Annotated in this window: 44 protein-coding genes (2 of these 44 cut by a window edge); 24 read left to right on the top strand and 20 right to left on the bottom strand. The window is 64.1% G+C overall.

Annotated elements, in window-relative coordinates:
• Positions 1–442 carry the 3' portion of a flagellar biosynthesis protein FlhB gene (gene flhB, locus ACVILI_RS29890; RefSeq protein WP_019860936.1) on the top strand. It extends 641 nt beyond the left edge of the window, so only the last 442 of its 1,083 coding nucleotides appear in the window; the start codon falls outside the window, past its left edge; its stop codon occupies positions 440–442.
• The gene (locus tag ACVILI_RS29885) at positions 439–873 is read left to right on the top strand and encodes a hypothetical protein (RefSeq protein WP_038649297.1); all 435 of its coding nucleotides are present in this window, start codon (positions 439–441) and stop codon (positions 871–873) included. The genes flhB and ACVILI_RS29885 overlap by 4 nt, the downstream gene beginning before the upstream one ends.
• Before the next feature lie 184 nt (positions 874–1,057).
• Here ACVILI_RS29885 and ACVILI_RS29880 read toward each other — a convergent pair whose 3' ends face one another.
• On the bottom strand, positions 1,058–1,828 hold the full coding sequence (locus ACVILI_RS29880; RefSeq protein WP_019860934.1) for a helix-turn-helix transcriptional regulator: 771 nt from the start codon (positions 1,826–1,828) through the stop codon (positions 1,058–1,060).
• The gene (locus tag ACVILI_RS29875; RefSeq protein WP_027047354.1) at positions 1,825–2,535 is read right to left on the bottom strand and encodes a helix-turn-helix transcriptional regulator; all 711 of its coding nucleotides are present in this window, start codon (positions 2,533–2,535) and stop codon (positions 1,825–1,827) included. Before ACVILI_RS29875 ends, ACVILI_RS29880 begins: the two co-directional genes overlap by 4 nt.
• Before the next feature lie 505 nt (positions 2,536–3,040).
• Here ACVILI_RS29875 and ACVILI_RS29870 point away from each other — a divergent pair.
• Positions 3,041–4,234, top strand: coding sequence for a TMEM43 family protein (locus ACVILI_RS29870; protein ID WP_240564544.1), 1,194 nt, complete (start codon positions 3,041–3,043; stop codon positions 4,232–4,234).
• Positions 4,235–4,308: 74 nt separating this feature from the next.
• Here ACVILI_RS29870 and ACVILI_RS29865 read toward each other — a convergent pair whose 3' ends face one another.
• Together ACVILI_RS29865 and ACVILI_RS29860 are read right to left on the bottom strand one after the other, a co-directional pair.
• Positions 4,309–5,340 carry a histone deacetylase family protein gene (locus tag ACVILI_RS29865; RefSeq protein WP_038649291.1) on the bottom strand — a complete coding sequence of 344 codons (1,032 nt, stop codon included), beginning with the start codon at positions 5,338–5,340 and terminating at the stop codon, positions 4,309–4,311.
• A 23-nt stretch (positions 5,341–5,363) separates the two neighbouring features.
• Positions 5,364–6,017 (bottom strand): TetR/AcrR family transcriptional regulator, encoded by a 654-nt coding sequence (locus tag ACVILI_RS29860; protein ID WP_038649288.1) that lies wholly within the window; start codon positions 6,015–6,017, stop codon positions 5,364–5,366.
• Between the two features lie 260 nt (positions 6,018–6,277).
• Between ACVILI_RS29860 and ACVILI_RS29855 the strand changes: the two genes are divergently transcribed.
• From ACVILI_RS29855 to ACVILI_RS29820, 8 genes are all read left to right on the top strand, one after another.
• The gene (locus ACVILI_RS29855) at positions 6,278–7,957 is read left to right on the top strand and encodes an amidohydrolase (RefSeq protein ID WP_240564545.1); all 1,680 of its coding nucleotides are present in this window, start codon (positions 6,278–6,280) and stop codon (positions 7,955–7,957) included.
• Positions 7,958–8,096: 139 nt separating this feature from the next.
• Positions 8,097–9,191, top strand: a complete 1,095-nt coding sequence (locus ACVILI_RS29850) for an ABC transporter ATP-binding protein (protein WP_457102713.1) — start codon at positions 8,097–8,099, stop codon at positions 9,189–9,191.
• Positions 9,191–10,111 (top strand): ABC transporter permease, encoded by a 921-nt coding sequence (locus ACVILI_RS29845; RefSeq protein WP_019860925.1) that lies wholly within the window; start codon positions 9,191–9,193, stop codon positions 10,109–10,111. Before ACVILI_RS29850 ends, ACVILI_RS29845 begins: the two co-directional genes overlap by 1 nt.
• Positions 10,104–10,904, top strand: coding sequence for an ABC transporter permease (locus ACVILI_RS29840; protein WP_019860924.1), 801 nt, complete (start codon positions 10,104–10,106; stop codon positions 10,902–10,904). The genes ACVILI_RS29845 and ACVILI_RS29840 overlap by 8 nt, the downstream gene beginning before the upstream one ends.
• 23 nt (positions 10,905–10,927) lie before the next feature.
• A complete protein-coding gene (locus tag ACVILI_RS29835; RefSeq protein WP_019860923.1) occupies positions 10,928–11,962 on the top strand; it encodes an ABC transporter substrate-binding protein in 1,035 nt (344 codons plus the stop codon).
• Positions 11,963–12,026: 64 nt separating this feature from the next.
• Positions 12,027–13,223 carry a serine hydrolase domain-containing protein gene (locus tag ACVILI_RS29830; protein WP_064980710.1) on the top strand — a complete coding sequence of 399 codons (1,197 nt, stop codon included), beginning with the start codon at positions 12,027–12,029 and terminating at the stop codon, positions 13,221–13,223.
• A 34-nt stretch (positions 13,224–13,257) separates the two neighbouring features.
• Positions 13,258–14,439 carry a serine hydrolase domain-containing protein gene (locus ACVILI_RS29825; protein ID WP_240564546.1) on the top strand — a complete coding sequence of 394 codons (1,182 nt, stop codon included), beginning with the start codon at positions 13,258–13,260 and terminating at the stop codon, positions 14,437–14,439.
• 128 nt (positions 14,440–14,567) lie between these two features.
• The gene (locus tag ACVILI_RS29820; protein WP_038653306.1) at positions 14,568–16,892 is read left to right on the top strand and encodes a Tex family protein; all 2,325 of its coding nucleotides are present in this window, start codon (positions 14,568–14,570) and stop codon (positions 16,890–16,892) included.
• On the opposite strand, the gene ACVILI_RS29815 is transcribed toward ACVILI_RS29820, so the two are convergent.
• Positions 16,893–17,804, bottom strand: coding sequence for a LysR family transcriptional regulator (locus tag ACVILI_RS29815; protein ID WP_240564547.1), 912 nt, complete (start codon positions 17,802–17,804; stop codon positions 16,893–16,895).
• 102 nt (positions 17,805–17,906) lie between these two features.
• On the opposite strand from ACVILI_RS29815, the gene ACVILI_RS29810 reads away from it, so the two are divergent.
• From ACVILI_RS29810 to amaB, 9 genes are all read left to right on the top strand, one after another.
• Positions 17,907–19,103, top strand: coding sequence for an acyl-CoA dehydrogenase (locus tag ACVILI_RS29810; RefSeq protein WP_038649275.1), 1,197 nt, complete (start codon positions 17,907–17,909; stop codon positions 19,101–19,103).
• A gap of 124 nt (positions 19,104–19,227) precedes the next feature.
• Complete coding sequence (locus ACVILI_RS29805) at positions 19,228–22,587, top strand: transglutaminase family protein (RefSeq protein ID WP_038649272.1); 3,360 nt, start codon at positions 19,228–19,230, stop codon at positions 22,585–22,587.
• A 6-nt stretch (positions 22,588–22,593) separates the two neighbouring features.
• Positions 22,594–25,005, top strand: a complete 2,412-nt coding sequence (locus ACVILI_RS29800; RefSeq protein ID WP_038649270.1) for a circularly permuted type 2 ATP-grasp protein — start codon at positions 22,594–22,596, stop codon at positions 25,003–25,005.
• Positions 25,006–25,072: 67 nt separating this feature from the next.
• Positions 25,073–25,957 carry a transglutaminase family protein gene (locus ACVILI_RS29795; protein WP_019860913.1) on the top strand — a complete coding sequence of 295 codons (885 nt, stop codon included), beginning with the start codon at positions 25,073–25,075 and terminating at the stop codon, positions 25,955–25,957.
• Positions 25,958–26,067: 110 nt separating this feature from the next.
• Positions 26,068–27,006 carry a glycosyltransferase family A protein gene (locus tag ACVILI_RS29790; protein ID WP_019860912.1) on the top strand — a complete coding sequence of 313 codons (939 nt, stop codon included), beginning with the start codon at positions 26,068–26,070 and terminating at the stop codon, positions 27,004–27,006.
• Positions 27,007–27,110: 104 nt separating this feature from the next.
• Complete coding sequence (locus tag ACVILI_RS29785; protein ID WP_038649261.1) at positions 27,111–28,202, top strand: DNA topoisomerase IB; 1,092 nt, start codon at positions 27,111–27,113, stop codon at positions 28,200–28,202.
• 99 nt (positions 28,203–28,301) lie between these two features.
• A complete protein-coding gene (locus ACVILI_RS29780) occupies positions 28,302–28,676 on the top strand; it encodes a YciI family protein (RefSeq protein ID WP_019860910.1) in 375 nt (124 codons plus the stop codon).
• Positions 28,673–29,947: an RNA polymerase sigma factor gene (locus tag ACVILI_RS29775; RefSeq protein WP_038649258.1), complete on the top strand. Its 1,275-nt coding sequence runs from the start codon at positions 28,673–28,675 to the stop codon at positions 29,945–29,947. Before ACVILI_RS29780 ends, ACVILI_RS29775 begins: the two co-directional genes overlap by 4 nt.
• A 187-nt stretch (positions 29,948–30,134) precedes the next feature.
• A complete protein-coding gene (gene amaB / locus ACVILI_RS29770; protein ID WP_038653303.1) occupies positions 30,135–31,649 on the top strand; it encodes an L-piperidine-6-carboxylate dehydrogenase in 1,515 nt (504 codons plus the stop codon).
• A gap of 379 nt (positions 31,650–32,028) precedes the next feature.
• On the opposite strand, the gene ACVILI_RS29765 is transcribed toward amaB, so the two are convergent.
• From ACVILI_RS29765 to ACVILI_RS29695, 15 genes are all read right to left on the bottom strand, one after another.
• On the bottom strand, positions 32,029–32,757 hold the full coding sequence (locus tag ACVILI_RS29765) for a hypothetical protein (RefSeq protein ID WP_223217920.1): 729 nt from the start codon (positions 32,755–32,757) through the stop codon (positions 32,029–32,031).
• A gap of 647 nt (positions 32,758–33,404) precedes the next feature.
• Positions 33,405–33,779 (bottom strand): hypothetical protein, encoded by a 375-nt coding sequence (locus ACVILI_RS29760; protein ID WP_069093034.1) that lies wholly within the window; start codon positions 33,777–33,779, stop codon positions 33,405–33,407.
• 194 nt (positions 33,780–33,973) lie between these two features.
• The gene (locus ACVILI_RS29755; protein WP_038649249.1) at positions 33,974–37,258 is read right to left on the bottom strand and encodes an efflux RND transporter permease subunit; all 3,285 of its coding nucleotides are present in this window, start codon (positions 37,256–37,258) and stop codon (positions 33,974–33,976) included.
• Positions 37,255–40,389, bottom strand: coding sequence for an MdtB/MuxB family multidrug efflux RND transporter permease subunit (locus tag ACVILI_RS29750; protein WP_457102712.1), 3,135 nt, complete (start codon positions 40,387–40,389; stop codon positions 37,255–37,257). The genes ACVILI_RS29755 and ACVILI_RS29750 overlap by 4 nt, the downstream gene beginning before the upstream one ends.
• The gene (locus ACVILI_RS29745) at positions 40,386–41,762 is read right to left on the bottom strand and encodes an efflux RND transporter periplasmic adaptor subunit (RefSeq protein ID WP_038649243.1); all 1,377 of its coding nucleotides are present in this window, start codon (positions 41,760–41,762) and stop codon (positions 40,386–40,388) included. Before ACVILI_RS29745 ends, ACVILI_RS29750 begins: the two co-directional genes overlap by 4 nt.
• 115 nt (positions 41,763–41,877) lie before the next feature.
• Positions 41,878–44,556 (bottom strand): nitrate reductase, encoded by a 2,679-nt coding sequence (locus ACVILI_RS29740; protein ID WP_038649240.1) that lies wholly within the window; start codon positions 44,554–44,556, stop codon positions 41,878–41,880.
• 2 nt (positions 44,557–44,558) lie between these two features.
• Entirely contained in the window at positions 44,559–44,888 is a 330-nt protein-coding gene (gene nirD / locus ACVILI_RS29735; RefSeq protein WP_019860900.1) for a nitrite reductase small subunit NirD, read from the bottom strand.
• 5 nt (positions 44,889–44,893) lie between these two features.
• Entirely contained in the window at positions 44,894–47,344 is a 2,451-nt protein-coding gene (gene nirB, locus ACVILI_RS29730; RefSeq protein ID WP_038649237.1) for a nitrite reductase large subunit NirB, read from the bottom strand.
• Between the two features lie 8 nt (positions 47,345–47,352).
• The gene (locus tag ACVILI_RS29725; protein ID WP_240564797.1) at positions 47,353–48,654 is read right to left on the bottom strand and encodes an MFS transporter; all 1,302 of its coding nucleotides are present in this window, start codon (positions 48,652–48,654) and stop codon (positions 47,353–47,355) included.
• Between the two features lie 56 nt (positions 48,655–48,710).
• Positions 48,711–48,902 (bottom strand): twin-arginine translocation signal domain-containing protein, encoded by a 192-nt coding sequence (locus tag ACVILI_RS29720; protein WP_038649231.1) that lies wholly within the window; start codon positions 48,900–48,902, stop codon positions 48,711–48,713.
• Between the two features lie 349 nt (positions 48,903–49,251).
• Entirely contained in the window at positions 49,252–50,490 is a 1,239-nt protein-coding gene (locus tag ACVILI_RS29715; protein WP_038649228.1) for a CmpA/NrtA family ABC transporter substrate-binding protein, read from the bottom strand.
• Positions 50,487–51,089, bottom strand: a complete 603-nt coding sequence (locus ACVILI_RS29710; RefSeq protein WP_027047351.1) for an ANTAR domain-containing response regulator — start codon at positions 51,087–51,089, stop codon at positions 50,487–50,489. The genes ACVILI_RS29715 and ACVILI_RS29710 overlap by 4 nt, the downstream gene beginning before the upstream one ends.
• 137 nt (positions 51,090–51,226) lie before the next feature.
• Positions 51,227–51,556: a hypothetical protein gene (locus ACVILI_RS29705; protein ID WP_038649225.1), complete on the bottom strand. Its 330-nt coding sequence runs from the start codon at positions 51,554–51,556 to the stop codon at positions 51,227–51,229.
• Between the two features lie 100 nt (positions 51,557–51,656).
• Positions 51,657–52,457 carry an endonuclease/exonuclease/phosphatase family protein gene (locus ACVILI_RS29700; protein ID WP_027047350.1) on the bottom strand — a complete coding sequence of 267 codons (801 nt, stop codon included), beginning with the start codon at positions 52,455–52,457 and terminating at the stop codon, positions 51,657–51,659.
• A 119-nt stretch (positions 52,458–52,576) separates the two neighbouring features.
• Positions 52,577–54,040 (bottom strand): phospholipase D-like domain-containing protein, encoded by a 1,464-nt coding sequence (locus ACVILI_RS29695; protein WP_038649222.1) that lies wholly within the window; start codon positions 54,038–54,040, stop codon positions 52,577–52,579.
• Between the two features lie 304 nt (positions 54,041–54,344).
• Here ACVILI_RS29695 and ACVILI_RS29690 point away from each other — a divergent pair, with 304 nt between their 5' ends.
• The 4 genes from ACVILI_RS29690 to ACVILI_RS29675 all read left to right on the top strand — a co-directional run.
• The gene (locus ACVILI_RS29690) at positions 54,345–54,539 is read left to right on the top strand and encodes a hypothetical protein (RefSeq protein WP_038649219.1); all 195 of its coding nucleotides are present in this window, start codon (positions 54,345–54,347) and stop codon (positions 54,537–54,539) included.
• Between the two features lie 317 nt (positions 54,540–54,856).
• Positions 54,857–55,792 (top strand): helix-turn-helix domain-containing protein, encoded by a 936-nt coding sequence (locus tag ACVILI_RS29685; protein WP_457102711.1) that lies wholly within the window; start codon positions 54,857–54,859, stop codon positions 55,790–55,792.
• 194 nt (positions 55,793–55,986) lie between these two features.
• Positions 55,987–56,505: a helix-turn-helix domain-containing protein gene (locus ACVILI_RS29680; protein WP_240564796.1), complete on the top strand. Its 519-nt coding sequence runs from the start codon at positions 55,987–55,989 to the stop codon at positions 56,503–56,505.
• 197 nt (positions 56,506–56,702) lie between these two features.
• Positions 56,703–57,671, top strand: the 5' portion of a protein-coding gene (locus ACVILI_RS29675) for a beta strand repeat-containing protein (RefSeq protein WP_457102710.1). It continues 3,897 nt past the right edge of the window; 969 of the gene's 4,866 nt are visible here — the first part of the coding sequence; the start codon lies at positions 56,703–56,705; its stop codon lies off the right edge, out of view.

Genomic DNA, 57,671 nt, shown 5'->3' with positions numbered 1-57,671 from the left:
GCGCTTCCACTGGAAGCAGGACCTGCGCATGACCAAGCAGGAGGTGAAGGACGAGTTCAAGCAGTCCGAGGGCGACCCGATCGTTAAGTCGCGGTTGCGCTCGCTGGCACGCGACCGCGCGCGCAAGCGGATGATGACGGCGGTGCCGCGCGCGACGCTGATCATCGCCAACCCGACCCACTTCTCGATCGCGTTGAAATATGTGCGCGACGAGGATTCGGCGCCGCTCGTGGTGGCCAAGGGGCAGGATCTGGTGGCGTTGAAAATCCGCGAGATCGCGAAGGAGCACAACATTCCGATCTTCGAGGATGTGACGCTCGCCCGCTCCATGTACAAGCAAGTTTCGGTCGATAATGTGATCCCGTCGCAATTCTACCAGGCCGTCGCCGAACTGGTGCGGATCGTCTACTCGAAAAAGGCTGAGCGCAGACAGATTTCATGAACCGCCAACCACACGCAAAATCCCGCGAGATCATCGTCGCCAGCGCCATCGAGCAGGTGGTCGGCGAACTGAGATTGATCGATGTCGCCGACTACATCGCCTTCATCCGGCTGGAGCATTTCGCCTGCCTTTCGGATCTGGTCGATTCAGCGGTGGAGCTGTTCTTCATGCCGGGCACGCTCAAACTCGGTCATGGCGGCGAGGCGCATGTCGACTGGAGCGGCAGTCCGCGCATCGTGCTCGACCTGGAACTCAGGCCACCCGGTGTGACCGTCTATTTCCAGCTGACGCTGAGCGAGGCCGGCAATTCGGTCGCGGTCAATTATGTGTCGTTTGAAAAGCCCGGCGAGGACCCCGAGCACAATACGGCGCTGCTGGAGGCGGTGATCGAACAGGCCCGGATCCGCAAGGTCGAGCCGCTGGCCTTCTGAGGTCTGTTGATATTCAGGTGAGGCCGGCCTGCAATTGGTGGCTCCGTGCGCTTCCCCGTTCTACTGCGTCGCAGTAGAACTGAGCTCACGTACCCAAAAGTACGCTCCGCTCCGGTTCTCGGTATCAACCATTTTCGGCTCAGCCTGACCTGAATCTCAACAGACCTGAGCGCCTTATCAGCGATTACTCGATCAGGCCCAACCGCAGCGCCTTGGCGACCGCCTGGTTGCGGTTGACGGCGTTGAGCTTCTGGGTCGATTGGGTCAGGTACTGGTTGGCGGTATGCACCGACAGCTTCAGGAGCCGCGCGATCTCCTCGCTGGTGTTGCCGTTGGCGGTCAGCTTCAGGCATTCCAGTTCGCGCTTGGAGATGGCTCGCATCCTGCCGGCATCGCTCGGACGGATACGCGCGACAGCGGCGAAGAGGGAAAAACAGCGGGCGTGGATTTCGTAGAGTGCATCCTGCGGCAGCGCGATCTCCGATCCCAGGAAGACGACAAGGCCGCACTGACCGCGATCGGCGTGGACGGGAAAGGCAATGCCGCTGGTGCCGGGCGCTAGGGGAGATATCTGCGCGGTCCAGGCAAGGTTGCCGAACATTTCGGCCATGGCCGCGACGCCGTCATCCGTCCACCAGCGTGGCTCCGTCGAGTTGTGGGTGTGGCGCACGATCTCCTCGCCATTGGCGCCCGAGATGAACTTCGTCGCCACGGCAATGCCGGGATAGTCGGAATCGAAGCACGGCACCAGCCGCGCCCGTTCCGGCGAGGGGCTGACGAAGTACAGGCCGAAGGCCGAGGCGTTGATGTCGACCGATATCCAGCGACAGCGGCGCACGGCATCGGGAATGGTGACGGCGTGATGTGTCTCGGAGCTGAGCGAGAAGGCGCCGAAGGGGCTGCGCTGCTCGTTGAAAAGGGCCTCCGCGGCGTCCTTGATGTCGGCGTGTTTCAAATGATGCCACTCCTGATCGCCGTGGCGATGGCCATCGCACGGTTCGAGGCCGCGAATTTCTGGATGGCGTGGGTGATGTAGCTGTTGACGGTGTTGGAGGAGACGCCAAGGATGACCGCCACCTCATCGGTGGTCTTGCCCTCCGAGACCCAGAACAGGCATTCGCGCTCGCGATCGGAGAGCGGATCCTGCATGGCGGCGGCGGCGATCAGCTGCGGGATATGCGAGAGCGCGTAGCAGCATTTCAACTGCGCCTTCATCAGCGCCGGCTGGTCGATATGGCCTGATGTCGCCGCCGAGAACAGGGCGAACAGACGCTGGCGGCCGACATTCAGCCGCAGCGAGTAGATCTCGGCATGGCCGAGCACGTCGAGAAGGCGGGCCTCTTCGCCGGAGACCAGCCCGTCGGCATCGGGCGCCTCGGCGGCCACCAGCGGTCTAGGCCGGATGCCGGGCGCGACCGTGAGGGCCCCTTGGGCAAGGCTGGCGATCAGCCGCTTGCCGATCAGTTCGATGGCGTCGAAGATCCAGTTCGAGGAGACGATGCGCGCGTCGTTGCGGTCCTGGTCATGGACGATGGCGACCAGCATGTAGCTGTCGGCGCCGATCTCGGCGATCAGCTCCATGAAAAAGCTGGTCAGATCACCGCGCGACGTCAGGCGCGAGCCCAATGTGTCGGATTGAAGAAGCGCGGCGGGACTGCTCATTTGTTGCTTTTGGCCGGAATCGTTTCTGCCGTCCGGATGCTGGAGGCCAGCCGCCGAACCCGAAAACGCGTTACTTTTACGAGACACACACGAGGCGCGGGGCCGCGCCCAACCAGACGGAATCCATTCAGGGAACGCGAAGACATCCGCGTCTGGCGCCGGAAGATTCCGGAACGTGAGACTTTGGGTGGTCGCCGCGCCCCCCAAGGACCGGCTGATTCGGGTCTAATCTACCCGCAGATGAATCCGACATCAAACGCGATTTGACAAAATCGAATCCGACGGACTCACATGCGACTCAGAGGTCGACTTTCGCGGCCTTCGAGCGTGCGAAAATGCCGGGACTGCGCAAGCCGGCCATATCCGCGCTCCGTCCGATGCGATAGATTCGCAAGCGCCGAAGGGGTGGGCACCTTCGGCAATGGAGTTCGTAGCTGCGTTACGGCCGCGGTCGTTGGCAGCGGTGCCATGCGGGCTCCCGGCATCTTTTGTTTCGGGGGAAACGATGAGCGATTCATTTCGGGAACTTACTTCCGTCTCGTGGTTCGGACGGATCAAGCGCGCGGTCGGTGGGGTTATCTTCGGCCTGCTCTTGATCGTGCTGATGGTGATCGGGCTGTTCTGGAACGAGGGCCGCGCGGTGCAGACGGCGCGCTCGCTGGCCGAAGGCGCCGGCGCCGTGGTCTCGATTGGCGCCGACAGGGTCGATGCCGGCAATGACGGCAGACTGGTGCATGTCAGCGGGCCGGTGACGGCCGATAGCGGCCTGTCGGATCCGGATTTCGGCATCGCCGCGCAAGGACTGCGGCTGTCGCGCAGCGTCGAGATGTATCAGTGGAAGGAAGAGTCCAAATCCGAGACCACCAAGAAGCTTGGCGGCGGCGAGGAGACGGAGACCACCTACAGCTATTCGAAAGTGTGGGACGACAGCCAGATCGACTCTTCGGACTTCAAGAAGCAGGACGGCCATCAGAACCCGCCAATGGCGATCCACAGCCGCGCCTTCCAGATCCCTGAAGGCAAGCTCGTCGCCTTCGATCTGGACACGCCGGTGCTCGACCGCATCGACGGCGACAAGGCGTATTCGCTGTCGGCCAGCCAGTCGGCGGCGATCAAGGCCGCCTATTCCGGCACGAAGCCGCTCAGCGTCGTTGATGGCAAGATCTATCTCGGCAGCGACAACACGACGCCCGCATTGGGCGACTACCGCATCGGCTACGAACTGGCGCCGCTCGGCGTGGTCAGCATTGTGGCGCGGCAGGCCGGCAGCCGCTTGGAGCCGTACCAGACGCAAGCGGGCGATGCGCTGCTGATGGTCGATACCGGCAACGTGCCGGCCGACAAGATGTTCGCCGAGGCGGTGAGCGCCAACACGCTGATCACCTGGCTGCTGCGCGCCGCCGGTCTTTTGCTGCTGACCATCGGCTTTGCCCTGTTCCTCGGCCCGATCGGCGTGATCCTCGACGTCATCCCGTTCCTCGGCAGCATGGCGCGGATGGGAACCGGCATCATCGCCTTCTTCCTGGCGATCCTGGTCGGCACGACGACGATCGCGATTGCCTGGTTCTGGTATCGGCCGGTTCTGGCGGCAGGCATACTGGCGGCCGGCGTCATCGCGGCGGCGGCGGTCTATTATCTCGGCCGCTCACGCAAGTTTGCCGCGCCAATGGCCACGCCGAGCACAGGTACCGCAACGTAGCTTGCAAAAAAGGGCTGATATGCCGCCCTTTTTCGTCGTACCTCTTATTGTCCGCTCCGGGTTTGTGGGCAGGCTTAGCGGTCCTCGAAACCGGTCAGCACGCCGACGGCGTTGATGCCGATCTCCTCGACGGCATAGCCGCCTTCCATGACGAACAAGGTGGGAAGGCCGAGCCTGGCGATGCGGCGACCGATCTTGGGATAGTCGGGGCTTGTCAGCTTGAACTGGCTGATCGGGTCCTTCTCGAAAGTGTCGACGCCAAGCGAAATGATGACGATGTCGGGCGCATAGGCGGCGAGCTTGGCGCAGGCATCCTCAAGCGAGGCGTTCCAGGCGTCCCAGCCGGTGCCGAACGGCATGGGATAGTTGATGTTGAAGCCTTCGCCGGCGCCCGCGCCGCGCTCATCGGCATGGCCGAGGAAGAACGGGTATTCGACCATCGGATCGCCATGCAGGTTGAGGACCTGCACGTCGGCGCGGTCGTAGAAGATTTCCTGCGTGCCGTTGCCATGGTGGTAGTCGACGTCGAGGATGGAGATGCGTTTGGCGCCCTGGTCGAGGAACCACTGCGCGGCGACCGCGGCGTTGTTGATGTAGCAATAGCCGCCCATGAAGCCGGCGCCGGCATGGTGGCCTGGCGGGCGGCAGAGCGCGAAGGCCGACCTCTCGCCGCCCTTGACCAGGCCGGCCGCGGTCAGCGCCACCTCATAGGACGATTTGATCGCGGCCCAGGTGCCTTCGACGAAGGTGGCGCCGGCATCGAAGGAATAGTAGCCGAGCAGGGCATCGACACGCTTCGGCGGCACGTCGCCACGCAGGCCGCGCGTCGGCCAGGTGAAGGGCATGGCCGTGCCCTCGTGGCCGGAGGCTACCCATTGCGGCCAGACCGTCGGCAGGAAGTCGATATAGTCTGATTTGTGGATGCGCTTGGCGGCGGCAAGATCGTGCTCGAGCGGCAGGACGATCGGACCGAGCTTCTCGCTTTCGACCCGTGCCTTGATGAATTCCGCCCGCGAGGGTTTTTCAAAACCCGGCACGATCGCCGAGGTGACCAGTTCCATCTGGCCGGCATGGCCAGCATGAAGCGGCGAATAGACAGTCTTCATGAAATTCCTCTCGAAATGCGAAATCAGTCAAGGTTGAGATAGGGGCTCACCAGAGCGAGCCACATGGTTTCCACATCGTCCTCGATGAGGTCGTATGTCCTGCGATCTCTCTTCAGTCCGACCAGCCGGCAGGCGTGCCCGACCTCCATCATCACCAGGCCAAGCCGTTTGGAGATCTTGTCTTCGAGAGCCGGATTCACATGCCGCAGCCAGGCGGCGTAAAGCGCGATGATCTGCTGATCATATTCGTCCTGGATAGGCCTGAGATCGGCGTTGCCGGATATGGCTTCGATCACCGGCATCAGGGTCGCGTTTTCGAGATAGATACTGGACGTGTCGATGAAGAGCTTGCGCACTTCGCGCCGAAATTCGTCGCGGTTGGTGGGCCGGGGGACCTTGATGCGCTTCTCGATCACTTCGGGAAAGGAGGACAGCCAGCGCCGGGCGAGGTCCAGAAGAATGGCTTCCTTGTTGGGAAAGTATTGATAGACCGAACCGACCGACAGGCCCGCGCGCTGCGCAATGGCGAGCGTCGTCGGCGTCCTGGTTCCTTGCTCCCGCGTCAAGATCAGCGCCGCGTCGAGAATGCGGTCGACCACCTTGCTCGACCGTTGCTGCCGAGGCTGCTTGCGCGGCTCGAGCGCTATCCTGGTTTTGCGGTCGAGACTGCGCTTCACTGCTCTATGTCCTCGTTCCCCGCCTGGTCCCAAACACGAGCGCAGGGTGCTGTCCGCAATACATTCTAAATTCCGCATGTTGACAAACGCGAATAATCAGTCGCATTCTTTATCCACGCTGTCCCTAGGGATAACAAGGGGAATTTCGAAGGCAGCGGACTGGCATCGTTTTTTGTTCCGTGGCGCCGCTCCGGTGGAGTGGCAGGTCGTTGAGCGCAGGGCTGTCGGTCTCAGTCGGTCATCAAAAGCGCGGAGTCGCGATGTCTGCTACGGGTACGGGTCACAATGCGGATCTGATCGTCATCAATGGTCGTGTGCTGACCATGGACGGTGGCAATCCCGTAGCCGAGGCCGTTGCCGTCAAGGATGGCGCCATCATCGCCGTTGGCAGCCGGGTCGCCATCGAAGAACTCAAGGGAACGGCCACGCAGGTGATCGACGCCAAGGGCGGTTCGGTCCTGCCCGGCTTCATCGAAGCCCATATGCATCTGTTCTCGGGAGGGGCTGAGCTCGCGCATCTTCAGCTTGGCGGTGTCCATGGCTTCGAAGCGCTGCAAAAGGCGATCCGCGACTATGCATCGACCAAGCCCGACGCAAAAATGCTGGTCGGGCAGGGCGTCGACTACACGGTGCTCGGCGACGAGCGGGTGACGCGCCACCATCTCGATGCGATCCTGCCGGATCGCCCCTTCTGCATGGCGGCGCCCGACCATCACACGATGTGGGCCAACACCAAGGCGCTGGAGATGGCCGGCATCCTGCAGGGTCGCGCGCTTGGTCCGGGCAATGAAATCGTCATGGGCGAGGATGGCCTGGCAGCCGGCGAACTGCGCGAGGGCGAGGCCTTCGGCCCGGTGCTCGATCTTGCCGGCGAGGGCCGGGTGCGGCTGGGGCTGGCGACCGGCGGCGAGCCGGATCCAATGCCATCCGCGGCCGAACGCGCCGCCGACCGCGACATCATGCGGCGCGGCCTGGCCTGGTGCGCGCGTCACGGCATCACCTCCATCCAGAACATGGACGGCAATCTCTACCAGCTCGAGCTGCTGGCCGAAATCGAGGCCGAGGAGGGGTTGCCCTGCCGTGTGCAGATACCCTTCCACTACAAGAATTTCATGACGCTCGACATGCTCGACAAGGCATCCGTCATGACCGAGAGCTACAACAGCGAGTGGCTGTCGTCGGGCATGGTCAAGGTGTTCTATGACGGTGTGCTCGATTCCTGGACGGCTGTGATGGTCGAGCCGTATGCCGACCGTCCCGACTGGGTGGGCGAGCCGCTTTTCACACCGCAGCAATTCATCGATCTCGCCGTTGCCGTCGACAGGCGTGGACTGCAGATCGCGGTGCACTCGATCGGTGATGGCGCGGTGCGCGCGGTGCTCGACGGCTACGAGGCGGCGCAAAAGGCCAATGGCAAGCGCGACAGTCGCCATCGCATCGAACACATCGAGGTCACCACCACGGCGGACGTGCCGCGCTTCGCCGAACTCGGCGTCATCGCCTCGATGCAGCCGCCGCACCCGCCCGGCGCCATGGATTTCCCGCTCGAGCCGACCGTGTCGCGCATCGGGCCGGCCCGCTGGCCATTGAGTTATGCCTGGCGAACCCTGAAGAATGCCGGCGCGCATATCGTCTTCGCCTCGGATTGGCCGGTGTCGCCGATCGACCCGATCCTGGGCATTCAGGCGGCAGTGATGCGCAAACCATGGGCAGACAGCGACCCGGACCAGAGTTTTTCGCTGCAGGAATCGCTCGCCGCCTACACGGTCGAGGGCGCCTATGCCGAATTCGCCGAACACCGCAAAGGCACGCTGAAATCAGGCTATATGGCCGACCTGGTGGTGCTGTCGGCCGATATGGAAAAGACGGCGCCGGCCGATCTGCACAAGGTGCGCCCGGTGACGACGATTTGCGGCGGCAAGGTGACCTATCAGGCCTGACAATGGCATGAGGCTTGCTGGCTAAAGACGGACTGAACTGTGATTCAATGCCGGGCTTGCCAACCTACCGGGCGTGTGGTCACATCGAACAGGGGAACAGCTCCGCCAGCAAGAGCGGGGTCAACAGTGAGGCGTAATCGTGCCGGACAAACCGGATCGGAATGCGATTGAAGTAGTAAACGCCAGTAAAATTTTCGGATCGGGTGAGGGGCAGGTCGCCGCCCTCGACAAGGTGTCGGTATCCATTCGCGAGAACGAGTTCTTCACGCTGCTGGGACCGTCCGGCTGCGGCAAGACGACCCTTCTGCGACTGATCGCCGGCTTCGACTTTCCAACCGCCGGTGAAATCCTGCTCTACGGTCAGGACATCGCGCCGCTGCCGCCCTTCAAGCGGCCGGTTAACACCGTCTTCCAGTCCTACGCGCTGTTCCCGCATATGACGGTTGCCGACAATATCGGCTTCGGCCTGGAGATGCTCGGCAAGCCGAAGGGCGAGATCAAGGCGCGCGTCGCAGAGATGCTCAAGCTGGTCAAGATGGAAGCGCTGGCCGGCCGCCGCACGGCCCAGATTTCCGGTGGCCAGCAGCAGCGCGTGGCGCTGGCCCGGGCGCTCGCGCCGCAGCCGAAAGTGCTGTTGCTCGACGAACCGCTCTCGGCACTCGACTACAAGCTGCGCAAGGAGATGCAGATCGAGTTGAAGCGGCTGCAGCACGAGACCGGCATCACCTTCATCTTCGTCACCCATGATCAGGAAGAAGCGCTGACCATGTCGGACCGCATCGCGGTGATGTCGTCGGGCAAGATACTGCAGGTTGGCTCGCCCTGGGATATATACGACAAGCCGGCGGAGCGCTTCGTCGCCGACTTCATCGGCGAGACCAACTTCCTCACCGCCGCCATATCGGGCACCGGCAACGGCAAGACACGCGCGACGCTCAAATCCGGGACGACCATCGAGGCGACCGTTGCCGAAGGGTTCCAGCCGAAGGACAACGCCACGGTGGTGGTGCGGCCCGAGCATGCCAAGCTGACCAAGGACAGGGGAGACCTGTCTGGTACGGTCGAGAACATCGTCTATTTCGGCACCGACACGCATATCCATGTCCAGCTCGACAGCGGCGAGGCCTTCACCGTGCGCCAGCAGAACACACGCAGCGCAGGCTGCGGTTTCGAGCGCGGCGACAAGGTCGGCATCCTGATCGGCAACGACGCCGCGCAAGTGCTGAGGGACTGATGGCCACCGCGGAAGAAGTCGCCAAGGCAGCGGAACGGCGTGATGTCCGTGACCGCTGGCTTTTGTCAGCACCGGCGCTGCTGGTCATCCTGCTCGCCGCGACCGGCCCGTTGCTGATCGTGCTCGTCTACTCGTTCCTGACGCCCGGCGCCTATGGCGACGTGAAATGGCAGTTTTCACCCGATGCCTGGGTGTCGGTGTTCATGGAACGTGACATTTTCGACGACACGCTTTCGCTTGCGGCGGCGCATGTCACCATCTTCTGGCGCTCGATCAAGCTTGCGGTGGTGACGACGCTGGCGACCTTGGCGCTCGGTTTCCCGACCGCCTATTTCATGGCGACGCGCAGCGAGAAGACCAGGGATCTCTGGCTGTTCCTGATCACCATCCCGTTCTGGACCAACCTCCTGATCCGGACTTTCGCGGTGCTGCAGATCATCCGCAACGAAGGCATCATCAACACGATCCTGCTCAAGCTCGGCATCATCTCGGCGCCGATCCAGATCCTCTACACCGACACCGCGATCCTGATCGGCATGGCCTATGTCTACCTGCCGCTGATGGTGCTGCCGATCTACGCCAGCATGGAGAAGCTCGATTTCCGCCTGGTCGAGGCCGGCTATGATCTCTACGCGACACGCTTCAAAGTGCTGCGGAAGATCATTTTCCCGCTGGTCAAGCCCGGCGTCATTGCCGGCTCGATCCTGGTCTTCATTCCGGCACTCGGCGCCTATGTGACGCCGGTCGTGCTGGGCGGCGGCAAGAACATGATGCTGTCCAACCTGATCGAATTGCAGTTTGGACAAGGACGCAACTGGCCGCTTGGCTCGGCGCTGTCGATCACGGTGATGGTCATCGTCATGCTGGCGTTGCTTGCCTATGTGCGCAACGCCGGCAAGTCAGGGGTGCGTCATGGCTAGCAACTTCTCCATCAAGCACCAGCCGGGCTTCACGGCGATCGCGGCGACCTGCTTCGTCGTGCTCTATTTGCCGATCATCGTGCTGGTCCTCTACGCCTTCAACGCGGCGAGCTCGACATCCGAATGGGGCGGCTTTTCGCTGAGATGGTTCCAGTCGGCCTACCAGAACACGCAGGTCATCGACGCAACGCTGCGCTCGTTCCAGATCGGTGCCATCGCGGCGGTGCTGTCGACCATCTTCGCCACGATGGCGGCACTCGCCACCACGCGCACCGCCCCCTATCCCGGACTCACCTTCAAATATGCGGCAATCAACCAGCCGCTGATGGTGCCCGAGATCGTCACCGGCGTGGCGCTGCTGATCTTCTTCTCGCGCATCAAGATCTTCACCGGCTATTCCGGCCTCGGTTACCTGATCGCCGCGCATACGGCGTTCTGCATTCCGTTCGCCTATCTGCCGATCCGGGCGCGGCTGGAGAATATGGACCTGACGCTCGAGCGCGCCGCGGCCGATCTCTACGCGACCCCGTGGAAGACCTTCCGCCGTATCACGCTGCCGCTTTTGTGGCCCGGTATCCTTGCCGGCCTGATGCTGGCCTTCGTCATCTCGCTCGATGACGTCGTCATCACCGAGTTCGTCAAATCGGGCGGCCAGGACACGCTGCCCACCTACATGCTCGGCCAGATCCGCCGTGGCGTCACACCCGAGATCAACGCGATATCGACCGCCTTCCTGCTGCTTTCGGTCGCGATCGTCACGTTGTTTTTCTTCGTCAGCAGGAAACGAGACTGAACCTGAAAATGGGAGTTAGAACGATGAACTGGAAGACAACGGCGACCGCCATGGGGTTGGCGCTGCTCGCTTCGACGGGCCTCGCCCGCGCCGAGGGCGTGCTCAACATCTACAATTGGGGCAACTACACCAGCCCCGACGTGATCAAGAAGTTCGAAGACAAATACAAGATCAAGGTGACCATCACCGACTACGATTCCAACGACACCGCGCTTGCCAAGATCCGGCAGGGCGGCACCGGCTTCGACATCGCCGTGCCGTCGCAGACCTACGTGCCGATCTGGATCAAGGAAGGCCTCCTGCTCGAGACCGATCCGGGCAAGATGGAGAACTTCAAGAATGTTGCGCCGGAATGGGCCAATCCCGAATTCGATCCGGGCCGCAAATATTCGGTGCCGTGGGCCTGGGGCACGATCGGCGTCGTCGTCAACACCGATGCCTACAAGGGGCCGGCCGATACGTGGGGCATCGTCTTCAACACGCCCGACGAGCTGAAGGGCAAGGTCAACGTCGTTCCCGAGATGAATGACGTCATCTTTGCGGCGATCAAATATGTCGGCGGCCAGCAATGCACCGACGACAAGGCGGTGCTGAAGAAGGTGCGCGACCTTTTGGTGGCGGCCAAGCCGAACTGGATCGCGATGGAATACAACACCATCGAAAAGATGGGTGCCGGCGACTTCAAGGCAACCAGCGACTGGAACGGCTCGGCGCTGCGCCAGCGTCTGGCCAATGCGGCCATCCATTACAACTATCCGAAGGAAGGCTTTGGCCTGTGGAGCGACAATGTCGTCGTCCTGAAGGAAGCCAAGAACGTCGAGAACGCCAAGCTGTTCCAGAACTTCATCATGGATCCGGAAAACGCGGCTGGCCTCTCGGCCTTCCACCGTTACGCCAACGCCATCACCGGCTCGGACAAATACATGCCGGCCGACATGAAGGACGCGCCGGAAGTCGTCATTCCGGCCGACGCCAAGCCGAAAGGCGAATTCCAGAAGATGTGCGCGCCGGAAACGCAGGAACTCTACACCAAGATCTGGACCGAACTGCAGAAATAATCGCTGCATGCCAGACCCGGCGGCAAACACTGCCGGGTCTTTTCTTTTCCGGGAATGGCCTTTCATGGACTCCTATCGCAACAGCGATCCGCGGCCGCCGATCATGCAGGGCTCGCCGCCAGTCATGGTGCCGCCAAAGCTCGACTGGGACCGGCCGCCGTGGAACCGCTGGGCGTTCCAGCACATCAGGGAAATTCTGCCCACCGCCGAAGTCTGGCGCGGCAATGGCCATCGCCATCGGCTCGAACGCGCCGAGGTCGATCTCGACGGGCTGCCGGTCGAGGACAGCGAGGGCAGGCCCTCGACGCTCTCCGGGTTGCTGGACGAGACCTATACGGATGGTTTCCTCGTGCTCAAGCACGGCAGGATCGCCTATGAGCGCTATTTCAACGGCATGGACGTGCGCACGCTGCATCTGTCGCAGTCGATGGCCAAGTCCATCACCGGCTCGGTGTTCGGCATATTGGCCGGGCGAGGCCTGATCGATCCGGCCAGGCCGGTGACCGACTATTTGCCGGAACTCGGCGCCACAGGCTGGGCCGGCGCCAGCGTTCAGCATGTGCTCGACATGACGACGGGCGTGCGTTTTTCCGAAGAGTATGCCGACCGCTATTCCGATATCGGCCAGGTCGATGTCGCCACCGGCTGGAAGCCGGTGCCGCCGGGCAGCGATCCGGACTTCCGCTGGCCCTCGCATATGTTCGAGCTGATCCTGGGCTTGAGGGACACGGTCCGGCCGCACGGCGCGGCGTTCGAATACCGCTCGATCGAGACCGACGTGCTCGCCTTCATCATGGAGCGGGTGACGGGCAAGCGGCTGGCGCAGCTGGTGTCGGAGGAACTCTGGCAAAAGCTCGGCGCCGACGAAAGCGCCTGCTTCACCGTCGATAGCGCCGGCTATGCGCTGGCCGATGGCGGCTTCAACGCGACGCTGCGCGACTATGGCCGCTTCGGCCAGATGATCCTCGACAATGGCGGCGGCATCGTGCCGGCCGAATGGATCGAGGCGACACGCAATGGCAGGCATGGGCCTGATTTCTCCGCCAGCCTGCCGCAGGGCAGCTACCGCAACCAGTTCTGGATTGAGAATCCCGCCTCGCGCGCGCTGATGTGCCGGGGCGTGTTCGGGCAGATGATCCATATCGACTGGAACACGGGAATGGTCGTGGTGAAGCTTTCGACCTGGCCGGATTTCAGCAATCTCGCCTACTCCACGGCGACGCTGAAGGCCGTGCACGCCATCGCCGCCGCGCTGCTCTAGGCCCCCCACAAGAAACGACCTTAAAGGAAACGCCATGACCGGCAAGACCGCGTTCGAGATTCGCCACGGCTTCCGCCGCAACGAGGTGCTGCTTTCCAACTGGCGCGAAAGCCCGTTCAACCGATGGTCGTTCCAGAACCTTGGCGAACTGGTGCCGACGGCACGCGTGGCCGCGGCGTCGGCTGGTGCCGAGGCACAAGCGATGGATTTCGGTGGTTTGCTCGGCGAAAAGGTTTCGGTCGCCAGCGCGCCGGAGACGGTCGCCGAATTCCTCATACGCTCCAGCACCGACGCGCTGACGGTGATGAAAGGCGGCAAGGTGATCGGCGACTGGTTCGCGCCGCACATGGATTTCGGCGCCCGCCACATCATCTTCTCGATCAGCAAGTCGGTGACCGCGATTATAGCCGGCATATTGGAAGGCGAGGGGGCGTTCGATCCGGAAGCGCCGGTGACGACCTACATTCCCGAAGCCGCCGGCTCGGCCCATGGCGATGCGAGCACGCGCCATGTGCTCGACATGAGCGTCAGCCTTGATTTCGAAGAGGCGTATCTCGATCCGGAAAGCGCCTTTGCCCGCTATCGCCGCGCCACGCTATGGAACCCGGGTGGCGGCACGGAAAGCCTGCGCGAATTCATCCTGTCCTTGCAGCGACTTGCCGAGCCGCACGGCCAGACTTTTCGCTACCGCTCGCCCAATTCCGACCTGCTCGGCCTGCTGCTGGAGCGCGCGTCCGGCCAGCGCTTCAGCGACCTGATGCGCGAGAAGCTGTGGCTGCCGCTTGGCGCTGTCAGCGAGGCCTCGATCGGCGTCGACATGGAAGGCACGGCGCGCACCGCCGGCGGCATTTCGGTGACGCCGCGCGACCTGGCGCGCATCGGCGAGATGATGCGGCAAGGCGGCACCGCCAATGGCCGCCGCATCGTGCCGGAGGCCTGGGTGCGCGATACGGTCAGCACCGGCGGCAGTGCGGAGGCCTGGCAGCGTGGCACGATGGCTTTCCTGTTCCCCTACGGCCGCTATCGCAACAAATGGTACCAGACAGGCAAGCCGAGCGGTGCCTATTGCGGCATCGGCATTCATGGCCAATGGCTCTATGTCGATCCGAAGGCGGAGGTGGTCATCGCCAAGATGTCGTCGCAGCCGGTGCCGGTCGACGATCCGCTCGATGCCGAGATTGTAACGTTCTTCGAAGCGCTGACCCAACTGGTCTGACCCGTCGGGCGCGGCTTCGTTGCCGCATGCTTTCCTGTGGACCGCCCGCGACGGTTGAAAACGTCGCGGTTGGCGAGACAGGCGTCTGCGCCTATGGTCGCCGCTCTTTTGATGAGAGCAGGAACGACATGGCATCCGACATCAAGCGCATCGCAGCCATTATCGCGGCAGAGATCAAGGCGCGGCCCGAACAGGCGGCGGCGGCGATCGAATTGCTCGACGAGGGCGCGACGGTGCCGTTCGTGGCGCGCTACCGCAAGGAGGTGACCGGCGGGCTCGATGACACGCAGTTGCGCGACCTTGCCGAGCGGCTCGCCTATCTGCGCGAGCTCGACGCCCGCCGCGACACCATCCTCGGCTCGATCCGTGGGCAGGGCAAGCTGACCGAGGACCTGGAAACCAAGATCGCTGCCGCCGCCACCAAGGCGGAACTGGAAGACATCTATCTCCCCTACAAGCCGAAACGCCGCACCAAGGCCGAGATCGCCAGAGAGCGTGGGCTGGGGCCGCTGGCCGAGGCCATCCTTGCCAACCGTTCGCTCGTGCCTGCCGAGGTAGCGCTGGCCTATGTCACCGAGGAGGTGGCCGACGCGAAGGCAGCCCTTGAAGGCGCGCGCGACATCCTGTCGGAGCAGTTCGCCGAGAATGCCGATCTGGTCGGTAAACTGCGCACCTACATGAAGGACCGTGCCTTCATGCGCGCCCGGGTGGTCGACGGCAAGCAGGAGGCCGGCGCCAAATTCTCCGACTATTTCGACCATGTCGAGCGCTGGGCAAACGTGCCGAGCCATCGCGCGCTGGCCATGCTGCGCGGCCGCAACGAAGAGGTGCTGTCGCTCGACATCGAGGTCGATGCCGACGATGCGTCGCCGGTGAAACCGGTCGAACGGATGATCGCCAACGCCTATGCGATCGGCGCCAGCCTGCCCGGCGACCGCTGGCTGATGGAGGTCGCCGGCTGGACCTGGCGCATCAAGCTTTCGCTGCACCTGACGCTCGATCTGATGCGCGACCTGCGCGAGCGGGCCGAGGAAGAGGCGATCCATGTCTTCGCCCGCAATCTGAAGGATTTGCTGCTGGCCGCGCCGGCCGGATCGCGGCCGACGATGGGGCTCGATCCCGGCATCCGCACCGGCGTCAAGGTGGCCGTGGTCGACGGCACCGGCAAGCTGGTGGCGACGACGACGGTCTATCCCTTTCCGCCCAAGAACGATGTGCGCGGCACGCAGGCCGAACTCGCCAAGCTCATCCGCCTGCACAGGGTCGAGCTGATTTCGATCGGCAACGGCACCGGCAGCCGCGAGACGGAGAAGCTGGTGGCGGACATGCTCTCCGACATGCCTCCCGACGGCGGACCGAAGCCGCTCAAGGTGATCGTCAGCGAGGCAGGCGCCTCCGTCTATTCGGCGTCGGCGACGGCGGCGGCCGAATTCCCCGGCCTCGACGTGTCACTGCGCGGCGCGGTGTCGATTGCGCGCCGCCTGCAGGACCCGCTGGCCGAACTGGTCAAGATCGAACCCAAATCGATCGGCGTCGGCCAGTACCAGCACGATGTCGACCAGTACCGGCTCGGCCGCTCGCTGGAAGCGGTGGTCGAGGACGCGGTCAACGCGGTCGGCGTCGATCTCAACACCGCCTCGGCGCCGCTCTTGGCGCGGGTTTCGGGCCTTGGCGCATCGCTCGCCGACGCCATCGTCGCGCATCGCGATGCGACCGGCCCCTTCGACAGCCGCAAGGACCTTCTGAAGGTGCCGCGGCTGGGACCGCGCGCGTTCGAACAATCCGCCGGCTTCCTGCGCATCGCCAATGGCAGCGAGCCGCTCGATGCCTCATCGGTGCATCCGGAAGCCTATGGCGTGGCCAAGAAGATCGTCGCCGCCTGCGGCCGCGATGTGCGCTCGCTGATGGGCGACAGTGCCGCGCTCAAGGCGCTCGATCCGCGTGTCTTCGTCGACGAGCGTTTCGGCCTGCCGACGGTGCGCGACATTCTGGCCGAACTCGAAAAGCCCGGCCGCGACCCGCGCCCCGGCTTCAAGACGGCGACCTTCGCCGACGGCGTCGATGACATCAAGGACCTCAAACCCGGCATGCTGCTGGAAGGCACCGTGACCAATGTCGCCGCCTTCGGCGCCTTTGTCGATATCGGTGTCCATCAGGACGGGCTGGTGCATGTCTCGCAACTGGCCGACCGCTTCATCAAGGACGCGCATGAGGTGGTCAAGGCCGGCGATGTGGTCAAGGTGCGGGTGGTCGACGTCGACATCAAGCGCAAGCGCATCGCTCTCTCCATGCGCAAGGATGGCGGCGAGGGTGGTGCGTCGCGTGGTGGGCCGCGCGACAATGGCGGCGGCAGACCGCCGCCGCGCTCGCCAGCGCCGCAACGCCAGCCGGAACGGCCGGCCCAGCAAGGGGCCTTCGGCGCGGCTCTGGCCGATGCGCTGAAGCGGAAGTAGCTACCACGCCAGAACGGCCGGCTCCTTCTCAACCTGCTCCAGCAGCCAATCGCGAAAGCTGGCAACCGGAGGATGGTCGCGCTTGTCGTGCGGGACGACGAGGTAATAGGCGCTGCGGCTTTGCATAGGCTGGCCAGGCGCCGGCACCAACTGGCCGCGCTGCAATTCGCCCGCGATCAGAAGCAGCGGCAGCAGCGCCACCCCAAGCCCCGCCATGCACGCCTGGGCGGCGGTGCCGAATTGTTCGAACTGCATGCCTGGTCCGGCCGGCGCGCTCAGACCCTGATGCTCGAACCATTCGGTCCAGGCGCCGGGTCGCGTCGCCATATGCAACAGCGGCAGGCGGCCAATATCGGCCGGCGTGGCGATGGCGCGGCCGGCGAGGAATTCGGGCGAAGCCACCGGCGCGACGGTTTCACGCACCAGCAGTGTCGAATCGGCCTCCGGCCAGTCCGGCAGGCCGTAATGAATGGCAGCGTCCAGCCTTTCCCTGGCGAAGTCGAAGCGGCCGACGCGGGTGACGAAGTTGATGGTGATGTCGGGATTGCTCTCGACGAAATCGGGGATCATCGGCATCAGCCAGCGCGTGCCGAAGGTCGGCAAAATGGCAAGGTTCAGGATGCCACTATGCCGATTGCTCATCAATCCAAGGGCCGCGTCGCGCAATTGGCCAAGCGCCGAACGCACTGCTTCGGCGTAGATTTCCCCAGCCGTCGACAGCCGGACATTGCGGCTGTCGCGCTCGAACAGGCGGCGGCCGAACTGGTCTTCGAGCAACCTGATCTGCCGGCTGACCGCGCCCTGGGTCAGATCCAGCTCTTGAGCAGCGGCAGTAAAAGACCCAAGCCTGGCCACCGCCTCGAAGGCGGCGAGGGCACTGATATTGGGCAGGAGGCGGCGCTGGACACTCATGATCTATTCCTAACGCTCATTGATCCGTGAATCAATTTCGTTTGATTTTTTAAGGCTGCGGGCCGATAAGCCGGGCTTCACCCGTTTGAGGATCGACAAGCCATGGCCGCCGACAAGAATGCATTCGTCTGGGAAGACCCTTTCCTGATCGAGGACCAGCTTTCGGAAGAAGAGCGCATGGTGCGCGACGGCGCGGCGGCCTTCGCCGCCGACAAGCTCGCGCCGCGCATCGAGGATGCCTATCTCAATGAAAAGACGGATGCCGGCATCTTTCGCGAGATGGGCGAGGCCGGCTTGCTCGGCATTACCATCCCGGAAGAGTATGGCGGCCTCGGCGCCAATTATGTGACCTACGGGCTGGTCGCGCGGGAAGTCGAACGCGTCGATTCCGGCTACCGCTCGATGATGTCGGTGCAATCGTCGCTGGTAATGTATCCGATCCACGCCTATGGCTCGGAAGAGCAGCGCAAGAAGTACTTGCCCAAGCTTGCCAGCGGTGAGTGGATCGGCTGTTTCGGCCTGACCGAGCCGGATGCCGGCTCCGACCCGGGCGGCATGAAGACGCGCGCCGAGAAGACGGCGAACGGCTACAAGCTCAGCGGCTCGAAGATGTGGATTTCCAACGCGCCGATCGCAGACGTGTTCGTCGTCTGGGCGAAGTTGAAGGGCGAGAACGGCAAGGACGAGATCCGCGGCTTCGTGCTGGAAAAGGGCATGAAGGGGCTGTCGGCGCCGAAGATCGGCGGCAAGCTGTCGCTGCGCGCGTCGATCACCGGTGAAGTGGTGATGGAAGGCGTCGAGGTCGGCGAGGACGCGCTGCTGCCGAACGCCAAGGGCCTTGGCGGCCCGTTCGGCTGTCTCAACCGGGCTCGCTACGGCATCTCCTGGGGCTCGATGGGTGCGGCGGAAGATTGCTGGCACCGCGCCCGCCAATATGGTCTCGACCGCAAGCAGTTCGGCAAGCCGCTGGCCGGCACGCAGCTTTACCAGAAGAAGCTCGCCGACATGCAGACCGAGATCGCGCTGGGATTGCAGGCATCCTTGCGCGTCGGGCGGCTGCTCGATGCGGGCAAGATGGCGCCGGAAATGATCTCGATCGTCAAGCGCAACAATTGCGGCAAGGCGCTCGACATCGCCCGCCAGGCCCGCGACATGCATGGCGGCAACGGCATCCAGATCGGGTACCACGTCATGCGCCACGCGCAGAATTTGGAGACGGTCAACACCTATGAGGGCACGCATGACGTGCATGCCTTGATCCTGGGAAGGGCGCAGACGGGCATTCAGGCGTTCTTCTAAGTCATGCCTCAAGCTGGTTTCAGCTGCTTAATTTAGGTGCACCGCAACATCTGTGCTTGGAGAATGGCCAGCAGATGTGTCAGGGTTCGGCGAATTCGTTTGAAACGCCGATCTTCGGGGCCCCATGGCAATTCTGGCAGCCGTCTACCATCTGACCCATTACAAATACGACCGGCCGGTGGTTCTCGGGCCTCAGATCGTCAGGCTGCAGCCGGCGCCGCATTCCCGGACAAAGGTGTTGAGCCATTCGCTCAAGGTCGAGCCGGCGAACCATTTCGTCAATCTGCAGCAGGATCCCTACGGCAACTTCCTCGCCCGCTTCGTCTTCCCCGAGCCGGTGACGGAATTGAAGATCGAGGTCGATCTCGTCGCCGACATGACGGTCTACAATCCGTTCGATTTCTTCGTCGAGCCGTCGGCCGAGACGTTCCCGTTCGAATATCCGGAAGAGATCAGGGACGATCTCGCGATCTACCGGACGCCTGAGCCGGCAGGGCCGCTGCTTTCGGCTTTCCTGAGAACCATCGACACCAGCGCGAAAAACACCGTCAATTTCCTCGTCGACCTCAATGCGCGCCTGCAGCGCGAGATCGCCTATATCGTGCGCATGGAGACCGGCGTGTTCTCGCCGGAGGAAACGCTGGCCGCCGGCAAGGGCTCTTGCCGGGATTCGAGCTGGCTCTTGGTGCAGATCCTGCGCAATCTCGGCATCGCCGCGCGTTTCGTCTCCGGCTACCTGATCCAGCTGAAGCCCGATCTCATCGCGCTGGACGGTCCGGCCGGCACATCGGTCGATTTCACCGATCTGCATGCCTGGTGCGAGGTCTATCTTCCAGGTGCCGGCTGGATCGGCTTCGACCCGACCTCGGGTCTCCTCACTGGCGAAAGCCATGTGCCGCTTGCCGCAACCCCGCATTTCCGCAACGCGGCACCGATTTCCGGCATGGCGAGCTTTGCCAATGTCGAGTTCGGCTTCGACATGCGGGTCGACCGCATCGCCGAGCACCCGCGCATCACCAAGCCGTTCTCCGACGAAAGCTGGCAGGCGCTCGACGCGCTTGGCAACAAGGTCGATGCGGCACTTGGCGAAGGCGATGTGCGGCTGACGATGGGCGGCGAGCCGACCTTCGTGTCGATCGACGATTTCGAATCCGCCGAATGGAACACCGCCGCCGTCGGCCCGACCAAGCGCGAAAAGGCCGATGCGCTGATCCGAAGGCTGCGCGAACGTTTCGCGCCCGGCGGTTTCCTCCACTACGGCCAGGGCAAGTGGTATCCGGGCGAAAGCCTGCCGCGCTGGACCTTCTCGCTCTACTGGCGTGCCGATGGCCAGCCGGTGTGGAGCGATCCGTCGCTGATCGCGCGGGAGAAGAGTTCGGCGGATGTCGGCCCGAAACAGGCCGAAAGCCTGCTGACTGCGATTGCCGGCGAGCTCGGCATCGACAAGGCCATGGTCAGCGAGGCCTATGAGGATCCGGCCGAATGGCTGCTCAAGGAAGGCAAGCTGCCGGAAAATGTCGATCCGTCCAATTCGAAGCTCGAGGACCCGGAAGAGCGCAGCCGCATGGCAAGAGTGTTCGAGCGCGGGCTGACCAAACCGTCGGGCTATGTGCTGCCCGTGCAGCGCTGGAACAGCCAGGCGTCGGGACCGCGCTGGCGTTCGGAGAAATGGAAGACGCGGCGCGGCCGGCTGTTCCTGGTACCCGGTGATTCACCGGTCGGCTACCGCTTGCCCTTGGGCACACTGCCCTATGTGCCGCCGGCGCAATTCCCCTACATCGTGCCGGTCGACCCGTCGCTGCCGCGCGGCCCATTGCCGGCGCGCGAGGCGATCCTGCCCGCTGCGGCTCCGGCCGAACTGGAAGGCGCCGACGAGATGGCGCGCCGCCAGCAGGCGGCGTCGTTCACCGCCGCGACCGGCCAGCAGGACCGGGTCGAACAGGAGATCACCGAGATCGGCGGCGCGGTGCGCACCGCGCTCTCCGTCGAGCCGCGCGACGGAAGGCTGTGTGTGTTCATGCCACCAGTCGAGGCGCTGGAGGATTATCTCGAACTGGTCGCTGCCGCCGAGAACGCGGCGCGTGCCATCGGTCTTCCCGTGCATATCGAGGGCTATGGGCCGCCACATGATCCGCGTCTCAACGTCATCCGTGTGGCGCCCGACCCCGGCGTCATCGAGGTCAACATCCATCCGGCTTACAACTGGCAGGATTGCGTGGCGACGACCACGGCGATCTATGAGGAGGCGCGGCTGACGCGGCTTGGCGCCGACAAGTTCATGATCGATGGCCGCCACACCGGCACAGGCGGCGGCAACCATGTCGTGGTCGGCGGTGCGACGCCCAATGACAGCCCGTTCCTGCGCCGGCCTGATCTGTTGAAAAGCCTGGTGCTGCAATGGCAGCGGCATCCGTCGCTGTCCTATCTGTTCTCCGGCCTGTTCATCGGCCCGACCAGCCAGGCGCCGCGTTTCGACGAAGCGCGCCACGATTCGCTTTACGAACTCGAAATCGCCATGGCGCAGGTGCCGCATCCGAACCAGGGCGCGGCCCCCTTGCCATGGCTGGTCGACCGGCTGTTCCGCAATTTGCTGACCGACGTCACCGGCAATACCCACCGCTCGGAAATCTGCATCGACAAGCTGTTCTCGCCGGATGGCCCGACCGGCCGGCTGGGACTGGTCGAGTTCCGCGGCTTCGAGATGCCGCCCAATGCGCGCATGAGCCTCGCGCAGCAGCTTCTGGTTCGCGCCATTATCGCACGTGCGTGGAAAAACCCGCTCGACGGCCGCTTCGTACGCTGGGGCACTTCGCTGCACGACCGTTTCATGCTGCCGCATCATGTCTGGGCTGACTTCCTCGATGTGCTCGACGACCTCAAGCTCAACGGCTTCGAGTTCCGTCCCGAATGGTTCGATGCGCAGCTCGAATTCCGGTTCCCGTTCTGCGGCGAGGTCCAGCATGCCGGCATCAAGCTCGAGCTGCGGCAGGCGCTGGAGCCATGGCATGTCATGGGCGAACAGGGCGCGATCGGCGGCACCGTGCGCTTCGTCGATTCCTCGGTCGAGCGGCTGCAGGTCAAGACCGAAGGCCTCAACCCGGAACGCCATGCCATCGTCTGCAACGGCCGTATCGTGCCGATGAAGGTGACCGATAACCGCGAAGTCGCGGTCGCCGGCGTGCGCTTCAAAGCCTGGCAGCCGGCTTCGGGGCTGCATCCGGCGCTGCCGGTCAACACGCCGCTGGTGTTCGACATCTATGACCGCTGGTCGGGAAGGGCGATCGGCGGCTGCGTCTACCATGTCGCGCATCCCGGCGGCCGCAATTACGACACCTTCCCGGTCAACGGCAACGAGGCGGAGGCGCGGCGGCTCGCCCGCTTCGAACCGCGCGGCCATACACCATCGGCCTATGTGCTGCGCGAGGAACAACCGGCGGAAGATTTCCCGATGACCCTTGACCTCAGGCGACCGGCAAGACTCTGATCAGCGATGGCAAAGGGGAATCACAAGAGGATACGCGGCAAGCCGCAGATCCATAGCCTGCTGGAGCACTACCAGCCCATCGACGGCGTCGTCGACGAGATGGTCGACGCCGCAGGCAATCCCCGTCCGGTCTGGAAGCATTTCATCGAGGCGCTCGACGATCTCGGTGCCGAGAAGCTCGGCCAGCGTTTCGCCCGTGCCGACCAGTATCTGCGCGATGCCGGCGTCTATTACCGCGTCTACGACAAGGCCGGCGCCAATGAGCGCGAATGGCCGCTGGCGCATGTGCCGCTGCTTATCGAGGACAGCGAATGGGCCGCGATCAGCGCCGGTCTCGTGCAGCGCGCCGAGTTGTTCGAGGAAACCATCGCCGATATCTATGGACGCAACCGGCTGATCGAAAAAGGCATCCTGCCGGCGGGATTGATCGCGGCCAGCCCCGAATATTTGCGGCCTGTCGTGGGTACCACGCCGGCCGGCGGCCATTACCTGCATTTCTGCGCCTTCGAACTCGGCCGTGGGCCTGACGGCCAGTGGTGGGTGCTGGGCGACCGTACGCAGGCGCCGTCGGGCGCCGGCTTTGCCCTGGAGAACCGCGTCGCCACGACGCGCGCGCTGTCCGATATCTATGGCGAGATGCATGTGCATCGCCTGGCCGGCTTCTTCCGCCGTTTCCGCGATGCGCTGATCGGCATGGCCAGGGAAAGCGAAGGCCGCGTCGCCATATTGACGCCGGGGCCGCTCAACGAAACCTACTACGAACACGCCTATATCGCCCGCTATCTCGGCATCATGCTGCTCGAAGGCGAGGACCTGACCGTCTCCGGCGGGAGGCTGATGGTGCGCACCGTTTCCGGCCTGATGCCGATCAGCGTGTTGTGGCGACGCCTCGATGCCGCCTTCGCCGATCCGCTCGAATTGCGGTCGGATTCGCAGATCGGCACGCCGGGGCTGGTGGAAGCCATCCGCCGGGGCGCGGTTGCGACCGTCAATGCGCTCGGCTCAGGGCTGATGGAAACACGGGCGCTGCTCGCCTTCCTGCCCAAGATCGCGCGCGAATTGCGTGGCGAGGAGCTGCTCTTGCCGAGCGTCGCGACATGGTGGTGCGGGCAGGCGACCGAACGCGCCCATGTGCTTGCCAATATCGACCGCATGGTGGTCGGCCCGGCGCTGTCGACGAGACTCGCCTTCGAGGATGATGGCCAGACCACGCTCGGCTCGACGCTGTCGGCCGGGGAGCGGGCCGAGCTGGTGGCGCGCATCGAACGCGATGGCGGCGCCTTTGTCGGCCAGGAAGCGGTGACGCTGTCGACGACACCGGTCTTTGTCGGCGGCTGGCTGGAGCCGCGGCCGGCGAGCCTGCGCGTTTATCTGGCGCGCACGCCCGAGGGCTGGACGGTCATGCCAGGCGGGTTCGCCCGCGTCGGGCTGTCGCTCGATCCGACGGCGATCGCCATGCAGCGCGGCGGCCAGGCGGCCGACGTCTGGGTGGTCAGCGACAGGGCCGTCGAGCGCGAGACGCTGCTGCCGCAAGAGGGCGACAGCTTCACGCGCACCAGGCCGGGCAGCCTGCCCAGCCGCGCTGCGGAAAACCTCACCTGGCTCGGCCGCTATATCGAGCGTTCGGAAGACACGGTGCGCATCCTGCGCGCCTATCACGTGCGGCTGGCCGAGACCTCCGATCCAGACATGCCGTTGCTGGCCGACATCAGGGACTATCTCGAACCGTTCGGCATCGACGTCGAGACGGCGATCCCGTCAGGGCTGATCGGCACGCTCGACAGCGCCGTCTATAGCGCGGGCCAGATCCGCGACCGGTTTTCCCCCGACGGCTGGCTGGCGCTCAAGGACCTGTCGAAGACCATCCACCAGTTCGCGACGACGGTGGCGCCGGGCGATGACGCGACGCGGGCCATGACGGTGATCCTGCGCAAGCTCGCCGGTTTCTCCGGCCTGCTGCATGAGAACATGTACCGCTTCGCCGGTTGGCGGTTCCTTGAGATCGGCCGGCGGCTGGAACGCGGCATCCAGATCGCCCGCACGCTGTCCCGGCTGACCAGCCCCAAGGCGCCGGACGGCGCGCTCGACATGATGCTGGAGATCGGCGACAGCGTCATGACCCATCGCCGGCAATATCCGGTGCAGGCCGGCCGGCGCACGGTGATCGATCTTCTGGCGCTCGACCCGCTCAATCCCCGCTCGATCCTGTTCCAGTTGGAAAGGCTGAAGGCCGAGATCGGCCTGTTGCCGTCGGTCGGCGGCGAGGGGCACATGTCGCCGGCGGCGAAGGAGATCCTGCAGCTCAACACGGCCATAGCCATCAAGGAGCCTTCGGACATGACGGCAAAGGCGCTGGACGAACTCGCCTATGAAATCGGCGGTCTCTACAACAGCCTCGCCAAAGCCTATTTCGGCTAAGCAGGTTCCGCAAAAGTGTCTCACGGTTTTGCGGCAAGAACCTGCGGCAAAACAAGAAAAGTAGTCCATGCTTTACGACATCAGGCTTCACCTCCATTACGACTATGCAGCGGCGGCGGGCGGCGGTCGCCACCAGATCCGCGTGCTGCCATCGACGATATCGGGCGTGCAGCGCGTCATTGCCGCTTCCCTGTCTTTTGCCCCGGCGCCCAATGAACGGTCGGATTTCTCGGATTTCTTCGGCAACAACGTCACTTCGATTGCCTTTCGCGACGCGCATGACGCGCTCGACATCAGGATGAGTGCACGCGTTTCGGTGTCGCGGCCGGAGCCGGGGCTCGACGTGTCGCCCGATATCGGGCGGCTGCGGCAGGAACTGGCCGCGGTGCGGTCGCTGGCGTCTGACTCGCCGCACCATTTTCTGGCGGGAAGCGCTCACTCCGGCATCGATGCGGCGATCACTTCCTATGCGCAGGACAGCGTCGGCACCTCGGCCGCCGGCACGGCAATGGATCTGTGCAACCGCATCCATCGGGATTTCACCTATGACGGCGAGGCGACCACGGTGCGGACCCGCGCCAGCGATGCCTTCAGGCTGAAGCGCGGCGTCTGCCAGGATTTTTCGCACATCATGATCGCGGGCTTGCGCGGCCTCGGCATTCCGGCCGGTTATGTCAGCGGCTTCCTGCGCACCATCCCGCCCAAGGGCAAGCCGCGGCTGGAAGGCGCCGACGCCATGCATGCCTGGGTCAAGGTCTGGTGCGGGCGTGACGCCGGCTGGCAGGAGTTCGACCCGACCAACGGCATGCGGGCCAGCAACGACCATATCACCGTCGGCTACGGCCGCGACTATTCCGACGTCGCGCCGATCGTCGGCGTGCTGAAGACCACTGGCGGACAGGTCGGCGAGCAGGCCGTCGACGTTATTCCGGTTGCGCTCGAGAAGGTATGAAAGCGCGCTGAGAAGCGCGAAGCGTTCCGCTGCGTGGACGAAGCGACTTCTCAAACATCCAAGGGGCCGCTAATCTCTGTTCGTTTCGGCGCGGGCGCGGGGTCTTGTAATTGAAAGCGGTCAGCGTCGTCATCCCTGCTTACAATGCGGCGGCCACGATCGCGACAACGCTGGCGTCGCTTGGCAGCGAGGCCGAGGTCATCGGCGAGATCCTGCTGGTCGACGATGCATCGACTGACAACACGGCTGATGTGGCACGGCAGGCAGCGGCGCAATTGTCTTTGCCGCTGCGTGTGCTGCCGGCTGAATGCCGCGACGCCGGCGGCGCCCGCAACGTGGCGCTGGCGCAGGCGCTCCATCCCTGGGTGTATCTGATCGACGCCGACGATTTGCATCTTCAGGGCGGATTGCGCGCGCTGCTGCGGCAGGCGGAGAACCAGCCGAAAGCCGGCATGATCGTCGGCGCCTACCGGCGGCGGGTGAACGGGCAGGATCGGCAGATCAAGGTGCCGAACGGCTATCAGGCTGCGTGCCTGGCAAATGCTTCGGCCTATGTGAAAGGCGACATACGCTCCGTCGCCGTGGGCAGCGTGCTGGCGTCCCGGCAACTGATCGGCGATACACGGTTTCCGGTGGGCCTTGCCTATGACGAGGACACGCTGTTCTGGGCGCGGCTGATGAGCAAGGCTTCGCTGGCCATGATTCCGCAACCCGTCATGGTCTATGAGGTTTCGCCGGCTCGTTCCGACGACCGCTTCGCAATCAACCCGGTGCGGCGCTTCCTGGAGTGGCGCCGGGAATTGCGTACGCTCACCGATTGCGGCATCCCGGTCTCGGCGCTCAAGACCAGGGAAGGGCTTGTCGCCCTCAAGATCGCCCGCGTCCACTACGCACGTGGCGACCTCGACGTCGCCGCGCGCTTCCTGGCAGTGGCCGCGGCCGCGCCAAAGCGGCGGTCAGAAGCCTGGCGCTGCCTGCGTTACAGGCTCAAGCTCGCGGTGCGACGCCGGCTGTCGGCGCCGCGGGTAGAACTGCAGGGCGTCTTGTAGTCGTAAGGTTCCGCCATTCGCTTATCGCGGCCAGCCGACTTTCGCGCGGCGTGGAACCAGCTGTCGGCCAACAGCTTATCTACGCATATTTGCGTGGAGCTTACATGCTGCAGACATCCGGATTGCCGCACGGCCGGCCAACCGACGGCGCCGTTGCCCCGAAGAACGGGGCGCAAAGCGCGGCTGAGCACGCCGCGCTGACCTATGTCAGCGATGCAGAGCCTGGTATCCGCCGGCTGAAGACCAGCAAGGGATTTACCTACAAGGGACCGGACGGGAAAGCGGTCTCGGATGCCGCCAGGGCGCGTATCGAGGCGATCGTTATTCCGCCGGCATGGACGGATGTGTGGATATCGCCGGATGCCGACGGGCACATCCAGGCGACCGGCAGGGATCAGCGGGGGCGCAAGCAGTATCGCTATCATCCGCAATGGGCCGAAGAACGCGACGGCGCCAAATATTCGAGCCTAGTTGCCTTCGCCGAAAGCCTGGCCAAGCTGAGGCGCACGATCGACGGTGATTTGCGCCGCCACGGCCTGCCGTTCGAGCGCGTCGTCGCCGCGGTCGTCTGGCTGCTCGACAATACGATGATCCGCGTCGGCAATGCCGCCTATGCGCGCGACAACAAGAGCTTCGGCCTTACGACGTTGCGCGACCGCCATGTCGATATCAAGGGATCGAGCCTGCGCTTCGCCTTCAAGGGCAAGTCCGGCAAGGAATGGAAACTGAAGCTGGTCGATCGCCGTATCGCCGGCATCGTGCGGGGTGCGCAGGACCTGCCGGGCCAGAAACTGTTCCAGTATCTCGATGAAGACGGCAGCAGACGCCCGGTCCGCTCCGACGACGTCAACCGCTACATCAGGGACGCCGCCGGCGATGCGTTCAGCTCCAAGCATTTTCGCACCTGGGGCGGCACCATCCATGCCGCGTCGCTGTTTGCGCAGACGGAGCTGCCCGAAGCCAAGGCCCAGCAAAAGCGGGTGATGAACAGCGTCATCGACAAGGTGGCCGAGCGGCTGGGCAACACGCGCGCTGTCTGCCGCAAGTGCTATATTCATCCGCAGGTTTTCGAAGCCTGGTCGCAGGGACGGCTGCTGGCAGAAATGGCGGAAGCCAACAAGCGCAAGCGGCCCATGGAGGGTCTCGATGACGAGGAATCGCTCGTGCTGAGATGGTTGAAGACGCACGAACGGTGACTGGCGGCAATTGACGGTCGCTCTATCCGTCTTTTTTTATCGACGTCGTGTCGGGATCGGTCATACTGTTTCGTCCTTTGATACAGAAAAGGACCGACCATGCTCTACGCCATACTCTGCTATGCCTCCGAAGACGTCGTCAGCTCCTGGAGCAAGGCGCAGGACGACGAAGTCATGGCCAATCTCATCAACGTTCAGGACAAGTACGCCAAGGCTGGCCGGCTTGGCCCGGTGGCGCGGCTTTTGCCGACGACAGCGGCGACGACGCTGCGGAAAGTGAAAGGCGAATCGGTCGTCATCGATGGGCCGTTCGCCGAGACCAAGGAGCAGTTCCTCGGTTTCTACACGCTCGAATGCGCCGATCTCGACGAGGCCGTCGAATTCGCCCGTGAGCTCTCCGAGGTCAACCCGAGCGGCGGATCCTACGAGATCCGGCCGGTCTCGGTGTTCAATCCCACTAAGGTGGCCGTATGACCGAACTTGCCTGGATCAGCTCCGCGATCAGCGCTGCTCGCCCGCAGGCAATGGGCGCGCTGCTGCGCTATTTCCGCGATCTCGATACGGCGGAGGAAGCTTTCCAGGATGCCTGTCTCCGGGCGTTGAAGAACTGGCCGCAGAACGGGCCGCCGCGCGACCCGGCGGCCTGGCTGATCTTCGTCGGCCGCAACAGCGGTATCGACGCGGTGCGCAAGCGCGCCAAGCAGGCGCCGATGCCGGAAGAGGACCAGATCTCCGATCTGGAGGACGCCGAGAGCGACATCGCCGAGCGGCTGGACGGCGCGCACTATCGCGACGACATATTGCGGCTGCTCTTCATCTGCTGCCATCCTGACCTTCCGGCAACGCAGCAGATCGCGGTCGCGCTGCGCATCGTCTCCGGTCTCACCGTCAAGCAGATCGCTCGCGCCTTCCTGGTCGGCGAGAGCGCCATGGAGCAGCGCATCACCCGCGCCAAGGCGCGCATCGCCGACGCAGGCGTGCCGTTCGAGACGCCGGGCGCTGCCGAGCGCTCCGAGCGGCTCGCCGCGGTGGCGGCGATGGTCTACCTGATCTTCAACGAAGGCTATTCGACCAACAGCGGCGAGGCGCCGGCCCGCGCGCCGCTGTGCGAGGAGGCGATCCGGCTCGCCCGGCTGTTGCTGCGGCTGTTCCAGACCGAGCCGGAGATCATGGGGCTGACGGCGCTGCTTTTGCTGCAGCATGCGCGCGCGCCGGCCCGCTTCGACGCGGACGGCGAGATCGTGCTGCTCGAGGACCAGGATCGCAGCCTGTGGAGCCGCAAGATGATCAACGAGGGGCTGGCGCTGGTCGACAAGGCGTTGCGCCATCGCAAGCCCGGTCCCTACCAGGTGCAGGCCGCGATCGCCGCTTTGCATGCCCGGGCAGAGAAGGCCGAGGACACCGACTGGGTGGAGATCGACCTGCTCTACGGCCTGCTCGAACAGATGCAGCCGTCGCCCGTCATCACGCTCAACCGCGCGGTGGCGGTCTCGAAAATACGCGGCCCGGAAGCCGCCCTTGCCATGATCGAGCCGCTGGAAGAAAGGCTTTCCGGCTATTTCCACTTCTTCGGCCTCAAGGGCGGGCTGCTGATGCAGCTCGACCGGGGTGAGGAGGCGCGGGTCGCCTTCGACCGCGCCATCGCGCTGGCCAACACGGCGGCGGAAGCAGCCCATATCCGCATGCATATCGACCGTTTGATGAAGGACGGCGCCGTGCGCGTGCCGGCGAAAAAGGCCCACTGAGCCGCGTTTGCCCATCTGGCTCAATCGTGTCGCCCGGGCTTAGACCATGCCGGGGTGGCGATTTTCCCTCGAAACGAGTAAGGCCACGCCATGACTGTGCCTGAAGTGCCTTTTCGGTACGCGGGCGAGATGGCGCGAGGCTTTGACCCGACGCCATATGATGACGACGGATCTGAAAGGGACAAAAATGACCATAGCGAAGGAAACGGCCGAGCTTCTGGCGAAACTGGGTGTGGCCAAGGACGCGCTAGTCGGCGGCGACCTGATCGTGCACAGCCCGGTGACGGGCGAACAGATCGCGGCCCTGAAGACCATCTCGCCGGCCGATGCGGCCAAGACCATCGATGCCGCCCACAATGCGTTCCAGTCCTGGCGGCTGGTGCCCGGCCCGAAGCGCGGCGAACTGGTGCGGCTGCTCGGTGAGGAATTGCGTGCGCACAAGGCCGAGCTTGGCCGGCTGGTGTCGATCGAGGTCGGCAAGATCCCGTCCGAGGGGCTCGGCGAGGTGCAGGAGATGATCGACATCTGCGATTTCGCCGTCGGCCTGTCCCGGCAATTGTACGGCCTGACCATCGCCACCGAGCGTCCGGGCCATCGCATGATGGAAACCTGGCATCCGCTCGGCGTGGTCGGCGTCATTTCCGCCTTCAACTTCCCGGTCGCGGTATGGTCGTGGAATGCGGCGCTGGCGCTCGTCTGCGGCGACGCGGTGGTGTGGAAGCCCTCGGAAAAGACGCCGCTGACCGCACTTGCCTGCGAGGCGATCTTCAAGCGCGCGGTCAAGCGTTTCGGCGCCGACGCGCCGCAGGGGCTGGCGCCGGTGCTGATCGGCGACCGCGCCGTCGGCGAAATCCTGGTCGACCATCCCAAGGTGCCGCTGGTCTCGGCCACCGGCTCGACCCGCATGGGCCGGGACGTCGGCCCGCGTCTGGCCAAGCGCTTTGCCCGCGCGGTGCTGGAGCTCGGCGGCAACAATGCCGGCATCGTCTGCCCGACCGCCGATCTCGACATGGCGCTGCGGGCGATTGCCTTCGGCGCCATGGGCACCGCCGGCCAGCGCTGCACGACGCTGCGGCGCCTGTTCGTGCATGAGAGCGTCTACGATGCCTTGGTGCCGCGGCTGAAGAAGGCCTATCAGAGCGTGTCTGTCGGCAATCCGCTGGAGACCTCTTCGCTGGTCGGGCCGCTGATCGACAAGGCGGCCTTTGACGCCATGCAGAGGGCATTGACGGAAGCCACGGCCCATGGCGGCAAGGTGACCGGCGGTACGCGCGTCGAAAATGGCCACCCGGATGCCTATTATGTGCATCCGGCGCTGGTCGAGATGCAAAGCCAAGTCTCGCCGGTGACGGAAGAAACCTTCGCGCCCATCCTCTACGTGATGAAATATTCCGATTTCGACGCTGTGCTTGACGAGCACAATGCGGTGGGTGCTGGCCTGTCATCGTCGATCTTCACGCGCGATCTGCAGGAATCCGAGCGGTTCCTCGGTGTCGACGGTTCGGACTGCGGCATCGCCAATGTCAACATCGGCACGTCAGGAGCCGAGATCGGCGGCGCCTTCGGCGGCGAAAAGGAGACCGGCGGCGGCCGCGAAAGCGGCTCCGATGCGTGGAAGGCCTATATGCGGCGCGCCACCAACACGGTGAACTATTCCAAGGCGCTGCCGCTTGCCCAGGGCGTCTCGTTCGACATCGATTGAGAACGCCGAGGTCTGCCCAAGATCAGTGTCGGTGATGCTCGGCGAGCATCAATCGACACAGGGCGTACACGTCGCTGTAATGCTGGACAGCTTCTGACGCTTGTCCAGCATCGGCCCTTCGGATACCGCTCCGGTCAGCGGGCCGGTCGTCGGACCAAAGGCTTCGGCGAAGCTTGGGCGCGGGCACAGCGATGCAATGCCGGATGAGCGGCAACGCTGGCCATCAATAGTGGGTGAATGTGTACAGTGGCCACAATCACGGACGCAGCTTCATTGCTACGCGGAAGCGCAAAATCGGTATCTCTTCTTGTCCGACCTGATTGCGGACGGAAATCCGCCTTACGCTTTCCCCAAAATCAGCCCTTGTGCAGGGCGCTGCTCAGTCACCGCCTTGCGATGGCGGAAAACAAGCCTTGAAGGCATTGTCGACGACAGCCAGCTTGGCGGCCTGCACGGTCATGTATTCCTCGTAGAACCCGTGCGACACCCACATCACCGAATGGCCGCGTTGGCCGAGCCAGCCAATGCTGCCGAGTTCCTCGGCGGTGCGCAGTTTGCGGCCGAGATGGGTCCGCGACAGCTTGAGCCATTTGGCGAAATCGCCGATCGAAACCACACTGGTCGGAATCCGCTCCAGGCCGGCGTGGTCCGGATCGATGCCGGACATCAGCCAGTCCATGACGATGCCGCCATTGTTGAGCCAGATGAAAAGGGAAAAGGTCTGGTTGGGTTCGCGCACCGGCTTTGAGGTCAGCAGGCCGTCAGCGATCAGCGGCTGCAGTGTGGCAAGCATGTCGGGCCGTTCCAGATATCTGCCCAGCCGGTCGCCGCCATCGATATGGTCAAGCGTGCGCAGATGGGCGGTCACCCAGCCGGTGAACCTCTCGATGGTGGCGGCCGTCGGTTGCAGGGGATGCGTGCGGCCGTCCCCGCCAGCCACATACTCGGCGATGTTGTAGTGCAGCATCTCCTTGATGAATGCATCCGCCGTATTGCGGCTGGCCACGGCGTTCTTGTGCACGACCTCGATAAAACGCGATACGGTCAGTTCCTTGCGGCGGTCGTTCGGGTCCCGCCGGAAGTGCATGGCAAGGCCGACATGGGCCATCAGCCAGCGCTGCTGTGTGGCAAAGATTGAAGCCAGTCGCGGGGTTTCCTCATAGATGCGGATCAGGGACTGCGACTGTTCCTGTACGTAGCGGTGCAAGGCCGGATGGGCGGCTATGTCTTCCAGATTCAGCGCGGATCTCCCGATCTCTTGAATCAACTGGGATAGCGAAGTCACGTTCCCTATTTTTCAGCCTTCAACACCTGTGTCCAGACGTACCATTTGCGGACAACAGGGCCAGCCGAGGCATGGATCGACAGTGACGGGTTATGGCTTGGATAACAGCCGAAGGGCTGCCCGTTGAATCGACCTTCATCAGGCCAGGCATAGTGTCCGTCTCATCCGAGCGGCCGGGCGCACGCCTTTCGGACATGAATGCAGACCAGCCGTGGTTTTGACGAGCGATAAGACATCGCGCGGCGGCGAAGCTTTGCCGCGTTCTACTTCGAAATGCGAGTGGCTGAGTGGATTATTGAAAGAGTATCGTAATTCCCGCCACTGCCAGGGCCTTGGCGACGCTTCCATCTGCACCATCGCCTCGGTCTAGTAGGCTTCCCGCCTTGCTTGCACCACTGTGCGAGGGCCCAGTGAAAAACCGGCGCCCCCGAAATCTGTCTGGGGCGCCGAACGATCATAAGCGGTCCGCGTCAGCCATTCGGGTAATAGCCGCCATCGGAGCCGTCGCCCATGTATGTGCCGCCGCCCGTATCGACCTGCAGTTGCTGGTCCAGCTTCTCTATCTGGCCGAGCAAAGCTCGATATGCGCCGCCACCGGTGGCCGAGCGGTGAATGCTTTCGGCCTGCATCATCAGATCGTGCTCCTGCTGAGGGGTGATCGCCTTTGCATCCATGGCCTCGACGATCCCCTGCCTGACGCCCTGCAACTGGTCCAGGACCGCACTTGCCTCGACGGACATGCCGCCCGGTTCGACCCGATGGCGATGCACCGCGTAGGCGCTCGATAGTGGCACCGCCGCCAGAAGCGATGCGATTGCTATGACCTTCGGTGTAAAATTGCGCATGGTTGCGCCTCCCTTCAACGGGAAAAGCGGTAAGGCTATCGCTTTCCGATCGCGGGCAATCTGCTCCCGTCGCGTCGCGATGATCCTCTCATCGCCGGCGGTTCGTGGCCCGTACCCATCGATATAGGGGCGTTCCAAACCGCTGGACGGCAAGGAACGCAAAGTTGACAGTTTGTGATCGGCGGAGAGCCGGCTCAATCTCCCGGTTGTATGCCTGCCTGCCAGGAGTACCGGGTCCGCGACGGCAATCGCCGGCACCAGCGACCAAAACGGTCGATATAGATGTAGATGACCGGCGTCGTGTAGAGGGTCAGGATCTGGCTCAGGATCAGGCCGCCGACGATGGCGATGCCGAGCGGCTGGCGCAGTTCCGCGCCCTCGCCAAGGCCGATCGCCAGCGGCACGGCGCCGAACAGCGCCGCCATGGTCGTCATCATGATCGGGCGGAAGCGCAGCAGGCATGCCTGGTAGATGGCGTCATGCGCCGATTTGTTCTCGTTGCGCTCCGCGGCCAGTGCGAAGTCGATCATCATGATCGCGTTCTTCTTGACGATGCCGATCAAGAGGATGATGCCGATCAGCGCCATGATCGAGAACTCGATGTTGAACAGGGTCAGCGCCAGCAAGGCGCCGACGCCGGCCGAGGGCAAGGTCGACAGAATGGTCAGCGGGTGCGCGTAGCTTTCGTAGAGAATGCCGAGCACGACATAGACGGCGATCAGCGCGGCGAGGATCAGCAGCGGCTGGTCGGAGAGGGAGTCCTGGAAGACGCGCGCCGTGCCCTGGAAACTGCCATGGATGGTGGCCGGCATGCCGATGCGGTCGGCCGCCGCGTTGATGGCCGCGACGCCTTCGCTGAGCGCGACGCCCGGCGCCAGGTTGAACGACAGGGTGGTGGCGACGAAGAGGCCCTGGTGGTTGACCGACAGCGGCGTGCTGCCGGGGCCATAATGCGCGACGGCCGACAGCGGCACCATGATCTCGGCTCCGGTGCTGACCGCCGAGCCGGTCGAGGCGGCCGTCCTGCCGGTGCTTGTGATGGAATTGTTGGCCTGGTTGCGCGCCGCGTCGGCGGCGACCGTCTGGGCGCTGGTGGACCGGCCTGGTGCGACGAATGTGCCGGCAACCGCATTGCTCGCCTGCGATCCTCCAACCGAACCGCCCGATGTGCTGACATAGACTTTTTTCAGCGCATCCGGGTTTTGCCAGTATTGCGGCGCCACTTCCATGATCACGTGGTACTGGTTGCGCTGGACATAGATGGTGGACACCTGGCGCTGGCCGAAGGCGTCGTAGAGCGTGTTGTCGATCTCGCTGGCCGATATGCCGAGGCGCTTTGCCGTGTCGCGGTCGATGGTGACGTCGGCTTCCAGGCCCTTGTTCTGCTGGTCGGAGTTGACGTCGGTGAGCCTGGGTTCCGTCTGCAGCGCGGCGGCGAGCTTCGGCGCCCATTCCGCCAGCTCATCGAAACTGTCGCCTTGCAAGGTGTACTGGTACTGCGCGTTCGATTGCCGCCCGCCGACGCGTATATCCTGCACCGCCTGCAGGAAAAGCGTGGCGCCAGGCACACCAGCCAGTTTGGGCCGCAGCCGGGCGATGACCTGGTCGGCCGAGATCTTGCGCTCGGCCAACGGCTTCAGCGACACGAACATGAAGCCGGAATTGGTCTGACCGCCGCCGGTGAAGCCGACCGCGGCGTCGACCGCCGGATCCTTGCTGACGATGCCGGCGAACTGGCTGAGCTTTTGCGACATCGACTGGAAGGAGGTCGCCTGGTCGGCCTGGATCGAGCCGGTCAGCCGTCCGGTGTCCTGCTGCGGGAAGAAGCCCTTGGGAATGGTGACATAGAGATAGCCATTCAGGCACAGTGTGGCCGCGAGCACCGCCATGATCAGCAGCGGATTGTCGAGTGCCCAGGACAACGACCGGCGATAGAAGCTCAGCATGGCCTCGAAGATGCGCTCGCTGAAGCGGTAGAGCCGGCCGTGTTCGCGTTCTCCCTCGGGGCGCAGCAGGATCGAGCACATCATCGGCGTGGTGGTGAGCGATATTGCGAGCGAGACCAGGATCGCCGCCGACAGCGTGACGGCGAATTCGCGGAACAGCCGGCCGACGATGCCGCCCATCAGCAGGATCGGGATGAAGACGGCGATCAGCGACAGGCTCATCGACAGCACGGTGAAGCCGACCTCCTGGGAGCCCTTGATCGCTGCTTCCATGCGGCCCATGCCGGAAGCGGTGTGGCGGGCGATGTTCTCCAGCACGACGATGGCGTCGTCGACGACGAAGCCGGTGGCCACCGTCATCGCCATCAGCGACAGATTGTCGATGCTGAAGCCGAGCAGATACATGACACCCAGTGTACCGACGAGGGACACCGGCACGGCCACGATCGGCACCAGCGCCGAACGCACGTCGCGCAGGAAGGCGAAGACGACGAGGATCACCAGGCCGATGGCGATCATCAGCGTCTGCGCGACCTCGCTCAGCGAAGCGCGGATGGTTGTCGAGCGATCGACCGCCAGCGACAGGTCGATGGCCGGCGAGATCGAGGCGCGCAGCGCCGGCAGCAACGCCTTTACCCGGTCCACCGTCGCGATGATGTTGGCGTTGGGCGAGCGGTTGAGGATGATCAGCACGCCCGGCTTGCCGTTGGCAAGACCGGCATTGCGAATGTTCTCGACGGAATCATTGACCTGGCCGACGTCGGAAAGCCTGACCGGCGCGCCATTGCGGTAAGCGACGATGAGGGAACGGTAGGCTTCGGCCTGGTTGGCCTGGTCATTGGCGTAGATCTGGTAGCGCCGGCCGCCGACATCGACGGCGCCCTTGGGGCTGTGGGCGTTGGCCGAGGCGAGTGCGGCGCGCACATCCTCCAGCCCGATGCCGTAATCGTAGAGCACCTGCGGGTTGAGCTCGACGCGCACCGCCGGCAGCGAGCTGCCGCCGACCGACACCTCGCCGATGCCGTCGACCTGCGAGAGTTTCTGCGCCAGCACGGTGCTGGCGGCATCGAAGAGCTGACCCTTGGACAGAGTGTCCGATGTCATCGACAGGACGAGGATCGGGGCGTCGGCGGGATTGACCTTGCGATAGGTCGGGTTGGAACGCAGGCTGGACGGCAGGTCGGCGCGCGCGGCGTTGATCGCCGCCTGGACGTCACGCGCGGCGCCGTCAATGTCGCGGTCCAGCCCGAACTGCAAGGTGATGCGCGCGCTGCCGACGCTGCTCGACGAGGTCATTTCGTTGACGTCGGCGATTTCGCCGAGATGCCGCTCGAGTGGGCTGGCGACGGTGTTGGCCACCACCTGGGGGCTGGCGCCGGGCAGCGAGGCCGTCACCGAGATGACGGGGTAGTCGACCGCCGGCAGCGGCGCCACCGGCAATTGCGGAAACGCCACCAGCCCGGCCGCCAGCAGGCCGAAAGTCAGCAGCGTCGTTGCCACCGGCCGTCGAATGAAGGGAACCGACAGGTTCATGGCCCGGCGTCCGCACCATTGGTGCGAGGAAGATTGGGGGCATGGGCAAGGTTGGGTTCGATGCCTCTGAGACGAGCCGAGAGACGATCAAACCAGAGATAGATCACCGGCGTGGTGAACAGCGTCAGCAACTGGCTGAGCAGCAGGCCGCCGACGATGGAGACGCCCAGGGGATGGCGCAGTTCCGAGCCGACGCCGGTGCCGAGCATAAGCGGCAAGGCGCCCAGCATCGCCGCCAGCGTCGTCATCAGGATCGGGCGGAAGCGCAGCAGGCAGGCCTGGTAGATGGCCTCGCGCGGCGTCTTGCCTTCATGGCGCTGCGCGTCGAGCGCGAAGTCGATCATCATGATGGCGTTCTTCTTGACCACGCCGATCAGGAGGATGATGCCGATGATCGAGATGATGGTCAGGTCCTGGCCGGCGATCATCAGCGCCAGCAACGCGCCGATGCCGGCCGAAGGTAGCGTCGACAGGATGGTGATCGGGTGGATGAAGCTCTCATAGAGCACGCCGAGCACGATGTAGACGGTGACCACCGCCGCCAGGATCAGGAACAGTGTGTTGTCGAGCGAAGCCTGGAAGGCGCGCGCCGCACCCTGGAAGCTGGTGATGATGCTGAGCGGCATGCCGATGTCGGCCTGCGCCTGCTGGATCGCGGTGACCGCCTCGCCGAGCGACACACCTGGCGCCAGGTTGAACGAGACGGTGGTGGCGGGGAATTGCCCCATATGGGTGATCTGCAGCGGCGTGGTGGCGATATGGGTGGCTGCCACCACCGATAGCGGCACCGGGGCGCCGCCAGTCGAGGAGGGCAGGTAGACGGAAGAGAGCGCCTTGAGCGAATCCTGCTCTGAAGGGGCGGCCTCGAGAATGACCCGGGACTGGCTTGACGTGGTGTAGATGGTCGACACCATACGCTGGCCGAAAGCATCGTAGAGCGCATTGTCGACGGTCGCCGGCGTGATGCCGAAGCGCGCGGCCTGGTCGCGGTCGATATCGACAAAGACGGCGAGGCCGCTGTTCGATAGGTCGCTGGCGACGTCGGCGAGCTGCGGCAGCGTGTTCAGCCTGGCAAGCAGCTTCGGCGTCCATTCTCCCAGCTCATCGGCATTGGCGTCCTGGAGCACGAATTGGTACTGGGTGCGGCTGACCTGGCCGTCGATGGTCAGGTCCTGAACCGGCTGCATATAGAGCATGACACCGGGCACGGCGCCGGCTTCCTGTTTCAGCCGCGCGATGACCTGCGTGATATCAGCGGTGCGCGCTTCATGCGGCTTGAGGTTGATCAGGATGCGGCCGACATTCATCGTCGTGTTGGTGCCGTCGACGCCGATGAAGGACGATAGGCTGTCGACGTCGGGATCCCTAAGGATGATGGCGGCCAGCTGCTGCTGCCGGTCGGCCATGGCGGCATAGGAGATCGACTGTGGCGCCTCTGATATGGCCTGGATGACGCCGGTGTCCTGCACGGGGAAGAACCCCTTGGGGATGACCACGTAGAGGGCCGCCGTCAGCACCAGGGTGGCCGCCGCCACCACGAGCATCAGCGTCTGCCGGTCGAGTACCCAGGTCAGCGCCCGGCCGTAGCCGCGGATCACCCAGTCGAAGAAGTCGCGGCTGGCGCGTTGCAGGGCGTTTTCGCGCACCGCCGCCACCGGTTTGAGCAGCTTGGCGCAGGCCATCGGCACCAGCGTCAGCGACACCACCGCCGAGATCAGGATGGTGGTGGCAAGCGTGATGGAGAATTCGCGAAACAGCCGGCCGACGACATCGCCCATGAACAGAAGCGGGATCAGCACCGCGATCAGCGAAACGGTCAGCGAGATGATGGTGAAGCCGATCTGCTGCGACCCTTTCAGCGCCGCCTGCAGCGGCGTAGCGCCCTCCTCGACATAGCGGGCGACGTTCTCGATGACGACGATGGCGTCGTCGACGACGAAGCCGGTGGCGATGGTCAGCGCCATCAGCGAAAGATTGTCGAGGCTGAAGCCGAACAGGTACATGACGCCCAGTGTGCCGACCAACGACAGGGGAACCGACAGGCTCGGGATCAGCGTGGCGCGCGCGCTGCGCAGGAAGACGAAAATGACCAGCACGACGAGGATGATCGAGAGCGTCAGCTCGTATTCGACGTCGCGCACGGAGGCGCGGATGGTCGTGGTGCGGTCGGTCAGCACCTTCACGTCGACGGCGTTCGGCAGCGAGGCCTGGAGCTGCGGCAGCAGCGCCTTGATGCGGTCGACCACGTCGATGACATTGGCGCCGGGCTGGCGCTGGATGTTGAGGATGATCGCCGGCGTGCTGTTCATCCAGGCGGCAAGTCGGTTGTTCTCGGTGGCGTCGACCACGTCGGCCACATCGCTTAGCCGCACCGGTGCGCCGTCCTTGTAGGCGACGATCAGCGAACGGTATTCGTCGGCGCTCTTCAGCTGGTCGTTGGCATTGATGGTGTAGGCGCGCGACGGCCCGTCGAAATTGCCCTTCGGCGTGTTGACGTTGGCGCTGCCCAAAGTGGTGCGCAAATCGTCGAGGTTGAGGCCATAGGCGGCGAGCTTGCGCGGATCGGCCTGGACACGCACCGCCGGCCGCTGGCCGCCGCTGAGGCTGACCAGGCCGACGCCCGGCAGCTGCGATATCTTCTGCGCCAGCCTGGTGTCGGCAAGCTGCTGCACGTCGCGCAGCGGCATGGTGGCCGAGGTCAGGCCGAGGGTGAGCACCGGCGCGTCGGCCGGATTGACCTTGGCGTAGATGGGCGGCGCCGGCAGGTCTGCCGGCAAAAGATTACCGGCCGCGTTTATGGCCGCCTGAACCTCCTGCTCGGCGACATCGAGCGATATCGCCAGGCTGAACTGCAGCGTGATGACCGAGGATCCGGCCGAACTGACGGAGTTCATCTGGTTGAGGTTGGCGATCTGGCCGAGCTGGACTTCCAGCGGTGCCGTGACCGAGGACGTCATGACGTCAGGGCTGGCGCCGGGATAGAAGGTCTGCACCTGGATGGTGGGGTAGTCGACCTCGGGCAGGGCCGAGACGGGCAGATAGCGATAGGCCAGCAGGCCCGACAGCATGATGGCGACCATGAACAGCGATGTCGCCACCGGCCGCAGGATGAAGGCGCGCGACGGGCTCATTGCTGCTGCCCGGACTCCGCGTGACGATGCTTGCGGCCCTGGCCCTTGCGCTTGCCCGTGTCATCCGGCTTTGGCGCATCCGATGCGGGCTGGTCCGGCGCCGACGCCTGTGACTGAGGCGCTGTCCCGGCGGGCGTGGCAGCCGATGCCGGAGGTGACTGCGCCGAGACCGGTGCCGAGGGCTGTGCCGGGGCCGGCGCATCCTGCTGAAGGTTGACATGGGCGCCGTCGCGGAGCTTGTCGGCGCCGTCGACGACGACACGGTCGCCGGGGTTCAGGCCGGCGAGGATCTCGACGTGTTCGCCATTGGTGACGCCAAGCGTGACCTTGCGCACGGCGACCGTGCTGTCGGGGTTGACCAGATAGACGAAGGTGCCGGGCAAGCCGCGCTGGATCGCCGCGATCGGGGCGATCGCCACGTCCTTGTGCTCGTCGACGAGAAGCGCGAGGTTGACGAACTGGTTCGGGTAGAGGACGCGCGTCTCGTTGGCGAAGCCCGCCCGCAGCTTGATGGTGCCGGTGCTCGGGTCTATCTGGCTGTCGAAGGTTTCGAGCTGGCCGTCGGCGAGCTTCTTGGCTCCGGCGCGGTCGAAAGCCGATGTGGGCAAAGTGGCTCCCTGCTGCATGCGCTGCGCGATCGCGGGCAATTCATCCTCGGGCACGGTGAACAACACACTGATCGGCTGGACTTGCGTGATGATGACGATGCCGTTGGCATCGCCAGGGGTGACGTAGTTGCCCTGATCGACCTGGCGCAGCCCTGCCCGTCCGTCGACGGGAGCCAGGATGCGGCAATAATCCAGATTGAGGGTGGCGGTCTGTATCATCGCCTGGTCGACCTGGACGGAACCCTGGTCCTGCGCGACAAGGGCGACCTGCGCGTCGAGGGTCTGCGGTGTCGCCGTCCCCTGCGCCACCAGTTTCTGGTCGCGGACGAGGTCGAGCTGGGCATCCCTGAGCATGGCCTGGTCGCGCACCACCTGGCCCTGGGCCTGGGCGAGCGCCGCCTGATAGGGGCGGGGATCGATCTCGGCCAGCAGGTCGCCCTTCTTGACGTCCTGGCCCTCCTTGAAATTCACCTGGATGAGCGGGCCGGTGACCTGCGGCTTGACGGTGACGGTGGAGAGCGAGGTCACCGTGCCGAGCGCATTGAGGGTGACGTCTATCGTGCCCTTTTCGACGGCGGCGGAGCCGATCGTCGTCGGCTGCGCGCCTCGTCTGCCGCCGGGTTGCCTCGCCTCGACATGCGGACGCTGATAGAGATAGGCGGCGGTTGCGGCGACAATGGCAATGAAGATCAGCCACGGGATCCAGCGACGCGATCGGCGTGGCGCGACGGTCGTCTGCAGGGGCATTTCCAATTGCTGGTCCATGGCGGCATTCTTTCACCCCCATCCACCAATATGGCCGAAGCCTGACGAAGTCGAATTAACAGTTGGACAGGTTTGGCGCGGCCTCGCGGACCGCTCAATCACACGGGATTGCGGCTCACTCGGCCGCTTGAATGCGGCTCGCCTGGATGAGGGCGCGGATCTCCGACCTGCAGGAGCCGCAATTGGTGCCGGCCTTCAGCGCGCCGCCGATGGCTTCGACGGTGGTGCAGCCGGCTGCCACTGCCGCCACGATCTGGTTGGCTCCGACGCTGAAACAGGAGCAGACGGTCGCGCCCGCGTCCGGCCGTTCGGCACCGGCACGACCGGCGACGATCCTGAAGCGCTCGCGCTGGCTGGCGTGGACCTCTTCGAGCTGTTCGGCCGCCCAGCCGCGCGATACCGCGACAGGGCCCCGGGCGACGAACAAAGCACCCGTGAGGTGCTCACCGTCGAAGGCGGCGATGCGGTGCTGGCCGGCGTCGCGGTCGTGATAGGCGAGCATTTCGGCCGAGGGGGCCTCGAAGAGCGAGCCGGCGAAGGCTGTCCAGTCGGCGTCGTCGTTGGCAAAGGCAAGTTCAACCCGCCATCCGCCCCGGCACCTGGCAACCGCCCAGTAGTCAGCGGCAATCGCCTCGGGACGGCGGCGCATCACGGCGAACGCAAAGGCCTTTGCGGCAAATTTCTCGATGCGGGCCGCGACATGTTTCAGGGCCGGCTGGCCTGAGACCGGATCGATGAGCGGTGCGGTCAATGCGTCGAGCCGGCCTTTTGCCGCGAACTGATCGGTCCAGTGCATCGGCGCGAAGACGCTGCCTTGGCGCTGGCGTGGCGTGATCAGGGCGCGGACCAGCACGTCGCCGCGCGGGCTGGAGATACGCACGATGTCGGCGTCGCCGATGCCGTGGTGCTGCGCGTCCAGGGGATGGATTTCGACAAAGGGCTCGGCGATGTGCTGGGACAGGCGCGGGCTTTTGCCGGTGCGCGTCATCGTGTGCCAATGGTCGCGGATGCGGCCGGTGTTGAGGATGAGCGGGAAGTCGGGGGTGGTGCGGGTTTCCGTGGTGGGACGGATGGCGATGAAGCGGGCTTTGCGGTCGGCTGTGTAGAAATGGCCGTTGGCGAAGAAACGGGTGGGGTGCTGCTCTGTCGTGCCGCCTCCTGGGCTCGGCGCTGGCCATTGGAACGGCGCCAGCCTTGCATAGCCCTCAGCATCAATTCCGGCATAAGCCCCAATATCGAAGTCCCGCCCACCATCATTCTCGAACCCCGACAGCGCGGCGTGCTCGCCAAAGATCTCCGCCGGCGTCTCGTGCGCGAACGCCTCGCCAAAACCCATCCGCCGCGCCACCTCCGCGATGATCCACCAGTCGGGCCTCGCCTCGCCGGGCGCCGACAGAAACGACCGCTGGCGCGAGATGCGGCGCTCGGAGTTGGTGACGGTGCCGTCCTTTTCGCCCCAGGCGGCGGCGGGCAGCCGGACATGGGCGTGACGCACTGTGTCGGTGCTGGCCAGGACATCCGAAACCACGACGAACGGGCAAGCCTTGATTGCTGCTTCGACGGCGTCCGCGTCCGGCATCGAATCGACCGGGTTGGTGGCCATGACCCACAGCGCCTTGATGCGCCCGTCGGCCACGCCTTGAAACATCTCGACGGCCTTCAGCCCGGGCTTTTGCGCGATGCCGGGCGCATTCCAGAAGCGCTGGACGCGGTCGCGGTGTTCGGGATTTTCGATCTCCATATGGGCGGCGAGCATGTTGGCCATGCCACCGACCTCGCGGCCGCCCATGGCGTTGGGCTGGCCGGTCACCGAGAACGGGCCGGCTCCCGGTTTGCCTATGCGGCCGGTGGCGAGATGGCAGTTGATGATGGCGTTGACCTTGTCGGTGCCGGACGACGACTGGTTCACGCCCTGGCTGTAGACGGTCACCGTCTTCGCGGTCGCGGCGAACAGGCTGTAGAAACGGCCAAGTTCGTCTTCGCTCAGGCCTGTTGCTGTGGCAACACTGGTGAGATCGAGCGCCGATGCGGCGAAAAGAGCTTGCCCGAAGCCGGTCGTGTGCGCCGTGATATAGGCGCGGTCGAGTGCATTGTGCTGGCCGAGCCAGGCTAGCAGGCCGGTGAACAGAGCGACATCGCCATCGGGCGCGATCGCCAAATGCATGTCGGCGATATCAGATGTCATGGTGCGGCGCGGATCGACCAGCACGATCTTCATCTCCGGCCGCTTTTCTCGGGCAGCGGCAATGCGCTGGTAGAGCACGGGGTGGCACCAGGCGAGGTTGGAGCCGACCAGCACGATGAGGTCGGCGCGTTCCAGATCCTCATAGGTTCCCGGCACCGTGTCGGAGCCGAAGGCGCGGCGGTGGCCGGCGACGGACGAGGCCATGCACAACCGCGAATTGGTGTCGATGTTTGCCGAGCCGACGAAACCCTTCATCAGCTTGTTGGCGAGGTAGTAATCCTCGGTCAGCAGCTGACCCGAGACATAGAAGGCGACCGCATCCGGTCCGTGCTCGGCGATGGTTTGCGAGAAGGTCGAAGCGACGTGGTCGAGCGCCTCGTTCCAGCCTGTCCGGCGGCCGTGGATTTCGGGATGAAGCAGCCTGCCGTCGAGGCCGATGGTCTCGGCCAGTGCCGAGCCCTTGGAGCAGAGCCGGCCGAAATTCGCGGGATGATCGGGGTCGCCGCGGACGGACACTTGCCCGTCCGCGGCGACCTTCGCCAGCACGCCGCAGCCCACCCCGCAATAGGGGCAGGTGGTCCTCACCTCGCGTGCTGCGTCGATCTCCATGGTCAGGCGGCGCAGCTCGCCAGCGCTTCCAGCGCCAGGAACAGGCGCTCGCCCTCGACCTTGACTGGGATGGTGCGCACCGCGCCCTCATCGGCGCCGAGCGCCTTGCCTGTCTCCAGCGAGATCACCCAATTGTGCAAGGGGCAGGTTACCGCCGCGCCATGGACGATGCCTTGGCTCAGCGGCCCGCCCTTGTGCGGGCAATGGTCGTCGATGGCATAGACCTGATCGTCCTGGGTGCGGAAGACCGCGACCTTGCCTTGCGGGGTGGCGACACAGCGCGCACCACGGCGGGGGATGTCGGAGAGGGAGCCGATGGCGATCCAGTTCATTGGGCTCACTCCGCCGCCTGCGCAAACCCGACCGAAGCCATCGGCCGGAATTCGTGCTTGTCCTTGCCGGAGACGCGTTCCGACCATGGATCGACCTGGGCGAATTTCTGGCTGAAGACGAAGCGGTCGTAGTAGGCTTTGCGCTTGGCATCGTCGTCCATGATCTGGCGCTTGATCTCGGGGATGCCGATGCGTTTAGCCCATTTGTAGATGCGTTCGAGATATCGGCCTTGCTCACGGTACATCTGCGTCAGCGCCACGATGTGCTCCAGCGCCTCGTCTTCTGTCTTCACAAGGCCGAGCACTTCGGTGCCCTTGATGTCGAGGCCGGCGGCACCGGCGAAATGAATCTCGTAGCCTGAGTCGACGCAGATGACGCCGACATCCTTGCAAGTCGCCTCGGCGCAGTTCCTCGGACAACCGGACACCGCCATCTTGACCTTGGCCGGGGTCCACGACCCCCACATGAATTTCTCGATGCGAATGCCCAGCCCCGTCGAATCCTGCGTGCCGAAGCGGCACCAGTCGGAGCCGACGCAGGTCTTCACCGTGCGCAGGCCCTTGGCATAGGCATGGCCGGAGACGAAGCCGGCCTGGCCGAGATCGGCCCACACCGCCGGCAAATCTTCCTTGCGGATGCCCAGCATGTCGATGCGCTGGCCGCCGGTGACCTTGACCATCGGGATCTCGAACTTGTCGACGACATCGGCGATGGCGCGCAGTTCGGCGGCATTGGTGACGCCGCCCCACATGCGCGGCACCACCGAATAGGTGCCGTCCTTCTGGATGTTGGCATGCACCCGCTCATTGATGAAGCGCGACTGGTAGTCGTCGGCATAGTCGTCCGGCCAATCGCAGACGAGATAGTAGTTGAGCGCCGGCCGGCATTTGGCGCAGCCGCAGGAGGTCTTCCATTCCAGCTCCTGCATGACGGCGGGAATGGTCTTCAGGTGCTTGGCCTTGATCAGCCGGCGCACCTCGTCGTGGCCGAGCGTGGTGCAGCCGCACATCGGTTGCACGGCCGCAGGGTTGTAGGTGTCGCCGAGGGTCAGCACCATCAGCTTCTCGACCAGCCCGGTGCAGGAGCCGCAGGAGGCCGACGCCTTGGTGTGGGCGCGCACATCGTCGAGCGAGGTCAGGCCCTTGGCCGTGATCGCGCCGGTGATCTTTCCCTTGCAAACGCCGTTGCAGCCGCAGATTTCCGCATCATCCGGCAAGGCTGCAACGGCCGCCATAGGGTCCAGCGGGGCACCCCCCTGGTATGACTGGCCGAAGATCAACGTATCGCGCATTTGCGAAATATCGGTCTGCTTCTTCTTGAGATCGTTGAACCAGGCGCCATCGGCCGTCTCGCCATAGAGCACGGTGCCGATGATGCGGTCGTCCTTGAGCACCAGCCGCTTGTAGACGCCGGCCGAGGCGTCGCGCAGCACGATCTCCTGGCGGTCGTCGCCATCGGCGAAGTCGCCGAGCGAGAACAGCTCGATGCCGGTGACCTTAAGCTTGGTCGGCGTGTCCGAATGGACGAAGGCAGCGGTCTCGTCGCCGGCAAGCTGGCTCGCCGCAACGCGCGCCATTTCGTAGAGCGGTGCGACCAGCCCGTAGACCATGCCGTTGACCTCGGCGCATTCGCCGAGCGCGTAGATGTCGGGGTCGTTGCTGCGCATGCCGGCATCGACGACGATGCCTCTGTTGACGGCGATGCCTGCCTCCTTCGCCAGCGCCGCATTCGGCCTTATGCCGACGGCCATGACCACCAGCGTCGCCGGTATGATGGTGCCGTCGGAGAGTTCCACCTGCTCCACCTTGCCATTGCCCGTGATCGCCTGCGTATTGGCCTTGGTGATGACCTTGATGCCGCGTTGTTCCACCGCGCGCTGCAGGAGGTAGCCGGCGGCCGGATCGAGCTGGCGCTCCATCAGCGTCGGCATGACATGCAACACGGTGACGTCCATGCCCTGTGCGTTGAGACCCGCCGCCGCCTCCAGGCCGAGCAGGCCGCCGCCGATAACCACGGCCTTGGCCCGCGACTGCGCGGCGAGCATCATGGCGCGGACGTCGTCGAGATCGCGATAGGTCAGCACGCCGGGCAGATTGTGGCCGGGCACCGGAATGATGAAGGGCACCGAACCGGTGGCGATGACGAGCTTATCGTAAGGTTCGGTGACACCGTGATCGGAGGTGACGGTCTTCGCCTGCCGGTCGATGGCGACAATCTTGTGGCCCTTGTAGAGGGTGATGCCGTGCTTGATGTACCAGCCGTCACCGTGGATGATGATCTCCTCATAATCCTTCTCGCCCGACAGCACCGGCGACAGCATGATGCGGTCGTAGTTCACGCGCGGCTCGGCGTTGAAGATGGTGACCTGGTAGCGGCTGGGCGCCTTTTCCAGCAAATGCTCCAGCATGCGCCCGGGGGCCATGCCGTTGCCGATGATGACGAGTTTCTCGGTCATGTCCGGTCTCACTCTGCCGCGTAGGAAAGGGGTGACGCTTCGGCAGAAGCCGCGCGCTGCATCCTGCGGATGGAAAGGTGCATCCAGGCAAAGCCTGTGACGACGATGACGAAGAGCAGCATGAAGCAGCTCGACCACACGCCCGTGAGGTCGTTCAGCGCGCCGAAGGCGATCGGCAGGATGAAGCCGCCGAGCCCACCGATCATGCCGACCACGCCGCCGACCGCCCCAACGCTCTGCGGATAGTAGGCGGGGATATGCTTGTAGACGGCGGCCTTGCCGAGGCTCATGAAGAAGCCGAGCACGCAGGCGACGGCGATGAAGGCGAGCGGGCCGATCTCGAAATGGAAGGCGATCGGACCGCTAATGCCGCGCACGACGTAATCTGCCGAGGGGAGAGACAGAACGAGAGTCGCGACGGCACTGACCACGAAGGTCCAGTAGAGGACGGTGCGGGCGCCGATCCGGTCGGACAGCACGCCGCCATAGGCGCGGAAGACGCTCGCGGGAATCGAATAGGCGGCGCCGATCATGCCGGCGGTCGCAAGGCCGAAGCCGTAGACGCCGATCAGGTAACGCGGCAGCCACAGCGACAGCGCAACGAACGCGCCGAAGGCGAAGAAATAGTAGAAGGCGAAGCGCCAGACCTGCAGGTTCTTGAGAGGCGCGAATTCCTGCCAGAAGCTTCTGGTCGGTGCTGCCTTGCCGGCGCGGCGCTCGCGGATGACCGGATCGTCGCCGGTGGTGAACCAGAAGATGGCGGCCATGACGACGAGCGCGGCGGCCCAGATCAGCGCCACCGACTGCCAGCCCCAGGAGAGCAGCACGAAGGGCGCCAGGAACTTGGTTACAGCGGCCCCAACATTGCCGGCGCCGAAGATGCCGAGGGCCGTGCCCTGCCTGTCTGCGGGGAAGAAGCGCGAGACATAGGACACGCCGACGGCGAAAGAGCCGCCGGCGAGTCCGACGCCGAGTGCGGCAACCAGCATCTGCCCATAGTTGTGCGCAAAGGCCAGCAGGAAGGTCGCGACCGCGGCGGCAAGCATGGTCGCGGTGTAGACCAGCCGTCCGCCATAGCGGTCGGTCCAGACACCGAGCACCATGCGCACGAGCGAGCCGGTCAGGATCGGCGTGCCGACGAGCAGGCCGAACTCGGTCTCGTTCAGCCCGAGTTCCTGCTTTATGCGCACGCCAATGATCGAGAAGATCGTCCACACCGCGAAGCAGACGGTGAAGGCGATGGTGGACATCACGAGCGCCTGCCGGGGAGCACTGTCCTGGCTGGGCGCGGCTGCGAGATTTGCGGTCATTGTCTGGCTCCGTTTTGCGGCGTGGGAGGCGCCGCGAATGTTTTGTGGGTCAATGATCAGCGGCGCGGCACCGATGCATGCAACGAGACCGAGCCCGCCGCGGCCAGGTTCTTGCTTTCAGTCTTGGCGCTGGCGGGAAATAAAAGGAGCGCGGCGGTGAATAGCGCCGCAGTCAGCGCGCTGCTGACGAGAAAGTCGCGGCGGGTGAAATCCTTGAGCGTCGTGGCCGTTCCGATCCGTACTGTCATCGTCGTCTCCGCCTGGCACCACTTGGGATCGGTGCCGCCGATTGCGTGAAAACAAAAAAGCCGCCGGCCAGGTCTTCGCGCCCGAGAGACCGGGAGCGCGTTTTGACCTGAGCGGCAGCTTTGCCTGTGGCGCCCGCCATTGGACGCCTGTTCCGTGACCCATAAAGGGCCTGGTTATTTCAATGCAGGAACCGTGCCAGTTTAGATTGAAAGGAAAAACATAAATGAAATCAGCGATTCTTGGCCGTCGAGGGCGTGCAGCGCTACATGGCGAGCAGGCCAAAGATTGTTCATGAGGACCATTGTGCGCACAATTTTTGTGCAATGCACAAGAGTGGCGCCGAAATGATCAGGCTTCCGTGCGGACCGATTTCTGGCTCGCTATGTAGGTGTCGATCTCGTCGGGATCGAAGATCTGGCCGTCGAAGAAACCGTCCGGGCCGAGCACCAGGCCGGCGCCGGTCGCGCCGACGGCGGTTGCGGCCTTGAGCGCGCCCTCGACCTTGGCGTTGGCGCCGGGAAGCGCGACACCGAGCGGCTTAAGCGCCGAGCGGTAGAGATCGGGCCGGTAGCAGTCGCGCGCTATGGCGAGATTGCCGGGCGTGTGGGCGACATGTCCCCAGCGCACCATCTGGGTGTAGAACCACAGCGCATGGCTCTTCCACGGAAAGTTCGCCGCCTTGTCGAAAGGCAGGAAGAAGTCGTCGATATCTCGCTCCGCCCCGCCGCCCAATTGCAGATGGCCGGTCAGGATCGGCATCTGCACCGCCGGCGGCTGGCCGAGGAAGCCGGGCTGCGCCATCACCGCGGCCAATTCGGCGTGGTTGGCCGGATCCTGGCACCAGCGCGCCGAATGGTGCAGCGCGCGCAGCAGCGCCGCCAGCGCCTCGGGATTCTCGTCGGCCCAGGCCTTGCGCACGCCGATCACCTTCTCCGGGCTGTTGCGCCATATCTGCGCCTTGACGGTGACGATATGGCCGGTGCCGGCGGCGACCGCGGCGCTGTTCCAGGGCTCGCCGACGCAGTAGCCGTCGATGCGCCCGGTGGCCAGCGCATCGGCCATGAAGGGCGGCGGCACAATGACGATCTCGATTTTGCGGTCTGGGTCGATGCCGCAAGCGGCCAGCCAGTAGCGCAGTTCGTAATTGTGCCCGGAATGCGGATGCACGACGGCAAAGCGCAGCGGTTCGCGGCCCGCGACCGCCCGATCGCGAATAAATGCGCGCAGTGCCGCGCCCGCGCGCGCGGGATCGAGATCGGCTTCGGCACCATGCGCCGCCATGCCGGCCCAGACAGCGTTGGAGACGGTGACGCAATTGCCGCCGAGCCCGAGCGAGAACGGCACGATGGTCTCGGAAGCGAGCGGCGTCAGCCCGAGATTGCAGGCGAGCGGCATGGGCCCCAGCATATGCGCGAGATCGAAGTGGCCGATGGCGATGCGGTCGCGGATGTTGGCCCAGGAGGTTTCGCGGTGCAGCGTCAGCCCAATGCCTTCGCGGGCGGCGAAACCAAGCTCGCTGGCGGCGACCAGCACGGCGCTGTCGAAAAGCGGCATGAAGCCGGCGGTGATCTGGTGCCTCATGCTCATTCGTCCTCCGCCGGCCCCAGCAGCCCGGCCGCCGTCACCAGGCTCTGGGCGATGTCGCTGATCTTGCGGTTCTGGTTCATCGCCGTCTTGCGCAGCAGCGTGTAGGCGGCCTCTTCGGAGAGGCCGCGCGACTTCATCAGAATGCCCTTGGCGCGATCGATGACCTTGCGGCCCTCAAGTTCACTGCGCGCCTCTTCCAGTTCGCGCGCCATGCGCGAGAAGGCATTGAAGCGGCTCACCGCCATGTCGAGGATCGGCTTGACGCGCTCTTGCCGCAGACCGTCAACGACATAGGCGGACACGCCGGCATCGACCGCGGCCTCGATCGAGGCCTGGTCGGAGCGGTCGACGAACATGGCGATCGGGCGCTTCACGGCGCGCGACAGCTGGAACATGTTTTCGAGCATATCGCGGTTGGGGTTTTCGAGATCGATGACGATGACGTCGGGTTCGATCTCAGCAATCCGCCGGGCAATGCCGGTCACGTCATGGATGACAGTGACAAGCTGATGGCCGGCCTCGCGCAGGCCGGCCTCGATGATCGAGGCGCGGATGCGATTTTCATCGATCACCAGGACGGCTAGGGAGGATCGGACCATGCCTGCATTGTGGGCAAGGCCGAGAAATTGTGCAATGCGGCATAGCACGCCGGTTGAAGGAGCGTGGCTATGCCGCACTATCGCTTGCCGCTGGATCGCCTGTGAAAACGGCGCGGCGCTTTTATTTCATGGGTAGATCAGCCGCAGACGCGGACCTGCTCGATCACCTTGTGGTGGTGGCGCCAGTGCTTGACCAGTTCGATATGGCAGCGGTGATGGCGGTGGTGGCGTCGATAGTCGCCATTGTAGTTGCCATCATACTGCACGTTCTGGTCGTCGCCATACTGGTTGTCGTAATTCTGCCGGTGATGGCGGCGAACGACGATCTGGCCGTTGTCGGACTGATCGTCCGATGAATATTGGTTGCCATCGTCGGATTGGATAATCACGCTTGCGGCTTGTGTCGGCGCAATGACTGCGGCTGTGGCGGCCAATGCCACCATGGAAGCCAGAAATAGCTTTTTCACGTCTCGTCCTCCTGTGGTTCAGTGCGTATCAACTCGCGGAGAGAATTAGCGTTCCAAAATGAATCGCGGCGCTTTTCGAAGCCGGGACGACAAGTCGGTTCTACAGGCGAACGAAGGCCGTGAGCGGGAGATGGTCGGAGGCGACGCGCGAAAGCGGCGTGTCGTGCGCTTCCACGGCTGCGATCATCCCGTGCCGGTTGGTCATGATCCTGTCGAGCGCCAAAAGCGGCAGGTTCGAGGGGAAGGTGGGAACCGCCGGTGGCTGCGGCCCGAACGTCGCGTGCAGCGTGTTGAGCGCCGAGCGGTTGCCGAGCCGCCATTCATTGAGGTCGCCAAGCAGCAAGGTCGGCTTTTCGTCCGGGCTGCTCATGAGATCGAGCACGACACGGGCCTGCTGCGAGCGCGAATGGCGCAGCAGGCCGAGATGGGCGGCGATAATGCGCAGCGTCTCGCTCCCGTTCAATTCGATCTCCGCCACCACCGCACCGCGCGGCTCCAGGCCCGGAAGCCTGATCTGATGCACGTCGCGGACGACGCCCTTCTTGAACAGGAGGACATTGCCGTGCCAGCCATGGCCCTTGCCGGTGGCCGAAATCGGCACCGGCACCAGGCCGGTTTCCCGCTCGAGGCGAGGCAGATCCAGCAGGCCATCACGGTCGCCGAAACGGTTGTCCGCCTCTTGTAGCGCGATCACGTCGGGGTCGATTTCGCGAATGACGCGGCTGGTGCGCTCTGGATCGAACTTGCGATCGACGCCGATGCATTTGTGGACGTTGTAGGAGGCGACCAAAGTTCCAGTGGCGGCGGTCGCCTTGTGCGCAGCCGCGTTTGCCTTGCGCATCCGCCTGTCGCGAATGGTCAAAAGCATGCTCGCCGGGAGGCTACGCCCGCTCATCCGCATCACATGTTCGCCATTTCAGCCGCTCTCACCACACACCTCAAATAGAGCCTTTGCGTCTATGTTCCATGACCGACGTCAAACTATTCGGCAAACACGTCTTTCTATTAAAGCCAGGGGTTCTAGAGATAGGGCGATCCCAGCCACAGAATACGATCGAACAGCCGGATGATGAATGGCCGAGCCCGCAAGGAGTCCAGCGTGACGGGAACGGCCGCTTCGATCGCCGATCCGATCCGGGCTTCGATCTCGCGGGCAAAGCCTGCGTCGAGGACCTCCAGATCGATCTCGAAGTTCAACCGCAGCGACCGGGCATCGAGGTTGGACGAGCCGACATAGGCCCACACGCCGTCGATCGAAAGCAGCTTGGAATGGTCGAATGGGCCTTCCGTGCGCCATATGCGGCAATAATTCTTCAGGATCTGGTCGAATTGCGCGGTCATGGCGCGGTCGACGAGGAAGAGATTGTTGACAGCCGGCACCACTACATCGATCTCGACGCCGCGCCGGGCGGCGGTGATCAAGGCGCTGATCAGTTCGCGGTCCGGCAGGAAATAGGGCGACATCAAACGGATCGACTTGCGCGCCACCGAGAAGGCGCCGATCAGCAGCTTGTGATTGGTCTCGTTGCTGGCATCCGGCCCGGATGCGACCGCCCGCACCAGCATCGGCTGGCCGGGGGCCGGCGACAGCGGGGCAATTCGCCAGGCATCGCCCTTCAACGCTTCGTTGGTGGCGAAGCGCCAGTCTTCGGCAGCGACCGAGAACAGGTCGGCGACGACAGGTCCGGTGACCTTGAAATGCGTGTCCCTGGCGCTGTTGGAGCCTGCGAACTCAGCCGAAAATCCCTTGCGGATGTTCATGCCGCCGGTGAAGACAACCGTGCCGTCGACCACCAGGATCTTCCGATGGGTTCTGAGATTGGCGTAGGGCAGGCGCAGGCCCATGACGATATTGCCGTTGAAGACATCGGCGGGGATGTTGGCGCGGCGCAGATGGCCGAGGATGCTGGGAACGGAGTAACGGGCACCGACGGCGTCGATCAGCACGCGAACGGTAACGCCGCGCACGACGGCACCGGCCAGCGATTCGACGAAAAGCAGGCCGACGGCGTCATTGTCGAAAATATAGGTCTCGAGCAGGACGCTGCGCTCGGCGCCATCGATCGCCGCGCACATGGCGGCATAGGCCTCGTCGCCGGTCTCCAGCACGTCGATGGCGTTGCCCGGGTTGAGCGCGCGCCGCGCCACCCTGTCGCCCAGCGTCCGCAGGCCGGTGAAGCGCTGACCGTAGCGCTCGGCGATCAGGGCTTCTTCTGCGGCGATGTCGCGCTCATGCTTGGAGGATACCGCGTCGCCGGCAAGCGGGCGCTGCGCGGTGATCGTGGCGCGACGGATGCGGTTGATGCCGGCGACGGCATAGATCAGCACGCCGAGGATCGGTGACAGCACCATCACGCCGACCCAGCCGGTGGCTGCGCGCACATCCTCCTTGGTCATGACGGCATGGGCAATGCCGACGGTCGCCATGACCGCCGAGATGATCGCCAGGATTTGGGTCCAATGAGTCGCAATGGTCTCGAACATTGCCGGGACTATCCAGCGAGCGGTTGCAGAAGGCAATGCGGCCGGTTCATGCCGCGCATTCGCCGGGTGGCGGTCGCGACCCGGGTGGGGAGATCTAGTCCCAGGCAGAGTTTGAACCGATGAAGTTCCTCTGAACTCCCGCCTGGGAAAACCAACTTAACGCGAGGGAAAGCATAGAGATGGCCTGGTCCGGCATCGTCCTGGTCGTCCAGGGCTTCCTGTACTTTGGTACCACATCTGTTGTATATCAGGGGGAACGAAATTAGCGGTGTAACACTTTAATTGGAGGCGGGGGGAGCGCCGAATGATGAGATTCAACTTCAAGGGGCCTCCCGTGGGGGATGCCGACATGTCGGTCCAGTGCCAGGGCCAGTTGCTGCCTTTCGTCCAGGAAATCGTCCAGGCGGCGGTCGCGGCCGGCTGGAATCGGGACGATGTCCTCCTGGCCTTTGTCGAACTCACCTGGGATCTGTACGAGAAGCGTAGCGGTGATCCGTAGCCGCCGCTCGTGACCTGTTGGCTCGGCGCCCCATCTTGCCTAGCCGCCGATTTCGGTGCCAAAAAAACGAAGCAATGGATTCTCGGAAGCCTCGCCACGGCTGATAAACGAAACTCGGGCATGGCGAACACCTGCCGTTCCCGTGGAATGGAATGCTCGTCAACTTCTTCGGTCGGTCATTTTTTCTGTCTTTTCGCGAATAAGAATTTTTCTTTGCGCATGGGAGTTCTTCCCTAGCCGAGACGCCTGCGTTACGTTGGTTCCGGGTTCGGGCAAAGGGGATTTCAGGCGGCGGCAAGGCGGCTGAGGCGACGCGAATGAAAAATGCGGGCGAAGCTCGGGAAAGCGGCGTTTCCCGAGGCGTCGATCGGGTAGCCCGATATGTCCTGGACATCATTCCAGAAAGTGCCGGTCCCAGAAGAGCCACCGCACGTGGCAGCGTCATCCATTCCGTCCGCGGTCCCGGGTCGCAGACGTTCCTGGCCAAGGAACATTCCACGGGCATCGTGCTGAAGCCCGGACGCAAATTCAGAGCCTCGCTCGGCAGCGACAAGATCACGGAATACGATGCGCCGGTCGGATGCCTTGTCATCAATCCCGCTGGAGTCGACAGCAGCCTCACCTTGTCGCAGACCAGGGAAAACGCCGTCGTTTCCATCTCTCCCGAAGCACTGTCGGAGTTGGCTGCGCACGAATTCGATCGTTCCGATGTGGAACTTGAACCGCCTGCGTTCGGCAAGGTCGACCTGAAGGCGCTCAATATTCCCCAGATGATCACCATTCCCCAGATGATCACCGCCGAGCTGACCGGCAAGCTGCCGCCGAACGCTCTCTACCTGGACTCGCCGCTCACCGTGTTCGGCGTCCATCTGCTGCGCACCTACACCGGCCGCAGCCGGCCGGCGGCGTCGGCCAAAGGCGGGCTCTCCGCCGCTGGTGCTCGGCGCGTGCGCGAGTACCTCGACGAGAATTTCGTGCGAAAGGTCATGGTCGCCGAACTGGCGTCGGTCGCCGGGGTTTCCTCCAATCATTTCATAGCAAGGTTCGCCAGCACGTTCGGCATTCCGCCGCATCGCTACCTGATCAACCTGCGCCTGGACTTCGCCGAAAAGTTACTCGTTGACGGCGAGCTAGCAATCGCCGAAATCGCCTACCTCGCCGGGTTTTCGGATCAGAGTCATCTGGCCGCAACCATGAAGAAATACAGGGGCAGAACACCGACCATGACCGGATATGCGCCGGGCAGAAACTGAAAGCCTGGGATGGCAAAGTGGCAACACCTGCCGTCCGATAATCCAAGACCGGAATTTCCTACAAGGCTTCCGGAGTTTTCCAAAATACGTCCGTCACCACTATGCCCCAGGCATTACCGGAGTCATTCGAAATAGCATGGAGCCTGTGCATTATTCGCCATCTGGCCGGACTGATCGAATGAACCGGAGCGACAATGCAGCAACAGCTCGATCAATCACGAATTGTCTTTGGGGGGAACGGGGAGGGCGGTCTCGGGTTGAAGTGCATCTGCGAGATATCAAGGGACCGAAAGATGCGGTCTGAAGATGGCCCTCCGGGATCGGCGTCCGGACCCGGTCCCGCGCGACTGCCGGCGCTGAACGTGAAAGGCGGCCTTTCCGCCCACAGCGCGCGCAAGGTGCAGGAATTCCTGGATCAGAATTTTACGCGCAAGATAGCGCTTGCAGAGATGGCGGCGGTTTGCGGGCTTTCATCCTATCATTTCGTGCGGGCTTTCTCCCGGACGTTCCGGGTGCCGCCGCATCAATATGTGCTTGATCTGCGGCTGGACTTCGCCGAGCGGCTGCTTGCCGAAAGCGGCATGACGATCGCCGATATCGCGCATTTGAGCGGCTTTTCGAGCCAGAGCCATTTTACTACCGTAATGAAGAAATACCGGCGATTGACGCCATTGCAGGCCCGCTTCGGCAAGCTTAATTCGAAGCTTAGGTGATATATTGATCGCTTGATTCTTTTACTTTGCCTTATTAAAGCACGAACTAAAGTAACTATCCGTTAACTCCCGCGAAGTTGCCGCAGTTTTTCTGACAAAACAGCAATTTCCTGAAATACGGCAAACCAGAATCGTGGCTTTCTGCGAGTGCTGGAATTTGTCAGACATTTCCTGGCGGCTGGCGAACGGAGAGGACCATGACCGACAATCAGATTTCGAGTGGCTCGTTTGTTCAGCATCGCGCGGCGCATTTCGCCAGGCATTGGATAGCCGGGGCTGATGCCCGCTCTCGCTCGGTTCGCCGCCGGCTGATGGCGGTCCTGCGCATGGCGCATAGCGTGCTCGGCATGCGCCGCAAGCGCCTGCGCCTGGGAGCGCTGGGCGCCGGTGGGGCGCTCGGGGCTGTGGTGGGGATCATGATCCCGCAGGCGGCGCTCGCGCAAGTTGTCATTGGCAACGGGGTTCTGACAAACGCCGCGAACTGCACGAACCCCTCCGCAGGGGTGCAAAGCATAGCGATCGGTTGTGGCAACACCGCCCCCGGCGCCGCCTCAACCGCCGTTGGCAATAACGCCCACGTGAATGGCAATAACGGCGTGGCGTTGGGCACCGGTATCACCGCTACAGGCGATGCTTCGATCGCCATTGGCTATGCGATGGGTGCCAATGGCCTCAACGCCATAGGCATAGGTGTCTTCGCGAACGCGACCGGCGTCAATGCTCTTGCCGTAGGCGGGAACGCCCGCGCACTAGTGGATGGAGCATCAGCCTTTGGCGTCAACAGCACCGCAAATGGGGCGAACGCCGTCGCCCTCGGCTCAACGGCCAGCGCTTCGGGTGGCGCCTCGGTGGCGATTGGATTGTCCTCCAACGCCTCATCGGCAAACGGTTCAGCCATAGCCATGGGCGTCGGCGCCAAGGCAAACGCTGGAGCGGGCGGCGGTTCTCCCGTTTCCATCGGCACGAATGCCAATGCAAGCGGCACCGCTCCTGCCGGCTTCACGTTCGAGGCCGTCGCGCTCGGCACAGCTTCAACCGCAACGGGGGCATGGTCGGCCGCGGTAGGCTCGAGCGCATCCGCGACCGGGACCGGGTCCAGCGCGTTCGGAACCTCCGCCACAGCGTCGGCGAACCAGTCCACGGCAATCGGTAACGGGGCGGCCGCC

This window comes from Mesorhizobium sp. USDA 4775 (assembly GCF_054062655.1).
The sequence above is the reverse complement of the archived record's forward strand: the minus strand, read 5'-3'. Positions and strand labels throughout refer to the sequence as shown.

Excerpts from the sequence above, each read along its gene's own strand:
- ACVILI_RS29885 (WP_038649297.1), top strand. The coding sequence starts at position 439 with ATGAACCGCCAACCACACGCAAAATCCCGCGAGATCATCGTCGCCAGC.
- ACVILI_RS29875 (WP_027047354.1), bottom strand. The coding sequence starts at position 2,535 with ATGAGCAGTCCCGCCGCGCTTCTTCAATCCGACACATTGGGCTCGCGC.
- ACVILI_RS29870 (WP_240564544.1), top strand. The coding sequence starts at position 3,041 with ATGAGCGATTCATTTCGGGAACTTACTTCCGTCTCGTGGTTCGGACGG.
- ACVILI_RS29865 (WP_038649291.1), bottom strand. The coding sequence starts at position 5,340 with ATGAAGACTGTCTATTCGCCGCTTCATGCTGGCCATGCCGGCCAGATG.
- ACVILI_RS29855 (WP_240564545.1), top strand. The coding sequence starts at position 6,278 with ATGTCTGCTACGGGTACGGGTCACAATGCGGATCTGATCGTCATCAAT.
- ACVILI_RS29845 (WP_019860925.1), top strand. The coding sequence starts at position 9,191 with ATGGCCACCGCGGAAGAAGTCGCCAAGGCAGCGGAACGGCGTGATGTC.
- ACVILI_RS29840 (WP_019860924.1), top strand. The coding sequence starts at position 10,104 with ATGGCTAGCAACTTCTCCATCAAGCACCAGCCGGGCTTCACGGCGATC.
- ACVILI_RS29835 (WP_019860923.1), top strand. The coding sequence starts at position 10,928 with ATGAACTGGAAGACAACGGCGACCGCCATGGGGTTGGCGCTGCTCGCT.
- ACVILI_RS29830 (WP_064980710.1), top strand. The coding sequence starts at position 12,027 with ATGGACTCCTATCGCAACAGCGATCCGCGGCCGCCGATCATGCAGGGC.
- ACVILI_RS29825 (WP_240564546.1), top strand. The coding sequence starts at position 13,258 with ATGACCGGCAAGACCGCGTTCGAGATTCGCCACGGCTTCCGCCGCAAC.
- ACVILI_RS29820 (WP_038653306.1), top strand. The coding sequence starts at position 14,568 with ATGGCATCCGACATCAAGCGCATCGCAGCCATTATCGCGGCAGAGATC.
- ACVILI_RS29815 (WP_240564547.1), bottom strand. The coding sequence starts at position 17,804 with ATGAGTGTCCAGCGCCGCCTCCTGCCCAATATCAGTGCCCTCGCCGCC.
- ACVILI_RS29810 (WP_038649275.1), top strand. The coding sequence starts at position 17,907 with ATGGCCGCCGACAAGAATGCATTCGTCTGGGAAGACCCTTTCCTGATC.
- ACVILI_RS29805 (WP_038649272.1), top strand. The coding sequence starts at position 19,228 with ATGGCAATTCTGGCAGCCGTCTACCATCTGACCCATTACAAATACGAC.
- ACVILI_RS29800 (WP_038649270.1), top strand. The coding sequence starts at position 22,594 with ATGGCAAAGGGGAATCACAAGAGGATACGCGGCAAGCCGCAGATCCAT.
- ACVILI_RS29795 (WP_019860913.1), top strand. The coding sequence starts at position 25,073 with ATGCTTTACGACATCAGGCTTCACCTCCATTACGACTATGCAGCGGCG.
- ACVILI_RS29785 (WP_038649261.1), top strand. The coding sequence starts at position 27,111 with ATGCTGCAGACATCCGGATTGCCGCACGGCCGGCCAACCGACGGCGCC.
- ACVILI_RS29780 (WP_019860910.1), top strand. The coding sequence starts at position 28,302 with ATGCTCTACGCCATACTCTGCTATGCCTCCGAAGACGTCGTCAGCTCC.
- ACVILI_RS29775 (WP_038649258.1), top strand. The coding sequence starts at position 28,673 with ATGACCGAACTTGCCTGGATCAGCTCCGCGATCAGCGCTGCTCGCCCG.
- amaB (WP_038653303.1), top strand. The coding sequence starts at position 30,135 with ATGACCATAGCGAAGGAAACGGCCGAGCTTCTGGCGAAACTGGGTGTG.
- ACVILI_RS29765 (WP_223217920.1), bottom strand. The coding sequence starts at position 32,757 with ATGGCCCATGTCGGCCTTGCCATGCACTTCCGGCGGGACCCGAACGAC.
- ACVILI_RS29760 (WP_069093034.1), bottom strand. The coding sequence starts at position 33,779 with ATGCGCAATTTTACACCGAAGGTCATAGCAATCGCATCGCTTCTGGCG.
- ACVILI_RS29755 (WP_038649249.1), bottom strand. The coding sequence starts at position 37,258 with ATGAACCTGTCGGTTCCCTTCATTCGACGGCCGGTGGCAACGACGCTG.
- ACVILI_RS29750 (WP_457102712.1), bottom strand. The coding sequence starts at position 40,389 with ATGAGCCCGTCGCGCGCCTTCATCCTGCGGCCGGTGGCGACATCGCTG.
- ACVILI_RS29745 (WP_038649243.1), bottom strand. The coding sequence starts at position 41,762 with ATGGACCAGCAATTGGAAATGCCCCTGCAGACGACCGTCGCGCCACGC.
- ACVILI_RS29740 (WP_038649240.1), bottom strand. The coding sequence starts at position 44,556 with ATGGAGATCGACGCAGCACGCGAGGTGAGGACCACCTGCCCCTATTGC.
- nirD (WP_019860900.1), bottom strand. The coding sequence starts at position 44,888 with ATGAACTGGATCGCCATCGGCTCCCTCTCCGACATCCCCCGCCGTGGT.
- nirB (WP_038649237.1), bottom strand. The coding sequence starts at position 47,344 with ATGACCGAGAAACTCGTCATCATCGGCAACGGCATGGCCCCCGGGCGC.
- ACVILI_RS29725 (WP_240564797.1), bottom strand. The coding sequence starts at position 48,654 with ATGACCGCAAATCTCGCAGCCGCGCCCAGCCAGGACAGTGCTCCCCGG.
- ACVILI_RS29720 (WP_038649231.1), bottom strand. The coding sequence starts at position 48,902 with ATGACAGTACGGATCGGAACGGCCACGACGCTCAAGGATTTCACCCGC.
- ACVILI_RS29715 (WP_038649228.1), bottom strand. The coding sequence starts at position 50,490 with ATGAGCATGAGGCACCAGATCACCGCCGGCTTCATGCCGCTTTTCGAC.
- ACVILI_RS29710 (WP_027047351.1), bottom strand. The coding sequence starts at position 51,089 with ATGGTCCGATCCTCCCTAGCCGTCCTGGTGATCGATGAAAATCGCATC.
- ACVILI_RS29700 (WP_027047350.1), bottom strand. The coding sequence starts at position 52,457 with ATGCGGATGAGCGGGCGTAGCCTCCCGGCGAGCATGCTTTTGACCATT.
- ACVILI_RS29695 (WP_038649222.1), bottom strand. The coding sequence starts at position 54,040 with ATGTTCGAGACCATTGCGACTCATTGGACCCAAATCCTGGCGATCATC.
- ACVILI_RS29690 (WP_038649219.1), top strand. The coding sequence starts at position 54,345 with ATGATGAGATTCAACTTCAAGGGGCCTCCCGTGGGGGATGCCGACATG.
- ACVILI_RS29685 (WP_457102711.1), top strand. The coding sequence starts at position 54,857 with ATGAAAAATGCGGGCGAAGCTCGGGAAAGCGGCGTTTCCCGAGGCGTC.
- ACVILI_RS29680 (WP_240564796.1), top strand. The coding sequence starts at position 55,987 with ATGCAGCAACAGCTCGATCAATCACGAATTGTCTTTGGGGGGAACGGG.